Source organism: Aeromonas sp. 600282, from assembly GCF_049175755.1.
Lineage (GTDB): Bacteria > Pseudomonadota > Gammaproteobacteria > Enterobacterales > Aeromonadaceae > Aeromonas > Aeromonas veronii_A.
In genome coordinates this window covers 1-56311 of sequence record NZ_JAAKVR010000024.1, presented here as the reverse complement: position 1 = coordinate 56311, position 56311 = coordinate 1, and the positions used below count along the sequence as shown (strand labels likewise).

Genomic DNA, 56311 nt, shown 5'->3' with positions numbered 1-56311 from the left:
CAAAGCGGGCCCGCGACATGCCGGCCTCCCGCGCCAGCGTGGCCACCGTCCAGGGTTCATCCCCACGCTGATGCATCACCGAGATCGCCTTGGCCAACTGGGGATCGGAAATACCTGCCAGCATCCCCTGCTGACACTCCCCTTGCTCGACCAGATGACGCAGCAGCAGGATCAACAGTACCTCCAGCAAGCGGGAGATCAGCGGATCCTGCCCGTAGCGGGGGTGAAACGCCTCGTCAAACAGCTGACTCAGCACCGGCGTCAGGGCAGGCAACTCACGTAGCGGCAGCACCAGCGAGCCCGGTAATGCCAGTTGCAACGGCGATGCGTCCCCCTTGCCGAATGCGACATTGGCACACACCAGATCGCAACCCCCCAACGTTCTGGGTTCAAGCTTGTGAGGACGTCCCCGAGGGAACAGGATCAGGGTCGGCTCCTCGAGCAGCAAGCTGGCTCCCCCCTCTTCACGCAACATGACGGCACCGCTGCGCAGCAGATGAAGATGTCCGCCACTCGGGTAATCATCACTGGAGGAGTTCTGGCACAGGTTGCCGGCGAAGAAGATCTTGGCTTCGGGGGAGGCATGAACCAACAGGGCAGAGAGCGGATCCATATTTAAGACGAATAGTATTTATTTGCAGACGATGAGTGATAAACCGTATCACGAATGACGGCACACTGTCTCCCGTACCTTCACTACCACAGGAGAAGATCATGAGCCGTATCCAACCCGTATCCCAGCCGCAACCCGCAGCCGCCCAGACCCTGGCCACCCTGCAACGCAATCTGGGTATGGTGCCCAACCTCTACGCCACCCTGGCCCACTCGCCAGCCCTGCTCAATGGCTTCCTGGCCTTTGCCGAGGCGCTTGGCAAGGGGCGTCTCACTGCCCCACAACGGGAGTTGCTGGCACTGGCCATAGGTCAAGCCAACGCCTGCCAATACTGTTTGTCTGCCCACACACCGCTCGCGGGCAAGGCCGGATTCTCGGCCCAGGAGATCCGGGCTGCCAGACTCGGCCAGGCCTCGGCTCCCCTTGATCACGCCCTGCTGCAACTGGCAACAGCGCTGGTCAGTCAGCGCGGGGTGATTAGTGACGAGCAGCTTGCTAGCGCCCGTGCCGCAGGCGTAGATGACGAGCTGCTGCTGGAGGTGCTCGGCCAGGTGGTGGTCAATACCCTGACCAACTATGGCAACCACCTGGCGGCGACCGAGATCGACTTCCCGCCTGTCACTCTGACCCCTTAAACAAGGAGCCCCCATGCAGCAACATGACAAAGGCTTTCTGGTCGCTCTGGCGGGCGTGGTATTGACCCTGCTCTGGATCGGCGTCTTCAAGTTTACCCCGACAGAGGCAGCCGCCATCAAACCACTGGTAACCAGCCACCCCTTGATGAGCTGGCTCTATGGCCCCCTGTCGGAACAGAGCGTATCGAACCTGATCGGGGTGGTCGAGATAGTGATCGCCATCGGGCTGGTCGTGGGTCTGTGGCAACCCCGCATCGGTTACTGGTGCAGCATGGGGGCTATCGTCACCTTCCTGGCGACGCTGAGCTTCCTGCTGACTCTGACAGGTGTCTGGAAGATGGTTGACGGCGTGCCAGTCACCGAGTTCTTCCTGTTCAAGGACCTGGTGTTTCTCGGTGTGGTTCTGCACTACCAGCACAGGATCCGTGCCAGCTTGTCCACTCAGGCAGCCTGACAACAATGCCTTTGGCGCCCGGGATGGGCGCCTTTTTTCGTTATGCAGCCCAGGTCTGGCGCTTGCTGGTCGTCTTGCGCGGTCGGGGCCCGCCAGTCGTGCTGGCCGCCGAACTCTTGCGCTTGGTAAAACGCCGCTTGCCGGCACCCGGCGCCTCCTTGGGCAGGGCGCTGAAGCTGGCGCCGGAGTCCTGCCGCGCCCCTTCAATCAGGCCGTTGAGCTGCTCGGTGAGCGGCCCCATAAACTGCTGGTAGCTGCCGTGGCGCTCGGCGATCTGGCCGAGGCTCTGCTCCCACAGCGCCGTCATATCCGGCGTGGTGGCGGTGGCTGGCAACGCCTGCACCAGCGCCCGCCCGGTCGGGGTCGCCTTGATGCTCTTGCCCTGACGCACCAGAAAGCGGCGCTTGAACAGCAGGTCGATGATACCGGCACGGGTCGCTTCTGTGCCGAGACCATCGGTGTCGCGCAGGGTCTTGCGGATCTCGGGATCCTGCACATAGCGGGCGATGCCGGTCATGGCCGCCAGCAGGGTGGCATCGGTGAACGACTTGGGCGGCTGGGTCATCTTTTCCAGCAGTTCGCCCCGCTCGCACAGCAGTTGCTCTCCCTCTTTCAGGGCAGGCAGCGTGCCCGCCTTCTCTTCGTCGTCATCCTCCTCCACCCCGAGCAGCGCCTTCCAGCCCGCCTTGAGAATGCGCCGCGCCTTGGCCTGAAACAGGCCACCAGCGATGCGCAGCAGCACCTTGCTGTCGTTGTATTCGAACGGGGGATAGAACTGCAGCAAATACTGGCGGGCAATCAGGCCATAGAGCTTCGCCTCGTCGGCCCCCAGCGTACCGGGGTTGCCCTGCTTCTCGGTGGGGATAATGGCGTGGTGGGCATCCACCTTGCTGTCGTTCCACGCCTTGCTGCGGATCTTGCCGTCTGCCTCGCTCACCGCCTTGGCCAGTGCAGGCGCTGTAGCGGCGATGGCACCGCGCACCTGCTCGGCCCGCTTGAAGTGGTCGGTCGGCAGATAGCGGCTGTCGGAGCGCGGATAGGTGATGAGCTTGTGACGCTCGTAGAGGCTCTGGCAGATGTCGAGCACCCGCTTGGCATCCATGCCGAAGCGCTTGGCGGCATCGATCTGCAGACTGGAGAGGTTATAGGGCAGCGGCGCCGCCTGCTTGCGGGCCTGATCCTCCACCGATTCGACCTGTGCGGGTTGGCCATTGATCCGGCTCACCACCTTGTCGGCCAGCGCCCGATTGAGCACCCGCCCCTCCTCATCTTGCCACGGCAGACAGGCTTCCGATGGCAGCCACTTGGCGGTGAAGCGCTCGTTGCTATCGGTCAGCAGATGGGCCAGCACCTCGTAGAAGGGTTTGGGCACGAAGGCCTCGATCTCGAGATCCCGCCGCACCACCAGCCCCAGCAGCGGGGTCTGCACCCGGCCAACCGAGAGCAGCTCGCTGCAACCGGCCTTGCGCCCGAGCAGGGTGTAGGCGCGGGTCATGTTGATGCCGTAGAGCCAGTCGGCCCGACTGCGGGCCAGCGCCGAGACCGCCAGCGGTACGAACTCCTTGTTGTCTCTGAGCTTGTCGAGGGCGCGGCGCACCGCAGGCGGGTTGAGATCGCTGATGAGGCAGCGCTGCACCGGCTTGGTCTTCGGGTAGCCGAGAAAGTCGATCACCTCATCCACCAGCAACTGCCCTTCCCGGTCCGGGTCACCGGCGTTTACCACGCAATCCGCCTGTTTGATCAGCCGCTTGATGACGGTGAGCTGGGTTTTGGTCTTGGGCTTGGCCACCAGCTGCCACTGGGCGGGGATGATGGGGAGATGCTCCATCCGCCACTGCTTGAAGGCGGCGTCATAGGCATCGGGCTCGGCCTGCTCCAGCAGATGGCCGATACACCAGGTGACCACATCCCCCTGGGCTGTTTCGATAAAACCGTCGCCCTTCTTGTGGGGCTTGGGCAGGGCATCGGCAATGGCGCGGCCCAGCGTGGGCTTCTCGGCGATAAAGAGTCGCATCGGTGGCTACCTGCAATACTGTATATGCAGACAGTATACAACTGCCACCGCGAAAGCCCAACTGCCCCTACTCGTCGAACGGGTGATCGTGGATGGCGGCAAACAGCCGCGCCTGATTGAGCAGCGGCGCATAGTGGAAGGCATTTTCGCCATCTTCCGCAAGCAGATAGTCGGTCAGCTGTTCGCGCACCGCCTCTTGCAGGGTCTCCAGCTTCCACGGCTTGGCAAGGTAGTAGTGCAACCCGCCACGATTGACCGCTTCGACGGTGGCCTCCAGCCCCGCTTGTCCGGTCAGCAGCAATTTGCGGCTGGCCCGAGTGGTGGCACGCCGGTTCAGCTCCACCAGAAAATCGACCCCCAGGGTTCCCGGCATGATGTGGTCACAGAGGATCAGCGCCAGCTTGTTGCAGTCGCGCTCCCACTCCTCCACCACCGCACGCGCCTCATCGACGCTCTCGGCGGCTTCCAGTTCGAAGTGGGAACGGAACGGGGCGAGATCGTGGATCACCGCATCCAGCACCTCACGCTCATCGTCCACACACAGGATCAGATAGTGTTTGTTCATTGCTCCTCCTTGGCGACATGGTTTGGCACGCCGCGCGATTGATGCTGGCGACGGCTCAGGCCGCATGCTCCTTGTTGTTTTGAGGTTCGCCCCCGTAACCGGCCTGCCCCATGCCGTCCAGCGGCAGACAGACCCGCATCCGGGTGTAACGGCCCGGTTCGGAGGCCACCTCGATCCGGCCGTGGTGCTGTTGCACTATCTGCAGCGAAACGCTCAGACCGATACCGAGGCCGAAATGGCCCTCCCGCTTGGTGGTGAAGTTGAGATCGAAGATCCGCTGCCACAGCTCGGGCTCGATGCCGCAGCCGCTATCCTCCACCTCCACCATCACCCAGCCGGGCTCCGGCAGGCCGGTGCGCACCGTCAATCTTCCCGGCTCGCTCATGGCATCCAGACTGTTGGCGATGAGGTTGGTCCACACCTGCTGCAGGGCGGCGGGATGGCAGCGCACCAGCGGCAGCGGTTGGTACTCCTTGCAGAGCTCATGATGCTTGAGGCGGTTTTCGAAAATCATCAGGGTATCTTCCAGCCCCTCGTGCAAGTCCACCAGCGAGGGCTCGTCCCTGTCCTGCCGGGCATACTGCTTGAGGCTCTTGACCAGATCGCCGATGCGACGGGCACACACTTCGATATTGCGCAGGAAGCTGCCAGTCTGCTGGAACAGCTCCAGCCGGGAGAGCAGCGCCTCCCGCTCGGCGGCAGTGCGGCTGGCAAACCAGCGCTGCCAGTTCAGCTCGTCATCCAGGTTCATCTGCACCGCCAGCCTCGCCTGCTGACGATCGCCAAAGCGCCCCTCCGCCAGCCGGGTCTTGTCACGGATCTCGCTGGTCGAGACCGGCTGGGAGGAGAGCGCCTGACATAGGGTCTGGTTGCCGAGACCCTTGATGGGGGCGGGCAGTTCGAGATTGACCAGATCGGGGATGGCGGCCCGCAAGGTCTCGCTGCCACGGATAATGGCCGCCACCGGGTTGTTCAGCTCGTGGGCGACACCGGCCACCAGCTGACCCAGCATCGCCATTTTTTCGCTCTCCACCAGCTGGGCGTGAGCGGCATCGAGGGAGTTGAGGGTCTGTTGCAGCCGCATCTCGGTGCGGATGCTGTTTTGCAGGCGGCGATTGAAGTGGCGCAGCAGCAGGTTGGTAAAGGAGGGGAGCAGTTCGCTGCGCGCCTGCATCACCCGGGAGAATTGCAGCTTGTCGAGCTTGATCACCTCGGCACCGGTCAGGGTCACGCCGGTGGTGAAGGCGGGTTCGCCAGTGACGAAGGACATGCCCCCCACCAGCGAGCCGGTACGGTAGTGCACCACCTCCTGATCGATCCCCTGCTCGTCCCGCTTGCGCAGCACCACCTCCCCCTTGGCGATAAACCAGAGGAAACTGTTGGGCTCCCCCTCGCGGGTCAGCACATGGCCCGGACTGTAGTGGCGGCAGACCCGCTCCTCGTCATTGCCCTCGAAAAACTGGTAGAGGCCGTCGATCACCACCCGGGAGAGTTCTTCATCGCTGCAGTGGGTGTAATCCATAAAGCCCTGCCGATAGGCAGCCAACTGGCGATCGACGTGGGCTCGCAGCAGCTTCTGGTTGTCGAGCACGGCGGCATAGCTCAGCAGATCCGCCTCGGGACGCTGCAATACAAAGTGGCTCGCCTGCTCGATCACCGCCCGGCGCAGGCTGCCATCGCGCCAGGGGCGTTGCAGGTAGTAGTCGAGACGACCTAGGTTCACCGCCTCGATGATCGATTTCATCTCCGGCTGGCTGCCGAGCAGGATCTTGCGGCACGCCTCGTGACGGCTGCCGAGGCGGATCAGAAAATCGGCCCCTCTCCCATCCCCCAGCTCGCTGTCACACACCACTACGGCGGGTGGCTGCCCCTTGCGATCCAGCTCGTCCAAGGCCAGCTCCGCCGACCCCTGACCGACCACCACCACCAGCGCGAAATGGCCGAGCAGCGGAGCCAACTCCTGTTCGAATTCGGCCAGCAGTTGCACATTGGCGGCGACACACAGCAGTGAGAAAGGGCTCATCAGCGACACTCCGTTGAGGCTCACTGCTCACTATATCAGCGAATCTTGTGGGGTTTTGCGAGGGGGCTAACAGCTGTCGTGGAAAGTGAACAAATAGATAAAACAGAAAACAACTGAATTTAATTCGATTAATGTGTCAATGGCGAAATAAAAGACAAAATGTGACAACAATCAAAAATATAAACCATGATGGAGGTCAACGCCTTATCCCTATCATTACTACTACTATTGGACTAGTACTATGTAGGTAATTATTGACTGTAGGAAAACGCCGCCATGATTGGAAAACTGATAAGAAAAACCTGGTTCTGGCTCCTGCTGCTCGGGGCCCTGCTGGGTGTCGCGGCACTGGGTGTCACCGTGACCGTGCTGCACAAGACCAGCTCCACCGAATTCTGCGTCTCCTGCCACTCCATGCAGACTCCGCTCGCCGAGTATCAGGGCAGTGTCCACTTCCAGAACACCAAGGGGATCCGCGCCGAGTGCGCCGACTGCCACATCCCGGGCGACCCCACCTCCTACCTGTGGACCAAGATCCGCGCAGTGAAGGATATCTATCACGAGGCGATCGGCACCCTGGATACCCCGGAAAAGTATGAAGCCCACAAGCTGCGGATGGCCCAGTCCGTCTGGGACGAGCTGAAAGCCAACGACTCCGCTACCTGCCGCAGCTGCCACAGCTACGAGGCGATGGACATTCTGGCCCAGCGCCCCAATGCCCGCGCCGAGCACCCGGTCGCCATCAAGGAGGGTCAGACCTGTATCGACTGCCACCGCGGTGTCGCCCACATCATGCCTGACATGAGCGGCCTGGCTGCCGCCGGTGCCAGCGAGCTGGCGCAGGCTGCGGCCCAGACTCCGGCCAACGTCACCACCCGCTACGCCATCGCCACCACCCCGCTGTTCCTCGATGCCGCCGCCAAGACCGACGAAGGCACCCTGATGCCCTCCACCAAGGTGGAAGTGCTGGCCAACGAAAACGGCCGCGCCAAGGTGCAGATCGAAGGCTGGCAACAGGATGGTGTGAGCGAAGTATTCTACGCCGCACCGGGCAAACGGATCCTCAGCGTACTGGTCGGCGATGCCGCCAAGAAAGCGCTGGTCACCGGCCAGAGCGAAACCGACGGCGCCACCAACCTCACCTGGCATCAGGTCAAGCTGACCGCCTGGGTCGACCAGAGCCAGCTCATCGGCGATCAGGGCAAGCTGTGGCAATACGCCTCCACCCTGATGTCCAACAACTGTACCGGTTGCCACGGCCTCACCGCGCTGGATCACTTCAATGCCAACCAGTGGATCGGCGTCATCAAGGGGATGGAGTCTCGTACCTCCCTGACCCCGGAACAGGCTCGCATGTTGACCCAGTATGTCCAGAAACACGCCAGTGACATGAGCGCGGCCCACTAAGGCTGGCACAGAGGAAAACCGTTATGACTTTTTTCAATGACAAGAAGACCAATCTGTCCCGCCGCAACCTGCTCAAGGGGCTCGGCGCCTGCGCAGCCCTGCCCCTGCTCGGCGGCATTTTTCCCAAGAGTGCGCTGGCGCAAGCCATCAGCACCGCATTGAGTCAGTTCCCGACCCTGGTGCCCGCCCAGAAGGGCATTCTGACTGGCGCCCACTGGGGTGCTTTCGAGGCGATCGTCGAAGATGGCCGCATGGTGCGCGTCCAGCCGGTGGCCGATGATCCGGCGCCGAACGATCTCATCGATATGGCGCCGTTCCAGGTGCATGCCAAGAACCGCATCAAGTACCCCATGGTGCGCAAGAGCTGGCTGGAGCATGGCCCGGGCGCCGAACCCGAGCTGCGCGGTGCCGACGAGTGGGTGCGAGTGAGCTGGGACAAGGCGATCGAACTGGTGGCCGGCGAGATTCAGCGCGTCCAGTCTGACTTCGGCCCGCAGGCGATCCACGCCGGTTCCTACGGCTGGAAGAGCGTCGGCATGTTCCACAACAGCCGCACCCTGCTGCACCGCCTGATGAACCTCTCCGGCGGCTTCACCGGTTATGCCGGTGACTACTCCACCGGTGCGGCTCAGGTGATCATGTCCCACGTGATGGGCTCCATCGAGGTGTACGAACAGCAGACCGCCTGGCCCAACGTGGTGGAAAACGCCGAACTGGTCGTGCTGTGGGGGGTCAACGCTCAGGTGACCCTGAAGAACAGCTGGAACATGCCGGATCACGAAGGTCAGGCCGGTTTCATGGCGCTGAAGGAGAAAGGTACCCGCGTCATCAGCATCGACCCCATCTACAACGAGACCGCCAAGCTGGTCGGCGCCGAGTGGATTGCGCCGAACGCCTACACCGACGTAGCCATGATGCTGGGTGTGGCCCACACCCTCTACAGCGAGAAGAAGCACGATCAGGCTTTCCTCGATCGCTACACCGTCGGCTTCGACAAGTTTCTGGACTATCTGCTCGGCAAGGATGACGGCCAACCGAAGAGCGCCGAGTGGGCGAGCACCATCTGCGGCGTCGATGCCAAGGTGATCCGCCAGCTGGCTCTCGACATGGCCGCCAAGCGCACCATGATCATGGCCGGTTGGGGCATGCAGCGTCAGCAGCACGGCGAACAGCCGAACTGGATGCTGGTTACTCTGGCCTCCATGCTGGGCCAGATCGGCCTGCCGGGCGGCGGCTACGGCTTCAGCTACCACTACTCCTCCGGTGGCAGCCCCACCGCCAAGGGCGGCATTCTGGCGGGTATCTCCGCCGGCAACGCGCCGAAGAACAGCCCGGCCCCAATCCCGGTGGCCCGCATCGCCGACTGTCTCGCCAACCCGGGCAAGACCATCGACTTCAACGGCCGCAAGGTGACCTATCCGGACATCAAGCTGGTCTACGTGGCGGGCGGCAACCCCTTCCACCACCATCAGGACACCAACAACCTGCTGCAGGCGTGGCGCAAACCGCAGACCGTGATCGTGCACGAGCCTTACTGGACGGCCACCGCCAAGCACGCCGACATCGTGCTGCCGGTCACCACCAGCTACGAGCGCAACGATCTGGAGATGGGCGGCGACTACTCCCAGCGCTATGTGTTCCCGATGCACCAGTGCGTGCCGCCCCAGCACGAGTCCCGCAATGACTTCGACATCTTCAGCGCCATCGCCGCCAAGCTGGGCGTGCAGGAGCAGTACACCGAAGGGAAGGACGAGATGCTGTGGCTCAAGCAGATGTACGACGGCATGGCGGCGCAGGCCCGCGGCGCCCGGGTGGCGCTGCCGCCGTTCAACATGTTCTGGGAGTCCAACAACTACATTCGCTTCCCGATCCCCGAGGCCAACCGCCAGTGGATCCGTCACGCCGATTTTCGCGAGAATCCGCTGCTCAACCCGCTCGGCACCCCGTCCGGCAAGATCGAGATCTTCTCCAACACGGTGGCGGGGATGGGCTATGCCGACTGCGCCGGCCATCCCAAGTGGTATGAGCCCAAAGAGTGGGTGAAGAGCGAGGTGGCGGCGCGCTATCCGCTGTCGCTCAACACCTCCCACCCGACCCAGCGGCTGCACTCTCAGCTCGACAACACCCCGCTGCGGGACAAGTTCGCCATCGCCGACCGCGAGGCAATCATGATCCATCCGGCCGACGCCAAGGCCCGTGGCATCGCCCAAGGGGATCTGGTGCGCGCCTTCAACGAGCGCGGCCAGATTTTGGTGGGCGCCCTGCTCTCCGAGGATGTGCGCCAAGGGGTGGTGCGGATCTGCGAAGGAGCCTGGTATGACCCGGCCAAGCCAGGCGAAGCGGGCAGCATCTGCAAGAACGGCAACGTCAACTGCCTCACCTTCGACGAGGGCTCGTCCAGTCTGGCGCAGGGCAACTGCGGCCACATGGCCCAGCTGCAGATCGAGAAGTACACAGGCCCGATGCTGGCCAACACCGCCCACGCGGTACCGGCCAACGGCTAAGGCGATTGCCACCCAATAAAAACGGCGCCATCAAGGCGCCGTTTCTTTATCTGTCTGCCAAAGCGCAGGCATGGTCGGGACGGGTTTAGAACTCCCCTTCCTCCATATACTCCTGCGCGCATTCAACCAGCTGTGGCCACAGCTCTTCCGGCACCCAGGCGTCCGGGTCATCTTCGTCACCGTCGTACTGGCTCCAGAAATAGCGGCGCAGGCCGGAGGCAAACTCGTCGCTGATCTCGGCCAGCTCGGAGAGCGGCCCCAACCAGGCGATGCGACGCAGGCCGGAGGCGAGATCGTTGATGGCATCCATCAGGGTGCGATCGTCGAAGCTCTGCTCCACCAGCAGGGTGAAGCGCTCGCGCGCCTGCTCGGTCTGCTCCTCGTCCAGTTCGCCCACATCGGCCAGCAGGTCGACAAAATCTTCCAGCAGATAGGCAATCAGGCCATCCCGATCTTCAAACCACTGGATCTGGGCGCCCTTGACCCCCAGTACAGAGGCATCGAATGAATCGTCAAGATGGCACAGGGCCCACGGATCGTCGGTCATGGTTCTCTTCCTCAGGCTAAAACAAATGCCATATCTTATGCCTAGCTCTCGACCCTTGCCACCTTGGGCAACGAGAGGGAGGCGGCCAGCCCGCCCAGTTCGGCGCGGCCCATAATAAAGCCGCCGCGATAGGCTTCCGCCAGATCGGAGACGATGTTGAGACCGAGACCGGAACCCGGCACCTTCTCGTCGAGCCGCACCCCGCGCAGCACCGCCTTGGCGATCTGATCCTCGCTCATGCCGGGGCCGTCATCCTCGATACGCAGGGTGATCCAGCCCCCCAGCTCGGCGCTGGAGATACGCAGCTCGCTGGCGGACCATTTGAAGGCGTTCTCCAGCAAATTGCCCACCATCTCGTCGAAGTCCTGCTCCTCCACCCCGACCGCCAGATTGGCGGGCACTTGCAGATCCACCGTCTTGCCCGGATAGAGGCGGGAGAAGGCGCGGCAGATATACTCCACCCGCGCCCGCACCGGGGTCGACACCCCGAGGATCTTGGCGGCGCCGGTCACCCGCGCCTTACCGAGGTGATAGTCGATATGGCGCTGGATCTGGTCGAGCTGCTCGCCGATGGCGGCCTGATCCTCCGGCGGCAACTGGGCAACCTGATTGCGCATGATGCTGAGCGGCGTCTTGAGGGCGTGAGCCAGATTGCCGGTGTGGGCACGGGCACGCTGCAGCAGCTCGCCGTAGTGGTGCAGCAGCCGGTTGATATCCTCCACCAGCGGCTGGATCTCCAGCGGGTAGCGCAGCCGGAACCCCTCCTGATGACCCTCGTGAACCCGCCCCAATTCGCGGCGCAGCAGGTGCAGCGGCCGCAAGCCGTAGACGATCTGGAACATGAAGCCGAGCACCAGGCCGGCGGCGGCAAAGCCGAGGCCGAGGAAGAGGCTGATGCGGGTCTTGTTGAGGGTCTGGGTCAGGGCACTGCTGTCCTTGGCCATCACCAGAGTGAACACCCGATCCGAACCGGGCAGCAGCACGGTACGGGTCATGATCAGCAGCGGCTCCTTGTTGGGTCCCTTGCCGACAAAGAGGTCGGGATCGCCAAACGCCGACTTGAGGCCGTCGCTCTTCAGGTTGGTATCCCACAGGGAACGGGAGCGCCCCACCACATCTTGGCCCAGCTCCAGTTGCCAGTAGTAGCCGGAGTAGGGTTGATTGAAGCGGGGATCGGAGAGGGAGCCGGTGACCACCGGCAGGCCGGTTTTGGCCACTTCCAGCCGGGAGAGCAGATCATAAAGCTGCAGGCGCAGACCGTCGGCCTCCGCCTCCTGCCAGTAGTTGCGCATCATGGTCTGCAGGCTGAAACCGGTGGCGAACAGAAACAGCCCGCACCACACCAGCGCAATGGCGACCAGTCGCCCCCGCAGGGTTCTCACCAGCCTCATTCGTTGATCCGGTACCCGAGGCCGCGCACTGTCTCAATCAGATCGGGGTTGGTTTTCTTGCGGATCCGGCCGATGAACACCTCCACGGTGTTGGAGTCACGGTCAAAATCCTGAGCATAGATGTGGTCGATCAGCTCGCTGCGTGATACCACCTTGCCCCTGTGCTGCATCAGGTAACCCAGCACCCGGAACTCGTGGGCAGTCAGCTTGATGGGGGTCCCTTCATACCACACCTGCGACGCAGCCATGTCGAGCCGCACCCCGCCGATCTCCAGAATGGAGCTGGCGTTGCCCGCTGCCCGGCGCACCAGCGCATGGACCCGCGCTACCAGCTCGGCCACCTGGAACGGCTTGGTGAGGTAGTCATCGGCACCGGCGTTGAGCCCTTCGATCTTCTCGTGCAGCTGGCCACGGGCGGTCAGCACCAGCACCGGGGTATCGATCCCCTTGCTGCGCCACTCTTTCAGCACGCTCAGGCCATCGCGCCCCGGCAGGCCGAGGTCGAGAATGATGGCGTCGTAGGGTTCGGTCTCACCAAGGAAACCGGCCTCGTTGCCATCGTGGCAGAGGTCGGTGACAAAGCCGGAGAGGCGCAGCTGTTCGGCCAGCTGGCCAGCCAGAATTTTTTCGTCTTCAACAATCAGAATTCGCATGAACAGGCTTCCACACAGGGGTTATTCATCATCCTCGACCGGGGGCTTTGGCGGTTCGAACAACCGCTCCAGATGGTGGCCCTTGGCCCACACCAGCTCAAGGTTGTCGGCCCGATAGGCTACCTTGATCACGCTGTTTTCCCGATCGATGACTCGCAGTTCATAGAGCCAGATACCATCCTCTTCCCCCAGATCCACCCGCAACACCCGCACCGGCAATCTGGCCGCCACCTCCATCATTTCATGGAAGGGCCGAACCCGTCCCTCATGGACAGCTTGCTGCAGCATAGCTTCATCAGGCGTGACCGCCTGTGCCAGCAACGGCAGCAATAACCCAAGCAGAGGGAGCGCTCTATTCATGGATGATTCATCTCCAAAAACCTAACATAATGGCGTTTATAGTCTGCCAGCCATGAATCCGGAATGAATATGATCCCGCGCAGTTTCCTGCTGATCCTTTGCCTGTTGAGTGCCACAAGCTGGGCGGCCCAGAGCCGTCTCGACATGGCCGGGCTGGTCAAACTCCTGCTGGCGCAAGGGTATCACGACATTCGGGAAGTGGAGCTGGAAGGGGACAAATTCGAGGTCAAAACCCTCAATCGCCAGGATCAGAAGGTGCATCTCATCGTCGATGCCTACACTGGCGAGATCAAACAACAAGAGGCCGATTAGGCCTCTTTTGCATTCCAGCGTCCCCGCATGGGGCGCAGCAGCTTCTCCCGCCTCGGCCAGAGCAGGGCGCAGGCCAGCAGCAGGTAGATGAGGGGCTCCCCCCAACCGCTCTTGAGCGACCACCAGTAGTGCACCGGTACCAGCAGGGCGATGGCATAGACCCAGTTGTGCAGCTTCTGCCATGCAGCGCCCATGCTGCGCTGCAATGCGGGCAGCGAAGTGATGCTGAGGGCGGCCAGCAGCAGCAGGGCCACCATCCCCACCACTATGTAGCTGCGCTTGACCAGCTCGCCGCCAATCAGCCCCCAGTCAAACTGCAGATCCAGCCCCAGCCACGCCATGAAGTGGAGCAGCGCCCAGGCAAAACACCAGAGCCCGAGGGGGCGGCGCAGCTTGATGAGCTGCCCCTGCCGCCAGCGCTTGGCCAGCGGCGAGACCAACAGGGTGAGCAGCAGCAGATTGAGCGCCCCCTTGCCGAGGTAGTGGATGAGCTCGGGCACCGGATCGCCCCCCAGCAGGCCTGCCGGGATGGCAAAAACCAGCCAGAGCAGGAAGCCGAGGGAGCACAGATGCACCAGCGCCCGCAAGCCGCTGATATGGGCCGGTTTCAATCTCAGTACCATTGGCGCAGATCCATCCCCTGATAGAGCGAGGCGACTTCGTCACCATAGCCGTTGAACATCAGGGTCGGCTGACGCTTGGCGCCAAACACTCCTCCCTCGCCGATGAAACGCTCGCTTGCCTGGCTCCAGCGCGGGTGATCCACCTGCGGGTTGACGTTGGCGTAGAAGCCATATTCGTTGGGAGCCAGCAGGTTCCAGGTGGTGGGCGGCATCTCCTCTACCAGCCGGATCGAGACGATGCTCTTGATGCTCTTGAAGCCATACTTCCACGGCACTACCAGCCGGATCGGCGCGCCATTCTGGGCGGGCAGGGTCTTGCCGTAGAGCCCCATCGCAAGGAATGAGAGAGGGTGCATCGCCTCGTCGATACGCAGCCCCTCCACATAGGGATACTCGATGCCGCCCCCCAAACTGGAGGCCTGCCCCGGCAGCTGTTTCGGATCAAACAGGGTTTCGAAGGCGACAAACTTGGCGCGACTGGTGGGCTCGGCACGGCGGATAATCTCCGCCAGCGAGATGCCGTTCCAGGGCAGTACCATGGACCAGGCTTCAACGCAGCGCAGCCGGTAGATCCGCTCCTCCAGCTCGCTCTTGTTGATGAGGTCCCACACATCGAGGGTAAAGGGCTTGGCCACCTCCCCCTCCACCTTGAGGGTCCAGGGTTCGGGCTTGAGGTAATGTGCGTTGCGAGCCGGGTCGGACTTGTCGGTGCCGAGCTCATAGAAGTTGTTGTAACTGGTGGCCTTCTCTTCCGGTGTCAGCACCAGATTGGCCGGGCGCTCCGCAGGCTTGCTGTTGAGCGGTTTGGTAGCTAATTGGGGGGCATCCTCTTTACCGCGCAGCAGGTCGAGCACTCCGGCCTGAGTGGGGAACGCCAGGGTGGCTGCGCCCAGACCCAGCCCCTTGAGAATAAGGCGGCGGTCCTGATAGACGGCTTCCGGGGTAACATCCTGTTCGGTGAGGGGGTGGGCGGTACGACGCTTGATCAACATTAAAAACTCCCGGGGCTGAGTGAGGCAGTATGGATAAGACCCGCCCCGGCAGATTTTTATTTCACACAAATTTACATCATGTGGTGCAGGGGCAGTGCCTTGGCCATGGTGCCGACCAGAAACAGGACTACGAACACCAGCAGGGGAACGATCACATTTGGCGCCATCAGACTCACTCCATGAGCAGGACAGGGCCTCTAACTATGGCCGACTGTCAGGCCGGTCACCAATGAATTTTTTTCGCGAGCGCAAGCGTATTCCTGAGTTGAAAAGGGTGATGAAGATCACACACAATTCGGCCCCCGCTTGCCGCCCCAATTGCCGGGGGTAGGCTGCCCATTTTGCGAAGCCAACTGAAGAGTCGCCCCCATGAGCCCACTGATCGCCATCGCCATCACTACTGGAATTCTCTCCGCCGTCTGGGGCTGGATTGCCGTCGCGTTCGGCCTTATCTCCTGGGTCGGCTTTCTCGGCTGCACCAGCTATTTCGCGTCAAGCGGCGGCTACAAGGCGCTGCTGCAGACCATCTTCTGCAACACCAGCGGCATGCTGTGGGCACTGCTGCTGATCCATGGCGACAGCCTGTGGGGGGCGGGTGTGGCGGGTTACGTGATGACGGGGGTGGTCGCAACCCTGATGTGCGTACAGGCCAAGCAGCAGTGGCTCGGCTACATTCCCGGCACCTTTGCCGGTTGCTGTGCCACCTTCGGGGCGGCTGGCGAGTGGCGGCTGATCCTGCCCTCCCTCATCATTGGCGCCTTGTTCGGTTACCTGATGAAGGCGAGCGGCCTCTGGCTCTCCCATAAAACCCAAAAAGCCGATGCCGCTCCGGCGGTGGTTGATCCCGCCTGATTTATCCCTTCGATTTGAAGTTTGCAGCTTCGATACCGTGCCGATTCAATAACTTGTAAAAATCGGTACGGTTTCTGCCCGCCAGGTTGGCCGCCAGAGTCACGTTGCCTTCGGTAGTGCGCAGCAAACGGATCAGATACTCCTTCTCGAATTCGGCACGAGCCTCGTTGAAGGAAGGGATGCCACCACCGCCGCCGCTCAGGGCGGACTCCACCATGGAGACCCCGATCACCGGGCTGCAACAGAGGCTGGCGAGTTGCTCCACCAGATTGCAGAGCTGACGCACGTTACCGGGCCAGGCAGCGGCGGCCAGCATCGCCAGCGCCTCCGGCGAGAAGCCCATGGCGGCGCAGTCGCTGTGGCGGCAGCGATAATCATCCAGCGCCTGTCTGGCCAGCAGCGGAATGTCTTCACTGCGGGCACTGAGAGACGGCAAGGTGATATTGGCGACGTTGAGACGATAGAAGAGATCTTCCCGAAAGCGTCCCTCCTCCATCGCCTTGACCAGATCCTGATGGCTGGAGCTGAGCACACGCACCTCCGGCGTGCCCTGACCATACTCCTCCATCACCTGCAGCAGCTTGGCCTGCAAGGATTCCGACAGGCTGCCAATCTCGTCGAGAAACAGAGTCGCCCCCTTGGCCTGCTCGAACAGCCCGGACTGGCCATCTTCACCAAACAGCTGCAAGTCGAGTGACGCCCACGGAATGGCGGCGCAGTTGATGGTATGGAGCGGCTTGTCGCGGCGCTGGCTGGCCTGGTGCAGCGCCTGCGCCATCGCCCCCTTGCCGGAGCCTGACGGCCCCATGATCAGTACCGGCACCTCCATGGTGGCGATGCTGTGAGCCTGGATCAGTAACTGTTCCAACTGGGGATTGCGGGTCAGGATCAGTGACTGCCACTCCTGCTGCTGTTTCGGCCGGGTCAGGCTGAGAGCATGCTCTATGGTGGCCAGCAGCTCATCCTTGTCAATGGGCTTGGTCAAAAAGCTGAAGACGCCGGAGCGGGTCGCCTGAATAGCGTCCGGTATGGTGCCGTGGGCGGTCATGATGATCACCGGCAGCCCCAGCCACTGGGCCTGGATCCGCTCGAACAGCGCCAGACCGTCCATGCCCCCCATCCGCAGATCGCTCAGCACCAGATCGGCCCGCTGCTGGCGCAGCCGGTCGAGGGCCCCTTCCGCACTGTCGGCAGTATCCACCTCATAACCCTGACTGCGCAGCCGCATGCTCATCAGCTTGAGCAGACTGACGTCATCATCCACCAGCAAGATCCGGCTCATGGTATAGCCTCACGATGCTCGTTCAGCTTGCGCTGGTTGAGCTGGTCATCGATGGCAGTCAGCTGCTCGATCTGACGACGCAGCCGCTGGATCTCCTGACTCTGATCATCACGCCGGCTGTCGCGAGCCAGCAACTGCTCTCCGAGAGCGATCCAGCTGCGCAAAAAAGCCTGTGCATCAAGACCCAGCTCGGGCAGCATCTGCTTCAGGCGCACCAGCCCGGCAGTACGATTGGCCACCGATTCGGCCGGGTGGGAATCCACCATCGCCAGACTGACCCGGCTCTCAAGATCTCCCGCCCCTTTCAGGCGTTGACGCTCCTGCACACGCTGCTGGGGATGGCTGGCCAGCAACCAGTCGGAGTATTGCAGACGTACCTGCATCTCCTTGTTGGCAAACTCCATCCGCTTGGCAAAAGCGATATCGGAGGAGTTCTGCTGCTCGTGCTGTGGCAGCAGGCCGCAACCCGCGAGCAACCCCATCATCAGGGCTGGAAATACGCGCTGTATCTTCATAGTTCTCTTTTCAACGTCAACCTGAAGCAGACATCTGCCTGTTCATCTCTTACCAGAACCAACTCACCTCCGAGGCTATGGGCAGACTCACGGGCGATAGAGAGACCCATACCAGAGCCTTTCAATACACCTTGCCGCACTGTACTGCCCTGTTCGAAGGGTTCAAAAATACGTTGCTGATCGGCAGCGGGGATCTCTGGCCCCTCGTTGGCTACCTCCAGCCAGCTTGTCTGTTCATCCTGCCCTGCCCTGATCCAGATATTGCCCCCGCTGGCGCCGTAACTGACTGCGTTGGAGAAGAGGTTATCGAGGATCAGTCTCAACCGGTAGGGCTCCGCCCACAGGGTAACCGGCCCGGTCGGCAAGTGTACACGGATCTGCTTGGACTCCAATGCCAACCGGTACTCGATGGTGAGTTCTGACAGCATGGGCAGCAGGGGGACGGGCTCCAGTTCGAAGGCCTCCTGCTGACTGAGCCGGTTGAAGTCGAGCAGCCGCTCGATCAGGGTCTGCAAACGCCGACTGCTCTCGTCCAGCATCTGGCAGATCTCCAGCTGATCCGGCGTCAACGGCCCGACCAGCTGCTCGCAGAGCAGATCCGACCCCTCCCGCAGCACCGCTAGCGGGGTCTTGAGCTCGTGGGAAACATGACGCAGAAACTGGTACTTTTGCTGCTCCAGCTCCTTGAGCTTGTCGTAAAGCCAGAGGATCCGCTCCCCCAGCAACACCAGCTCGGCGGGGCCATCTACCGGCCTTGGATCCGGCTCGACCCCCGCCCCTAGGCTCAAGATGCGCGACTCAATCTGTCGTACCGGGTGGATGATCAGGTAGGTGAAGATAAAGACCATCAGCAGGCTGAGCGCCGCTACAGCGCCGCTCACCCACCAGAGCTCCCTGGTCAGTCCGGCGATGGTGAGTCGCACCCGCTCCATGTGTTCGTCAACCCGGCTGCGGGTGACCATCTCAAGCTGCTTGTTGGCATCGTTAAACAGCTCTAGCTTGTCCCCCGCCACCGCAGCCTGGGCCAGCGCGGCATCCTGCAAGCTGTCGAGCCAGGCCAGCCCCTGATCGAGCCCCCTGTAGAGCTGACCGTCGGAGATAGAGCTGCGATGTTCTGCCAGCAACACCCGGTACCCGTCGAGTTGCTGCTGGTAGCTGGTGAGGCTGCGGCGATCCCCCAGCACCGCGAAGCGGCGCAAGGTGCGTTCGATATCGATGGCCTGCGCCGTCAGCAGGGTGGCGCGGCGGGTATCCTTGACCGCCCGCTCCATCTCGTCGCTGGTGAGTTGGCTGAGGTGGGCAAGGGAGGTGCTGTTGTGCCAGATCATGCCGCCCAGCGGCATCAATACCAGCACGAATCCCATCAATACCACCTGCAGCAGGGAGCGTGGGCGAACCTTGGTCATCATCTCTTCTCTTGCGTTCTCACCGGTGCGCCAGCATAGCTGCACCGCCCAGAAAAACAAAACCGGCCAACAGGCCGGTTTGGATTATCTGGATTGTGGTGATTCACGCCAACGCGACAGAGGCCAGACAGATAATCATGATCAGCGCCAGCGCACCCGAAGCGGTCAACAGCGCCCATTTCAGCTCCACACTCATGCAAACCTCCTTTCTGCCAATCAGTGCCGGATCACAATAGATAAGACAATGTTAAGCCATAGTTAATCCGATAACCGTGAGCTGCGTATACATTTCAGATGAGCCCAACCCCGGGAAGGTGAGCATGTTCTATCTGTGTAGCATTGGATCCAATATTGACCCGCACATCCATGTCAGCCGCGCGCTGGCCGAGCTGTTTGTGAACGTCGGCCCCCTGCGGCTGAGTTCGGTGATCCGCACCAAGCCGGTGGGAATGCACTCCTGCCACGACTTTCTCAACTGCCTGCTGGTGGTGGAGAGCCCGCTCGATGCCGCCCGCCTCAAGCAGCACTTTGTCGCCCTTGAGGTAGCTCACGGCCGGGATCGCAGCGATCCACTCTGCAAGGTGCACGATCGGCCGCTCGACATCGATATTCTGGCCAGCAACAGGAGCGGTGACTTTGCCTCGGCAGAGGTCGATTCCTATCTGGCGGAGCTGCTGGCCGAGCTCTATGGCCATGGCGAGGTGCATGAGCCCAAGGTGGCGCTGCAAGTGACGCTCCCCGCCCCGTCGGGCAAACTCAAACCCGGCAAAGGCTTGCTGACTCGGCAGGTCGGGCTGGGGCCGCTGGTGCTCGGCAACCTATCAGAGGGTGGCCAGCGCCCGCCCGCCATCTACCTTGATGCTGGCCCCCGTCATATAACTGTTCCCCATCAGTAACTGCACCGCCTGCCAGATGGGCTCAAGTCCACCCTCCCGCGCCAGCGGTGTTTTCGCCAACACCTGCTGGCGCCATGCCTCGTCATGCTCGTCGAGAAACAGGATCGGCCCCGGCTCTATAGTGTTGACCCGCACCGCAGGCGCCAGCTCGCGGGCAAAGCTCATGGCCAGCGAATGGGCTCCCGCCTTGGTCGCCACATAGCTGGCAAAACGGGGGGCCGGGGCATGGATATAGATATCGGTGATGTGAATGATGCTGGCGTTGGGGTTGCTGGCAAGCTGGGGGGCCAACGCCCGGTTTAGCTGGAAGGGGGCCGCCATGTGTACCCGGTAGAACTGCTCGAATTGGGCCAGTTGCGCCGCCGGATCAGTTGCCTGCGGCTCGAAGGCCGAGGCGTTGTGGATCACCAGCGCCAGATCCTGATGGGCAGCCAGCACATCGATCAGCTTGCCAACGTCATCTTCCCGGCCAAAATCCGCCAGCACCAGTTCGACCCCCAGTGCTGCCAGCGTGGCTAGCTCCGGCCGCTCGCTGCGATAGCTGCCCGTCACCTGCCAACCCGCTGCCACCAGCTGTTCACAGAGATAAAATCCGAGTCGACGGCCGCAGCCCGTAACCAATGCACGCATACGATCTCCTTTCCCTTTCATGGTCTTGCATGAACGAAGCCCGCCTGCCAGCGGATCACCGCCGATGGCCGGTGCCTATCAATCTCTGCGGCACAAGCCATTGGTCGCGGGCCACCCACCCGCGTCATAGTGGCGGCATCCCCCTCTTGCGGAGTTACCACCATGCTGAAAGTACACCACCACATGGGTCGCCTGACCCACTCCCTGACTGCCGGACTCGGCCTGGCCGAGGCGCTGGATCGCCTGCATCAATCGGGTCTTGGCGGCCTGCCGGTGCTGGATGAGCAGAAACGGCTGATCGGCTTTCTTTCCGAACAAGATTGCATTCCCAGCCTGCTCACCGGCAGCTACCACTGCGATACCCGCACCCGGGTGGAGGATCTGATGAACCGTTCGCCCCTCTCGGTCGGGCCGGATGACAGTATTCTGGAGCTGGCCCGCCAGATGGCTGACGCCAAGCCCAAGATCTACCCGGTGCAGCAACAGGGCAAGGTGGTCGGCATCATCAGCCGCCGTCAGGTGATGCAGGCCCTCAACCAGCAGATGAAGGTGTGCCAGCAGACCTAGATCTGGTAACGCCCCTTGTCACCGATATCGAAGTGCAGGGGCATCCGCCACTTGGCCAGCGCCAGCAAGGTCAACAGGGCCCCGCAGGCCAGCGCCACCAGTGCGGCGGCCCACTCCACCCGCAACCACTCCAGCAGCCATAACGCCGGCAGCAATACGGGCACCAGCTTGATGCCGGGAATGGCGAAGCAAAACTGCTCCTTGAACGCCAGCCCGGAGAGGGTCGCCAAGGCCGCTCCCAGCACCAGCGCATCCGGCGCTCCTACCGCAGCCAGGGCCAGCGCGCCCCAACCAAATCCCTGCAGAATCAGGCGAATCCGCTTGTCGTAGATATGCAGCGAGAAGCCGCAGATTGCGCTTGCCACTGCCAGCGACATCAACCATTGTGCCGACGGGAGCAGTGCCATCCCGCTCAGCAGCGCCGCACCGCGGCAAAGCAGCAACAGGGCAGCTGCACTCAAGCCAAGGCGGTAGAGCGAGACGGTCAACTTGTCGATCCCGTCCAGCGGGCTCTCGATTTCAGGATTTGCCATAAACAGTCGCTTCTAACGGATCAGGTGCCATCCAATATACTGGAATCAGGTCTTGGAATATCTTCAAACGGGCTCAGGAGACGTAGTTTGCGTGTGATCCCCCTGTTTTGTTTGCTGTTTCCACTCGGATTGCCCGCCAAAGAGCTGGTGATCTGCGGCACCATGGAGCCCCCGCTCAAGTATCTCGATGCCGATCAGAAACCCCAGGGTCTTGATATCGATATCGTCACCGCCATATTCGACAAGCTGGAGACGCCCTTTCGGATCGAGCTGGCCGACTCCGGTGCCCGCCTCACCCGCAATGCCGAAACCGGCGCCTGCGACCTGGTGATGACCCACTCCTACAAGGCGGAGCGGGAGAGTTATCTCATCTATCCCCAACAGGCCCATCTTCGCCACAGCTGGCACTTCTTTGTACGCAAGGCGGACCTGATGAAGATCCGCTACGAAACGCTGGCCGATCTCAAACCCTGGCGCATCGGCGTGACCAAGGATTTCTCCTATACCCCTGAACTGGCAGCGGCCATGACCGACCCGGCCTATCAGTTTCAGGAGATCACCATGAACCAGCTGCAACTGCGTAAACTGCTGGCCGGACGGATCGATACCGTGCCCATGCCGCTGGTCACCGCCTTCACCCAGATCAAGGAGGAGGGGCTGACGGGTAAGGTCGATTACCTGCCCAAACCGCTCAAGAGCAGCCCCTACTTCAACACCTGGGCCCGCGCACGAGCAGATGCACAGACCCCCGCCCTGATGGCGGCCTACGATGCCGAACTGCTGCGCATGAAGCGAAACGGCAGCCTCAAGGCCCTCTACGACAAGTACGCCATCCCCTATATCGAACCCTGATCAAGGGGTCAGGGTTTCACATCCCGCAGGATCGGGTTTTGCAGTGAAATCAGGGTTTCAGTGGACTGGATCTCGTCGATGGTCTGGATCTTGTTGATCAGCACTATCTGCAGCTCGTCGATGGAGCGTGTCATCACCTTCATGAAGATGCTGTAGTGGCCCGTGGTGTAGTAGGCTTCCACCACTTCGTCCAGCGCCTGCAGCTTGGCCAGTGCCGAGGGGTAATCCTTGGCACTCTTCAGATTGATCCCGATAAAGCAGCAGACGTCGTAACCCAGCTTCTTGGGGTTAACCTGCACCCGTGTCCCCTCGATGATCCCCGCCTGTTTCATCTTCTCCACCCGCACATGGATGGTGCCCGGGCTGACTGCCAGTTGTTTCGCCAGTTCGGCATAAGGAATACGCGCATTCTCCATCAGAGCGGAGAGGATGGCTTGATCGAGATTATCGATCCGGTAATTTTCCGGCATTTTTTTGTCCTCCCGTTAGCGATACGTCATTAAAAGCATCCTTATTTTGAAGAAAAAAACACACAAAGCCTATTTTTATTATCGAATATTGAATTTGGTTGGCAATCCGTTGAAGAATCACCACATCCAACGGGGTTTGAAACAGGAATTCAGCATGAAACAGCACTACATTCGCAGCCAACAGCAGATCAGCTTCGTCAAAGAGATGTTCTCCCGCCAACTCGCCCAGCAACTGGGTCTGATGGAGGTGCAAGCCCCCATTCTGAGCCGTGTCGGTGATGGCACTCAGGACAACCTCTCTGGCCATGAGAATGCAGTGCAGGTCAAAGTGAAAACCCTGCCGGAGCACAGCTACGAAGTGGTCCATTCACTGGCCAAATGGAAGCGTCAGACCCTGGGTCGCTTCGGCTTCGGCCCGGGCGAAGGGATCTACACCCACATGAAGGCACTGCGTCCGGATGAAGACAAGCTCACCCCCATCCACTCCGTCTACGTGGATCAGTGGGACTGGGAGAAGGTGATGCCGAGCGAGCGCCGCGATCTGGCCTATCTGCAGGAAACCGTGCGCGGTATCTGGGCCGCCATCAAGGCCACCGAGCGCGCAGTCTGCGCCGAGCATGAGCTGACCCCCTTCCTGCCAGCCGAGATCCAGTTCCTGCACAGCGAAGAGCTGCTGGCCCGTTACCCGGACCTCGATGCCAAGGGTCGCGAGCGTGCCATCGCCAAAGAGCTGGGCGCCGTGTTCCTGATCGGTATCGGCGGTGCCCTCTCCCACGGTGAGCGCCACGATGTGCGCGCCCCGGACTACGACGACTGGAGCAGCCACAACGAGCTGGGTCTGGCGGGTCTGAACGGTGACATTCTGGTGTGGAACCCGGTGCTGCAAGACAGCTTCGAGATCTCCTCCATGGGGATCCGGGTCGATGCCGAGGCGCTGCGCCGCCAGCTGGCCATCACCGGCGACGAGGATCGCCTGCAGTATGACTGGCATCAGGATCTGCTGGCCGCACGGATGCCGCAGACCATCGGCGGCGGCATCGGCCAATCCCGTCTGGCCATGCTGCTGCTGCAAAAAGAGCATATTGGTCAGGTGCAGGTTGGTGTCTGGCCGGCCGAGATGAAAGCCGCCGTGCAAGGCATGCTGTAACGAATGAAGGCTATGCTGGCGTCATCGCGCGGGCATGGCAACAGGCAGGTGGCCGTCGGGGTTGAGCGAGCGCATCCCCGGCAGGCTGTAAGAGGCAAGACCGGCAGCGGCCTTGCTTCGCAATCGGGGGCTTGCCCCTGCGACCCGCTCAACCCACGTCAGGTCGCGTCACTACATTCCTCCCGGCAATCTTCGGATTGCCGTTTTTTTGCGCCCGAATCCCCGCCACCAGATACGACAACGCCAGCCCGAGGGCTGGCGTTGCAAATATAGATGCGAGACTAGTTACTGGGTCATGGTGAGGCCGTTGCTGTCGGCCCCCAGCACCAGTTTTTTGCCCGGAACGATGCGACCGGAGAGCAGCGCCTGCGCCAGCGGGTTCTCCACCTTCTGCTGGATCGCCCGCTTGAGGGGACGCGCCCCGTAGACGGGGTCGAACCCGGCATGCACCAGCTTCTCGAGCAGCGCTTCGCTCACCTCCACCTCGTAACCCTGAGCCTCAAGACGGCCCATCAGGCTCTTGAGCTGGATCCGAGCGATGGACTTGATGTGCTCCTCGCCGAGGGGATGGAACACCACCGTCTCGTCGATCCGGTTGATAAACTCCGGCCGGAAACTGCGGGTCAGCACATCCATCAGCATGGCCTTCATCTCGTCGTAATCCTTCTCGGAGTGGTGCTCCTGAATGAGATCCGACCCGAGGTTGGAGGTCATGATCACCACCGAGTTGCGGAAATCGACGGTCCGACCCTGACCATCGGTCAGGCGGCCATCGTCCAGCACCTGCAACAGGATGTTGAACACATCCGGATGCGCCTTCTCCACCTCGTCCAGCAGGATCACCGAGTAGGGACGACGGCGCACCGCCTCGGTCAGATAACCACCCTCTTCATAACCCACGTATCCGGGAGGCGCCCCCACCAGACGGGCCACGCTGTGTTTCTCCATGAACTCCGACATGTCGATCCGCACCATGGCATCCTGGGTATCGAACAGGAACTCGGCCAGCGCCTTGCACAGCTCGGTCTTGCCCACCCCGGTGGGCCCCAGGAACAGGAAGGAGCCGATGGGGCGGTTAGGGTCGGAGAGACCGGCACGGGAGCGACGAATGGCGTTGGAGACCGCATCGACCGCCTCCTCCTGACCAATCACCCGGCTGTGCAGCTGATCTTCCATCCGCAGCAGCTTGTCGCGCTCCCCTTCCAGCATGCGGGCGACCGGAATACCGGTCCAGCGGGCCAGGACGTCTGCGATCTCCACATCGGTGACCCGGTTGCGCAGCAGGCTGGTCTCCTGCATCTCGGCCTGAGTGGCGAGATCCAGCTGTTTCTCCAGCTCCGGAATGCGGCCATATTGCAGCTCGGACATCCGACCCAAGTCGCCTGCCCGGCGCGCCACATCGAGATCCTGACGGGCCTGCTCCAGCGCAGCCTTGATATGCTGGGTGCCGGCAAGGGCGGCCTTCTCGGCCTTCCATACCTCGTCCAGCTCGTTGTATTCCCGATCCTTCTCGCCAATCTCCTGATTGATCAGCTCCAGACGCTTGCGGCTGGCGTCATCGTCCTCCTTCATCAGCGCCTGCTGCTCCAGCTTGAGCTGGATGATGCGTCGCTCGAGGCGATCGAGCGCCTCCGGCTTGGAGTCGATCTGCAACCGGATGCTGGCTGCCGCCTCGTCGATGAGATCGATGGCTTTGTCCGGCAGCTGGCGATCTGCAATGTAACGGTGCGACAGCTGGGCCGCAGCCACGATGGCGGGGTCGGTGATCTGCACATGGTGGTGCAGCTCGTAACGCTCTTTCAGGCCGCGCAGGATGGCAATGGTGTCTTCGACTGTCGGCTCTTCCACCAGCACCTTCTGGAAGCGACGCTCCAGCGCGGCATCTTTTTCGATGTACTGACGGTACTCATCCAGGGTGGTGGCGCCGACGCAGTGCAGGTCGCCACGGGCCAGCGCAGGTTTGAGCATGTTGCCCGCGTCCATTGCCCCTTCGCCCTTGCCGGCGCCGACCATGGTGTGCAGCTCGTCGATAAAGAGGATGACGTTGCCCTCCTCCTTGGCGAGATCGGTCAGCACGGCCTTGAGCCGCTCTTCAAACTCACCGCGATACTTGGCCCCCGCCACTAGCGCCCCCATGTCCAGCGACAGCACCCGCTTGTTTTTGAGCCCTTCCGGCACTTCGCCGTTGATGATGCGCTGGGCCAACCCCTCGACGATGGCGGTTTTACCGACACCGGGAGCACCGATCAACACAGGGTTGTTCTTGGTGCGGCGTTGCAGCACCTGAATGGTACGGCGGATCTCATCATCACGGCCGATCACCGGGTCGAGCTTGCCGAGTTCGGCCCGCTCGGTCAGATCGATAGTGTACTTCTCCAGCGCCTGACGGTTCTCCTCGGCGTTGGCATCTTCCACCTTCTTGCCGCCACGCACCTTGTCGATGGCCGCTTCGAGTTTTTCCTTGGTCAGCCCCTGAGCGCGCAACAGCTCGCCCAGCGTTCCCTTGTCGTCGAGGGCAGCCAGCACGAACAGTTCGGAGGAGATGAACTGATCCTTGCGCTGCTGGGCCAGTTTGTCGCAGACGTTGAGCAGGCGGCCGAGGCCGTTGGAGAGCTGCACGTCCCCTTCCACGCCGCTGACGCGCGGCAGGCGATCCAGCTCCTCACCGAGACGGGAGCGCAGGGCGTTGATATCCATCCCGGTCAGGGTGAGCAACGGACGGATGGAGCCGCCATCCTGATTGACCAACGCGGTCATCAGGTGAACGGGTTCGATGAATTGGTGGTCACGACCCAGCGCAAGAGACTGGGCATCGGAAATAGCAATCTGGAATTTGCTGGTAAGGCGATCGAGGCGCATTGCACTCCCCCTTCAAACAGGCAGACGCCGCTTGCGCGGCAAACAACATAACTTTCTGAGATGAAAGATGAGGCCCGTACGGGCTATTTCAAGGGCATGGGCTGGTTATTTTTTCTGCAAAGCGGGGAGAGGGCAGGATCCCCGCCTCTCTCATACGGATCTGTTCTTGAGAGAGACGGGGTATTAGTTGGCGGGTGATTGCTTAGCGGGCCAACCAGATGAGGGAGGCCATACGGCCGGTCTGGCCGTCGCGACGATAAGAGTAGAACTGCTCGCTATCGCTGAAGGTGCAGTATTCGCCGCCATAGACGGCGGTAACGCCAGCACGGGCGAGGCGCAACCGCGCCAGCTGGTAGATATCCGCCAACCATTTGCCATCGTTGGACGAAGGGACGAACGCCGCTTCTGCTTCAGCCTGCTCAGCCATAAAGGCTTCGCGCACCTCGCCACCCACTTCAAACGCTGTGGGGCCGATGGCTGGGCCAAGCCAGGCCAGGATCTCACCCGGCTCGCAACCCATGGCAGCGATACTCGCCTCCAGCACGCCCTCTTTCAGTCCACGCCAGCCCGCGTGGGCGGCAGCCACTACGGTACCGGCCCGATCGCAGAACAACACCGGCAGACAGTCAGCAGTCATCACGATGCAGGCCTGCTCCGCCTCATGGGCGCAGGCAGCATCAGCATCCGGCGCCTGCTGATAATGGCTGCTGACCTGATGAACCACGGTGCCGTGCACCTGATTAAGCCAGTTGAGGGGCCCCGGGATGGCAGCCGCCTGCTGCAGCCGGGCCCGATTGGCCTCGACTCGCACCGGTTCGTCACCCACGTGGGCCCCCAGATTGAGGCCGGTAAAGACCCCTTCACTTACTCCGCCATCCCGGGTGGTCGAAAGGGCACGGACGCACGCTGGTGCCGGCCAGTCGGGTTCAAGCCATTTCATTGCTCACTCCTTCACGCTCTATCGTTCAAATGGAAACGGGGCGCTTGGCTGCAACCAGTCAAGACGCCCCGTTTCAAGGTTCTGTGTGCTACGCGCTGTATCGGCGGGTTACGGCAGAAGTTGTCGCAATACCGCCAGATTCATCACCCTTTCCAGACCAGCTCGTCCAGGTTGGCGAGGGCTATTCAGGAGTGCAGTGCCTCAATCAAGCCACTATTTCCAGACCAATTCATCCGGATTGGCGAGGGTGTCGGCACGCAGCACCTCCATCAGCGCCACCATGTCTTGCGGCGTGGGGGAGTGCCACTGCATCACTTCACCCGTGATGGGATGAGCCAGCTGCAGCATGGTGGCGTGCAGCGCCTGACGATGGAAGTTGCGCAGCGCCTCGGTCAGCTCGGGGGTCGCGTTGCGCAGCGGGCGCAGACGGCCACCGTAGGCGGGATCCCCCACCAGCGGGTGTTTGATGTGCGCCATGTGGACACGGATCTGGTGGGTACGGCCGGTTTCCAGACGCAGACGCAGACGGGTGTGGCCACGGAACTTCTCGTGCACCCGGTAGTGGGTCACAGAGGGGCGGCCATTGGGCACCACGGCCATATGGGTACGCTGGGTCGGGTGACGGCCTATGGGCGCATCAACCGTACCACCTGCGGTCATGTGACCGATGGCGATCGCTTCGTACTCACGGGTGATCTGGCGCGCCTGCAACGCTTCCACCAGATGGGTCTGGGCGGGTACGGTTTTGGCAACCACCATCAAACCTGTGGTGTCTTTATCCAGACGATGCACGATACCGGCGCGGGGTACCTCGGCAATGCCGGGGTAGCGGTGCAGCAGGGCGTTGAGGATGGTGCCATCCGGCGTGCCTGCGCCCGGGTGAACCACCAGACCGGCTGGTTTGTCGATCACCAGAATGTGTTCATCTTCATAAACGATGTTGAGCTCGATATCCTGGGCATCCCAGCGAGTATCATCTTCCAGCTCGACATTCACATGCACCTGCTGCCCGGCCAAAATCTTCTCGCGCGGGGTGTTGGCAACCTGACCGTCCAGGGTCACTCTGTCCTGTAAAATCCACTCCTTGATGCGGGTGCGGGAGTAGTCTGGAAACAATTCGGCCAGGGCCTGGTCGAGTCGCTGCCCGAATTGGTGATCCTGGAATTCGCCTGTCAGTTCAATATGCTGGCTCATGTATGGTCTCTTGAGCGGGGGGTATCAATTCGAAATAATCCGGGTATTCTAGCTTTTCTTTTAGCCAAGCATAACGGATACTTTGCCAATTTCGTGGAAATGGACCGGATGTTGTTGATGGGAAAGAAGTCTCACCTGCTGATGTCGCTCGCCTTGGTCGCTACCTTGATCACAGGCTGTTCCAGCACCAAACCCAAGGTACCCGACGAACCGCCGGAGACCCTGTACCAGAAAGCACGCCTCAAACTGGACGTTGGCAATTACGTGCAAGCCACTGAATTACTTGAGGCTTTGGACTCTCGCTACCCGTTCGGCGCCTACTCTAACCAGGTACAGCTTGACCTCATCTATGCCTACTACAAGCAGGATGATACCGCTCAGGCGATCGCCAATATCGACCGTTTTATCCGCCTCAATCCGGCGCATAAAAATATCGATTACGTATTCTATATGCGCGGCCTGACCAACATGGCGGCGGATTACAACTTCTTCCAGAGCCTGTTCGGTATCGGTCGTGACGACAAAGACCCGGCTTATGCCCGTCAGGCATTCCAGGATTTCAAGACCCTGCTGCAAAACTACCCCAACAGCGTCTATGCCGCCGATGCCCGCGCTCGCATGATTGGCCTGAAGAATCGTCTGGCCCGATATGACCTGAGCGTGGCCGAGTATTACGTGAAGCGTGATGCACTGGTCGCGGCCGCCAACCGGGCCAAGCTGATTGTCGAGACCTACCCCGACACAGCCGAAACCGAGAAGGCACTGGAGATCATGGTCGAGTCTTACGACGCCCTGAAGATGCCGCAGCTGGCCAAGCATGCCCGCGAAGTGCTGGCCAAGAACTACCCGGAGAACCGCCTCGGCCGTGGCTGAGTGATACGGATAAACCGGTAATAAAAAAACCGATGCCAAGGCATCGGTTTTTTTATCTTTGCAATCCACCAATCCGGCTGGGTGAAGTTCCTGCAACCCATAGCGGTCGCGGCCCCTCACACCCCATCTATCCCATTCATTAGCCACCTGCGAGATGGCCGCATCGTGAAGTTCGCTTATCACCAAGGGTTGCAAACCCGCTGTCAGCCCGACGCTAGGCCGGGAAGAGCGGAACCGTCACCACACGGCCATATTGCCTCATACAGTGCCCCTGAATGGGAATAGATGGCTTAATGGCACCGTAATCCTGTCACCAGAGTCAGTAGTTGCCCCTTGTCCGAGCGCAGAGCGGTCTGGGCCAGCAACTGATAGGGAATCCCCTCCAGCAGCTTGACCCTCTCCCCGGCCGTACCATTGACCAACACGGCATCAAACCGGGCATCACGACAGGCAACCACATCCCTCACTTTCTCCCTGTCCAGATTCATTACCTGCATCTGCTCATAGGCAGAGAGCAGACCAAGCTCCGTCTCCCCCAATTGCCAGCCGGCGATGCGATCCCGCTTCTCGAGCGGTATTCCCTCAAGCAACCGGGCCATCTTTCCCGATACTCCCTTGGCGGCATCGATCAAGGGGTAAACCAGTGTAAAGGTGAGCAGAAACATGATGGCCACCGAGCTGGCAACATGAGTAGCGCCATGCACCTCCTTGCGCCGCAACAACAGCGCCAGCGCAATCACGAAGAGCATACTGGCGGGGATATAACGCCACCCCAGCTTGCTGGCGACCTGTAGCACGTCTGCCGGAACATGACTGGCCACCGGTAGTGAAGGGCCCAGCAGAGGTAGCCCTATGACCACGACACAGAACAGCAGCATGAAACAGAGCCATCCCCGACCATAGCGAGCCGTCCATCCCGGCCAGTTCAGGCTGACCTGACCCAGCATGATGGCAAATACCGGCAACAACGGAAAAAGATAGAGGGTGCGCTTGGTGGATGAGAGGGTTAACAGCAAAAGGGTGCCCACTGCCCAGCACAACAGAAATAACCTCTCACGACTCCAGCGTCGCTGTTTGATGGTTTGCCAACCCCAATAGAAAATGAATGGCAACCAGGGGTTGGTATATTCAGCCATCCCCCATAAATAATAAAGATATGCCCCTTTCTTGATGTGGCCGAGTTCGGTCGAGGTGCCTGTCAGGCGGCCTACCTGATTCTGCCAGAACCACTCATTCCATAAAGCATCGCCATCGACATGATTAATTAATTCACGAATCCACGCTGCCACTGGCAATATAAAACAGAGCAGCATCAGCAGATGCTGCCAGATAAATCCTGGCAGTTTTTTGTCGATGGCGGCACATCTTGCAGCGAAGAAGAATAGCGGGAACCAGCCAAAAAAAACTGTCAGTGGCCCAATAGGACCTTTTGCCATAAAACAGCCCGCCAACCCTATTCCGGCCAGTATCGCCATCCACCGACGGCTTACAAGGTAATATTCTGAAAATGCCCAAAGGGTAAATATGACAAAGAAGGCAAGCGCACTGTCCGTTCTAATCCAGTGCGTGTTGATGATAAATCCTTCCATGGTGCCCAGTGCGATCACCGACCAGATCGCGGCCGATCTATTGCCAAGCAGGCGATAGGCCAGCAGGCCGGTAAAGAGCAGCATACCCGCCGCCCAGACCACGCCCGCCAACCGCAGGCTATTGGTCACCCCCAGCCAGGATTCAAACCCATCAAGAAACGGCAGAGCGGCCATATAGAAGAGCGGCGGCTTCTCGATAAAGCTGTGCCCGCCAAGGGTCGGTACCACCCAATCGCCATTGCGGTACATCTCGAGTGCAATGGCTGCCTCACGCGGCTCGTCAGGGGTCCAGAGCTGATGGTCAAACTGGCCAGACAGCAGCACCAGCGTAACCAGCAGCAACATCCAGCAGAGCGTGCGCTCCGAAATATCAGCACTCTGCATGGCTCATACCTTCTGTAATGGTCTCCCCACGCCCGATGGCATAGTAGGAAAAGCCCAGCCCCTTCATCTTGAGCGGATCGTAGAGATTGCGACCATCGACGATGAGGGGGTGCGCCAGCATCTTCCTGATCTGGGCAAAATCGGGCGCCTTGAACTCGTTCCACTCGGTACAGATGACCAACGCATCCGCCCCCGCCAGCGCTGCCTCCCTGGTCCCCATCAGCGACAGCTCGGGCTGGCAACCATAGATACGCTGTGCCTCCTTCATCGCCACCGGATCGAAGGCCTGCACCCGGGCCCCCTCCTGCCAGAGCGCCTCCATCAACACCCGGCTCGGCGCTTCGCGCATGTCATCCGTATTGGGCTTGAAGGCGAGTCCCCAGATGGCGATGGTCTTGCCCGCCAGCGACTCGCCTCGCTCGTGAAAGTGGCAGGCCAGGGTGTCGAAGAGCTTGAACTTCTGCCGCTCGTTGACCCGCTCCACCGCACGAATAAGCGGCGTGTCGTAGTCGAGGGCCGCTGCAGTCGCCAGAAATGCCCTCACATCCTTGGGGAAACAGGATCCGCCATAACCACAACCGGGATAGATAAACTGGTAGCCGATGCGCTGGTCGGCACCAATCCCCTGCCGCACCAGTTCGATATCGGCACCGACCCGCTCGGCCAGCCCGGCCATCTCGTTGATAAAGCTGATCTTGGTGGCCAGCATGCAGTTGGCGGCGTATTTGGTCAGCTCGGCACTGCGAACATCCATAAACAGAATGCGGTCGTGATTGCGATTAAATGGCTCATACAACTCGCGCATCACGGCTCTGGAACGCTCCTTGCCGGTGCCGATAACAATGCGATCCGGGCGCTGGCAATCCCTGACGGCCGCCCCCTCTTTCAGAAATTCCGGATTGGAGACCACATCGAATTCAAACTGCTTGCCAAGTTCGGCCTGCTGCTCCCTGACCCAGTAAAACACCTTGTCTGCCGTACCAACCGGCACGGTGGATTTGTTGACGATGATCACCTCATCTGCACGATGCTGGGCAATCGATCTCGCCACCGCCCTGACGGCGCTCAGATCGGCCGAACCATCCTCATCAGGGGGCGTACCGACGGCGATAAATTGCACGTCACCATGGGTAACCGCCATGGGAATATCCGTGGTGAATGTCAGCGAGCCATTTTGCAATGTCTGGTGTAATAACACATCCAGTCCCGGCTCATATATTGGTAATTCGCCATGGGATAATCTATTTATTTTATCTGCATCGAGATCGATACAAACAACCTGGTGCCCTACATCTGCCAATACAATTGCCTGTACCAGTCCGACATAGCCACTGCCAAACACTGTGATATTCATAACGATTTTTCCATAATGCGTAATGATGGAAACTTTACATCCTTTACTCAATTGCACTACGGGCAATTTGTAACAAGCAATGTCAATTCTGAATGACACCCAACCTATTGATCAATAGCAGATGATTTAGATGGCGACAGTCAAAAAAGTGGCTAAACACCAACCTAAAATAAAGCCAAGCGATTTTTTGTTACGAGATATTTCCATATTAAGCCACGCCATCAAAACGGCAGTAATTGTTACCAAGTGTTGCTGTGCGCTTGAATAAAAACTCGTTATTCAGCTACTTTCAAAATATATCGAGCAATCTCGACACTTTCCCCAGGCATATTTCCAGTGAAAATCAGCAATGCAGATTTTCATCGTCATTTTATTTTTTGCGACATTAAGACCGGAGTCGTATGAAAGACTTTCTGCCATTCTCAAAGCCTGCCATGGGCGAGGCCGAGATCCGTGCCGTCAGCGAGGTGTTGCAATCGGGATGGATCACCACGGGCCCGAAAAATCATGAGCTGGAGCAGCGTTTCTGCGAGACCTTTGGCTGCCAGCATGCGGTCGCGCTTTGCTCCGCGACCGCGGGCATGCATGTCACCCTGATGGCGCTGGGGATTGGCCCGGGTGACGAGGTGATCACGCCCTCCCAGACCTGGGTCTCCACCATCAACATCATCACCCTGCTGGGGGCCACCCCGGTCTTTGTCGATGTGGACAGGGATACTCTGATGGTCAGCGCCGACCAGATAGCGCCGCTCATCACCCCCAACACCCGGGCCATCATCCCGGTCCACTACGCAGGGGCACCGGTCGACCTCGACCCCATCCTCGCCCTGGGTCGCCAGCACGATATTCCAGTCATCGAAGATGCCGCCCATGCAGTCGGCACCCGCTATCGCGCGCGCTGGGTCGGGGAAACCGGCACCGCCATCTTCTCTTTCCACGCCATCAAAAATCTTACCTGTGCCGAGGGAGGAATGCTGGTGACCGATGACCAGGCGCTGGCCGACAAGGCTCGCATGCTGAAATTTCACGGCCTGGGAGTCGATGCCTTCGACCGCATGACGCAGGGACGCAAGCCGCAGGCGGAGGTGATCATGCCGGGCTTCAAATACAACCTGGCCGACATCAACGCCGCCATCGCCCTGGTGCAGCTGGCCCGCCTGCCCGAGCTCAATGCCAAGCGGGTCGAACTGGTGTCTCGCTACCATGAACGTCTGGCCAACCTGCCGCTGGCACCGCTGGCCATCCCCACCTACCCCCATCTGCATGCCTGGCACCTCTTCATGGTGCGGGTCGACCCCGAGCAGTGCGGCCTCGATCGCGATCAGCTGATGCAGGCGCTGCAGGAGCGAGGCATCGGCAGTGGCCTGCATTTTCGCGCCGCCCACACCCAGAAGTACTACCGGGAGCGCTATCCGGATCTTTCGCTACCCAACACAGAGTGGAACTCGTCACGGCTCTGCACCCTGCCCCTCTTCCCCGACATGACGCTCTCCGACGTGGATCGGGTTGTGGCAGCCCTGACCGACATACTGGAGTAACAATACGTGAACCATAACGACATCAAACGGGTCTCAGTCATCATCCCCGTCTACAACGAGGAGGCGAGCCTGCCGGAACTGCTGCAACGGGTGACCGACACCTGCGAGCAGCTGAGCCAGGATTACGAAGTGATCCTGATCGACGACGGCAGCAACGACCGATCCGCCACCATCATCAGCGAAGCCGCCAATCGCGAAGGGAGCAAGCTGGTCGCCGTGCTGCTCAACCGCAACTATGGCCAGCATGCCGCCATCATGGCCGGCTTCGAGACGGCAACAGGGGATCTGGTGATCACCCTGGATGCCGATCTGCAGAACCCGCCGGAAGAGATCCCGCGGCTGGTCGCCACCGCTATGGAAGGGTATGACGTGGTCGGCACCATCCGCCGCAACCGGCAGGATTCATGGTTTCGCAAGACAGCCTCACGCTTTATCAACAAGTCGGTACAGCGGGCCACCGGCGTCCAGATGAGCGACTACGGCTGCATGCTGCGTGCCTATCGCCGCCACATCATCGACGCCATGCTCTGCTGTCAGGAGCGCAGCACCTTCATCCCCATCCTGGCCAACAGCTTTGCCCGCCGCACCACCGAGCTGGAGGTGGGCCACGCCGAGCGGGCCCACGGCGAATCCAAATATGGCCTGATGCACCTTATCAACCTGATGTACGACCTGGTCACCTGCATGACCACGGCCCCGCTGCGCCTGCTCAGCATCGTTGGCAGCCTGGTGGCGGGGATCGGCTTCACCTTCTCGATCCTGCTGCTGCTGCTGCGTCTGTTACTGGGCGCCGACTGGGCAGCAGATGGCGTCTTCACCCTGTTTGCCATTCTCTTCACCTTTGTCGGCGTACAGCTGATCGGGATGGGGCTGCTGGGTGAGTACATAGGCCGCATGTATACCGATGTGCGCGCCCGTCCCCGCTACTTCATTCACCAAGTCGTTCGCTCCACACCGGATGCTTCGCAACAGGAAACTCAATCATGAACGTTGTTGTCTTTGCCTATCACGATATCGGCTGCACCGGTATCGAGTCCCTGCTTCAGGCCGGTTATCAGATCCAGGCGGTCTTCACCCACGCCGATGATCCGGGCGAGAACCGCTTCTTCGGTTCGGTGGCCCAGCTCTGCGCCGAACATGACCTGCCGGTCTACTCTCCCGAAGACGTGAACCACCCGCTCTGGGTCGAGCGTATCCGCGAACTGGCGCCCGAGGCCATCTTCTCCTTCTACTACCGCAACCTGCTCAAGCAGGAACTCCTCGATATCCCGACCGTCGGGGCCTTCAATCTGCATGGATCCCTGCTGCCTGCCTATCGTGGCCGGGCGCCCATCAACTGGTGTCTGGTCAACGGCGAGCGCGAAACCGGCATGACCCTGCACCGGATGACAGCCCGTGCCGATGCCGGCGATATCCTTGCCCAACAGGCAGTAACCATTGCCCACGATGACACCGCACTGACCCTGCATGGCAAGATGCGCCAGGCAGCCCACGCCCTGCTGGAAGGGGAGCTGGTCAAACTCAAGCGCGGTGACGCCACCTTCACCCCGCAGGACGAGAGCAAGGCAAGCTACTATGGTCGCCGCACCCCGGCCGATGGCAAGCTGCGCTGGGATAAGCCCGCCAGGGATCTCTATAACCTGGTACGTGCCGTTACCCAGCCCTACCCGGGGGCCTTCAGCTTCGCCGGTGATCGCAAGCTGACGGTCTGGCAGGCAAAGCCGCTGGCGATCCAGAGCGACCAGCAGCCGGGCACCATTCTCTCCCACGACCCGCTGCAGGTGGCCTGTGGTGAAGGGGTGCTGGAGATCCTGACAGGCCAGGCCGAAGGAGGGCTCTATGTACGCGGCGCCCAACTTGCCCGCGAGCTGGGGCTGATGGAAGGGATGAAGATCGGCGACAAGGCGAGCAAGGCCATGCGCAAGGCACGGCTGACCCGGGTGTTGATCCTCGGCGTCAACGGCTTTATCGGCAACCACCTCACCGAGCGTCTGCTCAAGGATGGCGGCTACGAGGTCTATGGCCTCGATATTGGCTCCAGCGCAGTGGAACGCTTCATCGGCCACCCCCACTTCCACTTCGTGGAGGGGGACATCAGCATCCACACCGAGTGGATCGAGTACCACATCAAGAAGTGCGACGTGATCCTGCCGCTGGTGGCCATCGCCACCCCCATCGAGTACACCCGCAACCCGCTGCGGGTGTTCGAACTCGACTTTGAAGAGAACCTCAAGATCGTCCGCTACTGCGTCAAGTACCACAAGCGCATCATCTTCCCCTCCACCTCCGAGGTGTACGGGATGTGCGACGACCACAGCTTCGACGAAGATGAATCCCGCCTCATCGTCGGCCCCATCAACAAGCAGCGCTGGATCTACTCGGTCTCCAAGCAGCTGCTGGATAGGGTGATCTGGGCCTACGGCAAAAAAGAGGGGCTCAACTTCACACTGTTCCGTCCCTTCAACTGGATGGGCCCACGCCTCGACAGCCTGGACTCTGCCCGCATCGGCAGTTCCCGCGCCATCACCCAACTGATCCTCAATCTGGTGGACGGCACCCCGATCCAGCTGGTGGATGGCGGCGCCCAGAAACGCTGCTTCACCGATATCGAGGATGGCATTGAAGCCCTGTTTCGCATCGTCGAAAACAGGGGCAATCGCTGCAACGGCCAGATCATCAACATCGGCAACCCGGATAACGAGGCGAGCATTCGCGAGATGGCCGAGGTGCTGCTCGCCAAGTTCGAGGCCCACCCGTTGCGCCACCACTTCCCGCCATTTGCCGGCTTCAATCTGGTGGAGAGCAAGTCCTTCTACGGCGACGGCTATCAGGATGTCTCCCACCGCCGCCCGAGCATCCGTAATGCCCGCAAGCTGATCGACTGGGAACCGACCATCGAGATGGAAGAGACCATCGGCAAGACGCTGGACTTCTTCCTGCAGGGGGCGGTCACGACGGGAGTCGAGCATGACTGAAGTGGGTCTGCGGATCGACGTCGATACCTTCAGGGGAACCCGTGACGGGGTTCCCCGCCTGCTGCAACTGCTCGACAAGCATCAGGTGAAGGGGAGTTTCTTCTTCTCGGTCGGTCCGGACAACATGGGGCGCCACCTGTGGCGCCTGCTAAAACCCCGCTTCCTGCTCAAGATGCTGCGTTCCAACGCCGCATCCCTCTATGGGCTCGATATCCTGCTGGCTGGCACCGCCTGGCCCGGCAAGTCCATCGGCAGAGAGCTGGGTTCCCTGATGCGCGACACCGATAAGGCGCACCATGAGGTGGGGCTGCATGCCTGGGATCACCACGGCTGGCAGGCCAATACCGGTCGCTGGGACGAAGCCGAACTGATCCGCCAGACCCGGCTCGGAGTCGATGCCCTGAGCGAGATCCTGGGGCGCGAAGTGGATTGCTCCGCCGCCGCCGGCTGGCGAGCCGATCCCCTCACCACCCAGGCCAAGGAGCAGTTCGGCTTTCGTTACAACAGTGACTGCCGTGGCTGCGGCCTGTTCCGTCCCATTCTGGAGGATGGTCGGCCCGGCACCCCGCAGATCCCGGTCAACCTGCCCACCTTTGACGAGGTGATTGGCAGCCAGGTGACGGCCGAGCGCTTCAACCACTTCCTGCTGGAGCAGCTGACTGCGGCACCGCAACCGGGCCCCCATGTCTACACCATCCACGCCGAGGTGGAGGGGATCGTCATGGCCGAGCAGTTCGATCTCCTGCTCGATGAAGCCAGGTCGCGCGGCATCCACTTCATCCCCCTTGGCAACCTGCTTCCCCCCGACCCAGCCCTCTTGCCGACCAGCCATCTGCTGCGCGGCTCCCTGCCAGGACGCGAAGGGTGGCTCGGTTGCAAGATGACGCCATGAACCCGCTCGCCAGATTGCAACAGAGAATCTCATGAAGATGACCCGATGGGCCCTGCCCCTTTTCTTCCTCGCCTTTTACCTGCTGCCACTCAACCAGCGGATGCTGTGGAGCCCGGACGAAAACCGTTACGCCGAGATCAGCCGGGAGATGATCACCACGGGTGACTGGGTGGTGCCCCACTTCCTTGGCCTGCGCTACTTCGAGAAACCCATCGCCGGTTTCTGGTTCAACAGCCTCAGCCAGCTGCTGTTTGGCGAGAGCAACTTTGCGGTCCGCTTCGCCTCGGCCGCAGCCACCGGCCTGAGCGCCCTGCTGATCTTCTGGTTCGCTCTGCAGCTGTGGCAGTGCCGGCGTACAGCGTGGTTCGCCAGCCTGATCTATCTCTCGACCCTGATCGTCTACGGCATCGGCACCTACAGCGTGCTGGATGCCATGGTCACCCTCTGGCTCAATGCCGCCATGGTGAGCTTCTACCTCATCCGGCAAGAAGGGCCGCCCGGTCGCAGAGTGGCAGGCTATCTGCTGTTCGGCCTCGCCTGCGGCATGGGCTTTCTCACCAAAGGCTTTATCGCACTGGCGGTACCCGTGGTAGCCATCATGCCCTACGCCATCTATCAGCGCCGTCTGCGCGAGCTGGTATGTTTCGGGCCGCTGGCCATCCTTAGCGCGGCTCTGCTGGTCGCCCCCTGGGCCATCGCCGTACACCTGCGCGAGCCGGACTACTGGCACTACTTCTTCTGGATTGAGCACATCCAGCGCTTCGCCTCGGAAGATGCGCAGCACAAGGCGCCATTCTGGTACTACCTGCCGATGGGGCTGCTCGGCACCCTGCCCTGGCTCGGCCTGCTGCCGGGGGCACTGAAGCAAGGATGGCAAGCGCGCAAGAACAGCCCGGAAACCCTCTATCTGTTGGCCTGGGTGGTGTTGCCGCTGCTCTTCTTCAGCATTGCCAAAGGCAAGCTGCTCACCTATATCCTGCCCTGTTTCGCCCCGCTGGCCATGCTGATGGCCACCAGCGCCGTGGACAAAATCAAGGAAGGTAAAGAGCGGGCCTTCAAACTCAACGCCTGGCTGAACGGCCTGTTCGGCCTCATCGGACTGGTAGTGCTGACCGTGCTGGCTTTATCCCGCGACCAAGCCATCTACGGTGAAGAGGATCACGGGGCACTGTCGGTGGCCATGGCCATCTTTATCGGCTGGTCCCTGCTCGGACTCATCCAGTTGCAGGCGGTCAGTCGCCGCTGGGTCCTGAGCGCGCTCTGCCCCATGATACTGGCCATCGGCCTGCCCTGGGCGCTGCCGCAATCACTGATCGACTCAAAGCTGCCAGAGCGTTTCATCGAGACCAATCAGGCCGTGCTGCAGGGTTCAGAGACTCTGCTGGCCAGCGATCCGGGACTGGCATCCGCTCTCGCCCGGAGCACCCGGCGCGGCGAGATCATGCTGTTCGACGACAAAGGAGAGCTAGCTTACGGCCTGGGCTATCCGGATGCCAAGGGCCGCTATGTTGCCCGTGCAGAGTTCCCGAGATGGTTGGCACAAGCGCGCGAGAAGGGGCAAGTTGCCCTGCTGATGAAGACCGATCACGACGGAGAGACCGGCCCTCTGCCCCCTGCCGACGAGACCCTCGTCAGCCACCGGCTGACCCTGCTCATCTACCATGGAGTACGCTGATGGATATAGTGCTGCTATTACTGGTGTGCCTGCTGACCAGCAGCGGCCAGATGCTGCAAAAGCAGGCCGTTATCTGCTGGCAGCGTAACCCCTGTAACCACCTGCAAAAGCTGCGTTCCCCCTGGCTTGTTGCCAGCGTGGCAGCACTTGGCAGTGGCATGCTGCTCTGGATTTATCTGTTGCAACGACTGCCGCTGAGCATGGCCTACCCCATGCTCAGCATTAATCTGGTGCTGGTGCTGCTCGGCTCACGCCTCTTTTTCCACGAGCCGGTGAGCAGCCACAACTGGCTGGGGGCTGCCACCATCATCGTCGGCGCCCTGCTGCTGGGAGGCCTGCGATGAAGGGCTATCTCTACGTGTTAGGCAGCATAGTGCTGGTGACGGTGGCGCAGCTCTGCATGAAGTGGGGAGCGATCAGCCTCCCTGCATGGCAGGCCGATCCCGCCGTGATGCTGGCTCACCCCCTGCCACTCCTCACCATCGTCATCGGCATCCTCTGCTACGGGCTATCGCTGCTCTGCTGGCTGGCCGCGCTGCACTCCACACCGCTCAATATCGCCTACCCACTGCTCAGCACCAGTTACGGGCTGGTCTATCTGCTGGCGGTGAGCATGCCGGTCTTTGCCGAACCGCTGGTGGCAAGCAAGGCGGCAGGTGTTGCGCTTATCTTCTTCGGCGCCGTGCTGGTCGGCAGCAAACCGGCGACAGGCAAGCCGGAGCGGCAAGATCCCCCTGCCAATCCCTGAGGCAGCTTTAAACAAAAAGAAGAGGCGGCCCCCTGTGCCGCCTCTTCTCATTTTCCGCCTGACCAGCGCCTGTTACTTCGCGACGTTGCCCGCCACGTTCAGGGCATCCCAAGTGCGGGAGAAGGGCGGCGCGTAGGCAAAGTCCAGCATGCCGAGCTGCTCGGTGGTCACCCCCATGGTGATGGCCACCGCCAGCGCGTCAATGCGGTGTACCGCCCCCTTGCGACCGAGGATCTGGCCGCCCAGCAGCCGCTTGCTGCCCGCCTCGTAGACCAGCTTGACGTGAATGTCGGACTGACCCGGGCAGTAGTTGGTGTGGCACTTGTCCTTGATCACCACGGTGCGATAGTCGATGCCCATCGCCTTGGCTTCCTGCTCGGAGAGGCCGGTACGGCCCGCCTCCAGCCCCAACACCTTGAGCGCCGCAGAACCGAGGGTACCCGGGAACTCCTGCTCGGCCCCGGCCAGGTTCTCACCCACCATGCGCCCCAGCTTGTTGGCGATGGTGGCGAGCGGTACATAGACCTGCTGCTGCTTTACGCTGTGCCAGACGCTGGCACAGTCGCCGGCCGACCAGACGTTGGCCAGCGAGCTGCGCCCCTGACGGTCCACCTTGATGGCACCATTGCCGAGCCGCTCGATGCCGGTATTAGCCAGAAACTCGGTGTTGGGCTTCACCCCGGTGCAGACCACCACGATATCGGCCTCGTACTCGCCCTGGCTGGTGCGCACGCCGGTCACCCGACCATCCCCCAGCAGTGCTTCAACTCGCTCACCCAGATGGAGAGATACCCCCTGCTCGCGCAGTTCTGTTTCGATGTGCTGGGTGATCTCGCCATCAAACGCATCGGGGATGACTCGATCCGCCAGTTCGATGAGACGCACCTCTTTACCCTGATGGACCAGCGCCTCGACCACTTCCAGCCCGATAAAGCCGGAGCCGATCACCACGGCGCGGCGATTGTTCTTGTCTTGCACCGCCGCCTTCAATGCCAACCCATCGGCCATCCGGCGCAGACCGAATACCCCTTGCTGCTGCAAACCGGGGATGGGGGGCATCACTTCACGGGCACCGGTGGCGATCATCAGCCGGTCGTAGCGATCGGTGAAGGTGTCGCCGTTATGCTCCACCACCAAGGTCTGGGCAGTTGCGTCAACGCTCAGCACCCGATGGCCAATCTTGACCTCGATCCCCTTGGCGGCGAACTGCTCGGGGGTGAACTCGGCCATGTAACCGGGCTCCTGAAACTCGTCACCGACGAAGTAAGGCAGGCCGCAGGCACCGAAAGAGATCACCTCGGAGGCCTCATACACCACGATGTCGGCCTCTTTGGCCAGACGGCGTGCCTTGGCGGCCGCGCTCATACCGGCGGCTTCGCCACCGATGATCAGAATTCTCATAGTTTTTCCTCTCAATGGCGCAGGGAGGGCATGCCCTCCCTGCGGTCTATGACGGGAAAGAGTCGCCCCTTCCCACGTCCAGATCAACCGATAGCAAATCAGACGGTGGACTCTTCGCCGTCCAGACTCACTTCGTGATCGCTGTTGAACACATGCATGTCAGTCTCCCCCAGCAGGCGGCTGGTCACCGTCCCTGCGGTGATGGAGCCGGAGACGTTGAGCGCGGTACGACCCATGTCGATCAGCGGCTCGATGGAGATGAGCAGCCCGGCCAGCGCCACCGGGAAGTCCAGCGCGGAGAGCACGATCAGCGCGGCAAAGGTAGCACCGCCGCCAATCCCGGCCACCCCGAAGGAGCTGACGGTGATGATGGCGATCAGGGTCATGATAAAGCCGGGATCCATCGGGTTGACCCCGACGGTCGGGGCAATCATCACGGCCAGCATGGCCGGATAGATACCGGCACAGCCGTTCTGGCCGATGGTGGAACCGAAGGAGGCGGCGAAGTTGGCGATCCCCTCAGGAATACCCAGCGACTTGGTCTGGGTTTGCACGTTCATCGGGATGGATCCCGCACTGGTGCGCGAGGTGAAGGCAAACGCCAGCACCGGAGTGATCTTCTTGAGGAAGCGCAGCGGGTTGATGCCGACCATGCTCACCAGCAGCAGGTGCACGACAAACATGATGGCGATGGCGCCGTAAGAGGCCATCACAAAGCTGAGCAGGTTGAGAATATCCGCATAGTTGGAGCCGGAGACCACCTTGGTCATCAGCGCCAGTACGCCAAACGGGGTCAGGCGCAGCACCAGAGTCACCATCCGCATCACGATGGCATGAGCCACGGCCACGAAGTGGCTGAAGCTGGCGAAGATCTCCGGCTTCTTGCGGGCGATGCCGGTAGCGGAAAGGCCGATGAAGATGGAGAAGATCACCACGGCGATGGTGGAGGTCTTGCGCGCCCCGGTCATGTCGAGGAAGGGGTTGGCCGGAATGAACTCCAGCATCATCTTGGCGAACGACATGCTCTCGACGCTACCGAGGGTGGTCTGCAGCGCAGCGCCACGGGCGCTCTCGGCGGCACCGGAGGTGAGCCCTTCAGCGGTCAGGCCAAACAGGTTGGACATCAGGATGCCTGCCCCGGCGGCGATGGCGGTGGTGAAGATCAGCACGCCTATGGTCATGGCACTGATCTTGCCCAGCGCGGTGCCGCCATTGAGCTTCAAGATAGCGCTGATGATGGAGACCATGATGAGCGGGATGATGATCATCTGCAGCAGCTTCACATAGCCGCTACCCACGATATCCAGATAGTCGATGGTCTGAACAATGACGGGCGAACCTGCACCGTAAAGCAGTTGCAACGCGGCGCCGAACAGAATACCGAGCCCCAGACCGGCAAATACCCGGCGGGTGAAGCTCACATGTTTTTCCTGTAACCGGTAGAGAAAGAACAGCAAGATGGCGGCGATGGCCAGATTGCCGATAACGCTAAATGTCATGGTATGACTCCCCAAAAAGCGGGCTTGGGCCCGAGAAACAAGAGCAAGCGCCATGCTTGCCCTGGCAACCGTGTCAGACGGTCTGCGCCGTCGTGACAAGAACAAGGGGGTCTATCGCCCCCTTGTCACAGATTCACTGCTTCTGCTGTTTCGCTCGCATGATGTTGATGATTTCAATGTCGGTATCCAGCATCCCCTCTTTGGAGAGGCGGCCCAGATTGGCGATGGTCTGGTCCACATCATCGGAAACGATCCCCTCGCTCTGGGGGACATGCAGGTTGTTGATGGCCATCAGCGAAGACTTTACCGCCGCCGAGGTGGAAGTGGAGACCTTCATGGAGCAGGCGCTGCCCGCGCCGTCGCAGATGATGCCGGAGACATCGCCAATCATGTTGTTGATGCAGTGGCTGATCTGCTGATACTGGCCGCCCAGCAGCCAGGTAATGGCGGCACCGGCACCCATGGCGGCGGTACTGGCGGCGCAGAGGGCCGACAGCTTGTTCTGATAGGTCTTGATGTAGATGGCCACCAGATGGCTCATCACCAGCGCCCGGGTCAGCTGCTCGTCGCTCGCCTTGAGGAAGCGGGCGGCCGCGACCACCGGCATGGTGGCGGCAATGCCCTGATTGCCAGAACCGGAGTTGGACATGGCGGGCAGCATGGCGCCATCCATCCGTGCATCGGAGGCGGCGGAGGAGAGGCGCATCGCCAGGGTCATCAGATCGTCGGAGAGCAGCTTGCGCTCCACCTGCTCGGTGAGGATCTTGCCAATCTTCAGGCCGTAACCCTGCAACCCTTCGTCCGCCAGCGCCTGATTCATGGTGGCGGCCTCGCGGATAAAGTCGATCTCCGCCAGCGGCACTTCCAATGCAAAATCGACGATCTCCCGCAGGGTCATGGCCGGTTTGGCGGATTTGGCCGGCTGGATCTGCACGCCGGGAGCGCTGGCCTGCGCCATCAGCACCTCGCCATCCTTCTCCATCAGGATGATGCGAGTGTGGTCGGTACAGATCACCACCCGGGCACTGTGCCCTTCAACTTCGGCCAGCACCTCGGCATAGAGCACGTCCGGCACATCCTTCACATCCACCTTGATGACCGGCAGCAACGTCTTGGCCGCTTCCACCTGTTCTGGTGTAAGGGTCTTGAGCACCTCCAGCCCGGCATCCGGGTTGCCGCCGGTGATGCCGACCGCAGCGGCCACCGGAAGACCGATCATGCCGGTGCCCGGCACTCCGACCCCCATGCCGTTCTTGAACAGATTGCCACTGACCCAGACGCTGATGCGGGTCGGAGTCTCCCCCAGCAGCTTGCGGCAGTTGGCCGCCGCCAGCGCCACCGACATCGGCTCGGTACAGCCCAGGGCCGGCACCACTTCACGCTTGAGCAGGGTAATAAAGTCGGTCCATTGTGGTTTCATCTGTGCATTCTCATCTTGGTGGCGCAATGCCTGTCATCGCCACAGGCAACAGCATGGCAAAAAAGGGTGACACGGGATCAACATCAAGCAGGAGCGCGTCGCCAAGGCGTCGCGAGAGAGGTGGCCGTCTGATGACTGCCCCATGCAAATCAACTTAATTTGATTCTAATATCAATAAAATCAAATTAAGTTGCGCAACATCGCTTTTTTAGCGCCATTATGCCCGTCTTTTAACAAAGCGCGACAATTTGTGATGCAACGCACAGACGATGGAGTCACCTAGAGATGATAGCGGGCCAGCAGCTGCTGGTAGGCCGGGGTCTGCTTGAACTGTTTCAAGGCGGCCGAGAAGCGCCTCGCCAACTGGTCATGGCCGGGCTTGTGGGTAAATCCGAGAAAGTTGCGGTTATCGTCGGTCAGCAGGCGGCGACCATTGAACACCTGATCCTGCAGCCCCTGGGTACGCAGCAGATAACGACCAACTTGTTCATTGAGCACGACACCATCCAGTCGGCCGGCCATCATCAGATGCAACTGCTTGACCATCTTGCCATCGCCCGTCATGGCGACCCTGATCACCCCTTCATCGGCCAGAAAATCGGGGCTGTAGGCATAGTCGGCCTGAATGCCGATCCGCAACCCCTTGAGGTCGGATAATTGCTCGAATTTCACCGGACGATCCACCGGATAGAAGAGCACTTCGCCACTACGAGAGAGCGGCTCTTCGGGATAGTGGAGCCACTCTTGGCGATCCTTGTTATAGAAGACGTCGAGTACCGCATCCCCCTGCCCGAGGCGGGCCTGTTGCAACACCCGCTTCCATGGCAGCACCTTCACCTCGGTGCGATAGCCGAGCTGCTGCAGCACGGTGCGAGCCAGCTCGAGATCTGCGCCCACCAGCTCCCCCTTGTCGCTGTGCATCACATAGGGGGGCCACAGTTCTGTCAATATGGTCAGGGTCGGCTTGTCATGAGCCATAGCCATGCCACCGACGAGAAGAGATGCCAGCAGCCAGCCGTACCACCCGATCCTTCGCCAACCCTGACACCACATCATGGAGATCCCTCATGGTCCGTATGGATTGAGGATATACAAGGGATGGGCAATAAAAAAGGAGGCCGAAGCCTCCTTGATATCCACTCTCTGAATGGCACTTACAGTGCTTTCAGGATTGCCTCGACGCTGGCCTTGGCATCGCCAAACAGCATCTGGGTATTTTCCTTGAAGAACAGCGGGTTCTGGACACCGGCGTAGCCAGTGTTCATGGAGCGCTTGAAGCCGATGACATTCTGCGCTTTCCACACTTCCAGCACCGGCATACCGGCGATCGGGCTGCCCGGATCTTCCATCGCGGCCGGGTTGACGGTGTCGTTGGCACCGATCACCAGCACGGTGTCGGTATCGGCGAAGTCCTCGTTGATCTCGTCCATTTCCAGCACGATGTCATACGGGACTTTCGCTTCCGCCAGCAGCACGTTCATGTGGCCAGGCAGACGACCGGCGACCGGGTGGATACCGAAGCGCACCTTGACGCCGCGGTCACGCAGCTTCTGGGTGATCTCGGCAACCGGATACTGAGCCTGTGCCACCGCCATACCGTAGCCCGGGGTGATGATGACGGAGCTGGAGTTCTTCAGCAGGTCAGCCACTTCCTCGGCGCTGGTTTCGCGGTATTCGCCCATCTCCTGATCAGCCGTGGAGGCCACGCCATCGGAGCCGAAGCCACCGGCGATCACGGAGATGAAGGAGCGGTTCATCGCCTTGCACATGATGTAAGAGAGGATGGCACCGGAGGAACCCACCAGCGCACCGGTGACGATCAGCAGGTCATTGGAGAGCATGAAGCCCGCCGCTGCTGCTGCCCAACCGGAGTAGGAGTTCAGCATGGAGACCACGACCGGCATGTCGGCACCACCGATGGAGGCAACCAGATGCCAGCCGAAGGCGAAGGCGATCAGGGTCATCACCAGCAGAGCGAAGGTGGAGCCACCGGCGTTGACGAAGTAGACCATCAGGGCCAAAGAGGCGACCACGGCCAGCAGGTTCAGCTTGTGGCGGTGCGGCAGCATCAGCGGCTTGGAGGAGATCAGACCGCGCAGTTTGCCGAAGGCAACCACGGAACCGGTAAAGGTTACGGCACCGATGAAGACGCCCAGGAAGATCTCGACCAGATGGATGTTCAGCATGGCGCCGGTCAGGTGCTCGACCTGAGCAACGCTGTTGGCCTGCTCGAACGCCGCACGGGCGGCTGCCAGGGTGGCATCCAGATTGGAACCGACGGAGACGACCACCTCAGCAGGTGCAGAGGGGTGCAGATCGATGAAGCTGTTGAAGCCTACCAGCACTGCCGCCATACCCACGAAGCTGTGCAGCACGGCCACCAGCTCGGGCATCTCGGTCATTTCGACCTTGAGCGCCAGACGCACGCCGATGGCACCGCCGATCACCATGGCCAGAATGATCCAGTGAACGCCACTGGTCTCCGGGTTGAATACGGTGGCGAGCAGGGCGATAGCCATACCCGCGATACCGAACAGGTTGCCATGCTTGGCCGTTTCTTGCTTCGACAGTCCCGCGAGACTGAGGATGAAGAGCACGGCGGCAACGATATAGGATGCTGTTACCAGTCCTTGAGACACGTTAAACCCCCTTAATCCTTACGGAACATCTTCAGCATGCGCTGAGTGACGGTGAAACCGCCGAAGATGTTGATACTGGCAATCAGCACGGCGATGAACGCCAGCGCGGTGACCAGGGTCGACCCTTGCCCGATCTGCAGCAGGGCACCGACCACGATAATGCCGGAGATGGCATTGGTGACCGACATCAGCGGCGTGTGCAGGGCGTGAGAGACGTTCCACACCACGTAGTAACCGACCACACAGGCCAGGATGAATACGGTGAAGTGGGAGAGGAAGGCTGCCGGGGCAACGGAGGCGATCCAGCCGAAGGCGGCGATGCCGAGGGCACCGAACACGAACTTCTTGTTGGAAGGCTTGGCCTCTTCCTTCTTGGCGGCCGGTTTGGCGGCGGCCGGTTTCTGCGGGGCGGCAGAGACGGAGATGGCGGGCGGCGGGAAGGTCACTTCACCGGCCTGGATCACCGTCATGTTGCGCTGAACCACGTCTTCGAAGTCGATGGCAACGTTGCCGTCCTTCTCCTTGCACATCAGCTTCATCAGGTTGACCAGGTTGGTACCGTAGAGCTGGGAGGATTGGGCAGGCAGACGGCCCGGCAGATCGGTGTAACCGATCACCTTGACACCGTTGGCGGTGACATGCAGTTCACCAGGCACTGTGTATTCACAGTTGCCGCCAGCCTGAGCGGCCATGTCCACGATGACGGAGCCCGGCTTCATGCTGTCGACCATCTCTTTGGTGATCAGCTTGGGAGCAGGCTTGCCCGGGATCAGGGCGGTGGTGATGATGATATCCACCTCTTTGGCCTGCTGGGCGAACAGCTCCATCTCGGCCTTGATGAACTCATCGGACATGACTTTGGCGTAACCATCGCTGGATGCACCGTCTTCGCCACCGAAGTCCAGCTTGAGGAATTCCCCACCCATGGATTCGATCTGCTCGGCCACTTCCAGACGGGTATCGAACGCACGCACGATGGCACCGAGGGAACCGGCCGTACCGATGGCGGCCAGACCGGCTACGCCGGCACCGATCACCAGTACCTTGGCAGGCGGCACTTTACCGGCTGCGGTGATTTGACCGGTGAAGAAGCGACCGAACTGGTGCGCAGCTTCAACCACGGCGCGATAGCCACCGATGTTGGCCATGGAAGAGAGGGCATCGAGGGACTGGGCACGGGAGATCCGCGGCACCATATCCATCGCCATCACATTGATGTTGCGCTCGGACAGCTTCTTGACCAGCTCAGGGTTCTGGGCAGGCCAGATGAAGCTCACCAGAGTGGCGCCATCTTTAATTTGTGCGATCTCGGCATCGGTCGGCGCATTGACCTTGAAGATAAGGTCGGCTTGCCAGACATTCGGCACCACGCTGGCACCGGCAGCCTCGAAGGCGGCATCATCGAAGCTGGCCGACAGGCCTGCGCCGGTCTCGATGGCGACCTCGAAGCCGAGCTTTTTCAGCTGCTCGACGGTAGCCGGGGTCGCTGCGACCCGGGTCTCACCGGCGAGACTCTCTCTCGGTATTCCAATCTGCATGACTATTCCCTGATGGTTAATAAACAATCGCTGCCCAGTGTCTCACTTCTGACGAAACAAGACATGACCAAAGTGCAGGTCCAGGGCTCTTTGTTATGAAAATCAGTAGGCTTTACCTCAACCTCCTGTCATGGTCAGGCCCCCGCTTTTCAGGCGCGAAGGTGATTAGTATCAAATTTTGGAGTTTTATTACAACCGCAGTCCCGACGGCACTCGTACAGAATTCAGCCCATCCCTGGCTACGATTAAAAAAAACAAACCAAATTAGAGGCTTATACCAGTAAAAACGGCTGAAAAAAGTGATCCAACCAGTCAAAAAAAATGTTTTACCGGCCCTCTATCTTAGCGTTTTTTGTTCTTACGAAATCCGCTTTCGTCTCACTTCTCGCAGCGAAACGCCGAAAAGTAACATTTTCCCAACAAAAGCGGGGCCACTCAGCCGCCAGAAGGCGGGAGAGGGCCCCAGCAATTCAATCGTTTCGCCCGTTTGGCACCGATTGGCGGCCCTTACCAGGCCGCTTCATAAATATGCTGGCTCTGCACCAGATCGATATCGCTGTGCTCGCCCAGACGGGTCATGCCGTGCTCACCCAGCTTGCCGATCAGGGTGTCGATACCCAGATCTTTCAGACCGTAGTCGCGCAGTCGGGTCTTGACCCCCATCCGCTCGAAGAAGTCGCGGGTCGCGGCGATGGCATCATCGATGCGCTCCGCTTCGCTGCCGCTGTTCAGACCCCACACCCGCTCTGCGTATTGCAGCAGCTTGGCATGTTTCTGTTTGCGCTTGGCCTGCAGCAGGGCAGGCAGCACCACCGCCAGAGTCTGGGCGTGGTCGAGGCCATGCAGGGCGGTCAGTTCGTGACCCAACATGTGAGTGGCCCAGTCCTGCGGCACACCGGCACCGATCAGACCGTTCAGCGCCATGGTGGCACTCCACATTATGTTGGCGCGCACCTCATAGTTGTGCGGTTCGGCCAGCGCCTTGGGGCCCTCTTCGATCAAGGTCAGCAGCAAGCCTTCAGCGAAGCGATCCTGCACCTTGGCATTGACCGGATAGGTGAGGTACTGCTCCACGGTATGGACGAAAGCATCCACTACCCCGTTCGCCACCTGACGCTCGGGCAGGGTGTAGGTGAGCACCGGATCCAGCACGGCGAAGCGCGGCATCACGAACGGCGAGAAGAAATGCACCTTGTCGCCACTGCTGCGACGGGTGATGACGGCGCCCATGTTCATTTCGGAACCGGTCGCCGGCAGGGTCAGCACGGAACCAAGCGGGATGGCGGAACGCACTTCGCTGCCGACGGTCTCGAGAATGTGCCAGGGATCCTTGGCCAGATCGTAGTGCGCGGCAGCGGCGATAAACTTGGTGCCATCGAGCACGGAGCCACCGCCAACGGCGAGCAGGAAGTCGACCCGCTCGGCACGGGCCAGCTCCACGGCCCCCATCAGGGTCTCGTAGGCCGGGTTCGGTTCGATGCCGCCAAATTCAAACAGGGTCATGCCAACCAGCTCGTTACGGATCTGCTCCAGCAAGCCGCTGCGTACCACGCTGCCACCACCGTAGGTGATCATGACGCGGGCATCGCTCGGAAGCTGCTCGCGCAGCTGGGCGATCTGCCCTTGGCCGAACAGGATTTTGGTCGGGGTATGGAGAGTAAAGTTGTTCATCGACATTGCCTTCTTCTGATAGTCAGGGCGGCCTGGCCGCGAAATCATGATTGCATTTTTCTCCAGAACCACCCTACCATCAAGACAACATCCTGCTTTATTCTTGCCTATTTCTACAAAGCAGCGAAAACCGGAACTGTCGAATCAAAGAGCCCCCATGCAAAACCGTTACAGCGACCTCGCAACCAGATTGACCCGCCACGTCACCGCCCCCGGCATCACCCCATCACCGGTGAAACAGGTCAACCTCATCTATACCACCGAACACCATGGCCGCACCCCGGTGCTCTACCAACCGCGGATGATAGTGATCCTGCAGGGGCACAAGGTGGGTTATCTGGCGGATCAGGTATTTCGCTACGACCCCAACCACTACCTGCTGATGACCCTGCCGCTGCCCTGCGAGTGCGAGTGCTTCGCCTCCCCCGAGCAGCCCCTGATCGGTTTCTCCATCGAGATCGATCTGGTCATCCTGCAGGAGCTGTTGCTGGAGCTGGGCGATGCCCTGCCCGCCCCCGCGCCGCAAAAGAGCGGCGTCCACTCGGTCCCCCTGTCGGAAACCATGTTCTGCGCTGCCGAGCGACTGATCGAGCTGATGGACAACCCGCTGCACGCCAGGGTGCTGGGGCCGCAAACGGTGCGCGAGATGCTGTTCCACGCCCTCACCGAGGGGGGTGGCCCGGCGCTGCAGGCGCTCGCCAATCGCCACAACCATGTGGGCCAGATCGCCCGGGTGCTGCGTATGATAGAGTCCCGTTATGCCGACAACCTCACCATGGAGGAGCTGGCGCGGGAGGTGAACATGAGCGTCTCCGCCTTTCACCACCACTTCAAGGCGGTCACTGCTACCTCGCCGCTGCAGTACATCAAGTCGTTTCGCCTGCACAAGGCGCGGATGATGATGCTGCACGACGGCATCAAGGCGGGCACCGCGGCGGCCAGAGTCGGTTACGAGAGCAACTCCCAGTTCAGTCGGGAGTACAAGCGCTTCTTCGGCAGCACGCCGACGGATCAGGCCTCCCGCTTTCGGGATGGCCAGCTGCGCATCATCGAGGGATAACAAAAGAGGGATTACTTATGCGTTCACTGCTTTGCCTGTTCACCGCTTTGCTGCTGACGGCCTGTACCGGGATTGCCGATGGCATCCGCCCCGTTACCGGCTTCCAGCTCGATCGTTATCTTGGCACCTGGTACGAAATCGCCCGCCTCGACCACAGCTTCGAACGGGGGCTGGAGCAGGTGAGCGCCACCTACAGCCTGCGCGATGACGGCGGCGTCAAGGTGCTCAACCGCGGCAAGCAGAGCGATGGCAGCTGGCGTGAGGCGGAGGGCAAGGCCTACTTCGTCGGCAACCCGGACGAGGCGCGGCTCAAGGTGAGCTTCTTCGGCCCCTTCTACGGCGGCTACAACGTCATCGACCTCGACCCCGATTACCAGCTCTCGCTGGTGACCAGCTACAACCACGACTACCTCTGGATCCTCTCCCGCTCACCCAACCCGCCCAAGGCGAAAGTGGATGCGCTGGTCGCCAAAGCGAAGTCGCTGGGCTTTGCCACCGACCAGCTGATTTGGGTCAAGCAGACCCCCTGAGACAGCACCGGTGGCGATGCCGTCGCCACCGGTTCTCTCCGCCTCTCCCTTTCACTTTCCTCACCCCAGCTCCGCACAACCACAGTCATACCCAGCCATTCGCTGACGGTTGCCAGATAGACATTGCGCAACAATCCCCATCACCCACCAACGGAAGAGAATAGCGATCATATTGTCAGCCCAATATTGTCGCCAGGCACCCCAAAATAATCTGAATGACTGATTAGGGGGCAAAAAATAGCCTGGACGGTGCAGGACTCACCATTTACCAGCGAACAATAAACCGGCAAAAACCCCCAATAGAAAACCAATCGAATCCCTTTTTGGGGATTTTTTGTTGCCATCGCAGTAACCAGATGATAAACAGCTCGGCCACCCCAAAATGCATATAAATATTCACTTTAACGAGGTGATTAATTGGAATTTATTAAATTAAGCGGAATTCTTATTATTTTATTGGGATTTTATTTCAAACTCGACACTCTGGCCGTCGTACTGGTGGCCGCCGTCACCACGGCGCTGGTCTCCGGTCTCTCCATGACCGATTGCCTCTCCCTGCTGGGGGAAGCCTTCGTCTCCAACCGCATGGTGACACTGTTTCTGCTGACCCTGCCGATGATCGGCATCTGTGAACGCTACGGCCTCAAACAGCAGGCGGTCACCCTGATCGAACGGATCAAGAAGCTCACCCCGGGCAAGTTCATGACCCTCTATATGTTTATCCGCGAACTGGCCGGTCTCTTCTCGGTGCGGGTTCAGGGTCACACCCAATTTATTCGTCCGCTGGTCAACCCCATGACTCAGGCAGCCGCCACCAAGGTGCACGGCAAATTAAGCGAAGAGGACGAGGAATATATCAAGGCGCGGGTTTCCGCCACCGAAAACTACGGCAACTTCTTTGCCCAGAATACCTTCGTCGCCTCAGCCGGGGTATTGCTGATCGTCGGCACATTTGAATCTCTTGGATATAGCGTCTCTGCCGTCGATATTGCCAAGGCATCCATGCCGATCGCCATTATCGCCCTGCTGATGGTGGCTATTTCCAATATGTGGTTTGACCGTCAGATGGCCAAGACATATACCGTGAGCAGCGACAAGGAGGGGCAACAATAATGGCGACCCTCATCCCCAACATGCTCGAATTCTTTTATGTGCTGATCGGCGTCATCCTGTTCAGCAGCGCCTGGCGCGTCCTGCGTGACCCCAGCCACCCGGCCAAAATCGGTACCGCCCTGTTCTGGACCATTCTGGGTGTACTGTTTGCCTTCGGCAGCTATATCCCCAATGTCATCAATGGCGTGCTGATCCTCGCCATGGGGGTCATCACCCTGCTCAAGCAGGTGAAGATCGGCAAGCTGGAGCAGGCGAGCGAGGAGGAGTCCCAGCGCCACGCCAGCCGCATCGGCAACCGGATCTTCCTCCCCTGCATCCTGCTGGCCGTGCTGGCGGTGGTGATCGCCCAGTTCACCCCCCTTGGCGGTCAGGTCGGTATCGGTCTGGCGGCGGTCATCGCCTTCGTCATCACGGTACTGCTGACTCGTGCCACCCCCTCTACCGTAGTGGGTGACTCCGACCGGATGATCCAGCAGGTCGGCATTACCGGCATTCTGCCGCAACTGCTGGCCGCGCTCGGGGTGATCTTCAACAAGTCCGGCGTCGGCGATGTCATCTCCCACGGCATCTCCACCGTAGTGCCGGTCGGCAGCCCCTTCGTCGGGGTGGTGGCCTACTGCCTCGGCATGATGGTCTTCACCATGATCATGGGCAACGCCTATGCCGCCTTCACGGTCATCACCGCCGGCATCGGCATCCCCTTCGTCATCGCCCAGGGCGGTGACCCGGTGGTGGCCGGTGCGCTGGCGATGACCGCCGGCTTCTGCGGCACCCTGATGACCCCCATGGCCGCCAACTTCAACGCCCTGCCCGCCGCCCTGCTGGAGATGAAGGATCTCAACAAGGTGATCAAGGTGCAGGTACCGATGGCGCTGACGCTGGTGCTGATCCATATCGCCCTCATGTATTTCTGGGCATTCTGACCATTCGGGAGAAGATGATGAAAGTACTGATTACCGGTTTTGACCCCTTCGGCGGCGAGCCCATCAACCCGGCATGGGAGGCGGTCAAACGCCTGCCAGAGACCATTCTGGACGCCACCGTGATCAAGGCGCAGATCCCCACCGTCTTTGGCAAGTCAGCCACCCTGCTGGCGGAGCTGATGCGTCAGCACCAGCCCGACGTGGTGATCAACGTCGGACAGGCGGGCGGTCGCTTCGCCATTACCCCGGAGCGCATCGCCATCAACATCGACGATGCCCGTATCCCCGACAACGAGCAGCAGCAACCCATCGATGAAGTGATTCAGGCCGATGGCGCACCGGCCTACTTCTCCCGTCTGCCCCTCAAGGGAATGGTGCAGCGCATCAAGGAGAACGGCATTCCGGCGGCGCTCTCCAACACTGCCGGCACCTTCGTCTGCAACCACATCATGTACCAGCTGCACTACCTGATTGAAAAAGAGTTCCCGGCGGTGCGCGGCGGCTTTATTCACGTTCCCTACATCACCGAGCAGGTAGCGGACAAGGTGAACCAGCCCTGCCTCGCCATGAGCGAGATTACCCGCGCGCTGGCGCTGGCCATCGAGGCGGTGGTGCTGCAGCAGGATGGCGATATCAAAGTCGTGGGCGGCGAGATCTCATGAGCCTTTGCCAGCCACGCCCGCTGTTCGTCTACGGCAGCCTGATGGACGGGCTGTTCAACTACCGCCGCTATCTGGCTCACCACGTGAGCCAGACGCCCCGGCGCGCCCGGGGGCGCGGCGCTCTCTATCACCTGCAGCACAAGGGCTACCCCGCCCTGCTGCAGGGGGATGACTGGGTCTATGGCGAGCTGTTTGTGCTGGACGACTTCCCTGCCGCCATCGCGGCGCTCGACGAGATGGAGAACTTCCACGGCGAGGATGATCCCCAGAGCGAATATCTGCGCCAGCTCATCGAGGTGGAGATCTTCGACCCGGCGCAGGGGCGTTATGTCGGCCAACAGCAGGCCTACCACTACCGCTACGTAGTGCAGCACGATCCCAAGTGGCAACAGGGCAAGCACTACCTGCCCGACGGCAACTGGCGCGCTTTCCATCTGGCGCAACTGGAGAGCGCCGCCTGACGGTCAGCGACAATAACAAAGGGCAGCCCGCGGGCTGCCCTTTTTCATGGAAGTGTCCCGTCCTGAATATGGTTTACACCTTTCCCCCCAATAAATGGAGAACCCGATGGGACAAGGTGTGAAACGGACA

General features: G+C 60.8%; 53 protein-coding genes (1 of these 53 cut by a window edge). 24 read left to right on the top strand and 29 right to left on the bottom strand.

The features are described from left to right. On the bottom strand, positions 1-613 hold the 5' portion of the coding sequence (locus G5137_RS19095; RefSeq protein ID WP_421255816.1) for a cupin domain-containing protein. The gene continues 218 nt to the left of window position 1, outside the view; only the first 613 of its 831 coding nucleotides appear in the window; the start codon lies at positions 611-613; its stop codon lies beyond the left edge, outside the window. Between the two features lie 101 nt (positions 614-714). Here G5137_RS19095 and G5137_RS19090 point away from each other — a divergent pair, with 101 nt between their 5' ends. Further along, positions 715-1248: a carboxymuconolactone decarboxylase family protein gene (locus G5137_RS19090; protein WP_421255815.1), complete on the top strand. Its 534-nt coding sequence runs from the start codon at positions 715-717 to the stop codon at positions 1246-1248. A gap of 13 nt (positions 1249-1261) precedes the next feature. Next, positions 1262-1702, top strand: a complete 441-nt coding sequence (locus tag G5137_RS19085) for a DUF417 family protein (RefSeq protein ID WP_421255814.1) — start codon at positions 1262-1264, stop codon at positions 1700-1702. A 40-nt stretch (positions 1703-1742) separates the two neighbouring features. Here G5137_RS19085 and G5137_RS19080 read toward each other — a convergent pair whose 3' ends face one another. From G5137_RS19080 to G5137_RS19070, 3 genes are all read right to left on the bottom strand, one after another. After that, entirely contained in the window at positions 1743-3716 is a 1974-nt protein-coding gene (locus G5137_RS19080; RefSeq protein WP_421255813.1) for a DNA topoisomerase III, read from the bottom strand. Between the two features lie 67 nt (positions 3717-3783). Next, positions 3784-4281 (bottom strand): response regulator, encoded by a 498-nt coding sequence (locus G5137_RS19075; protein WP_421255812.1) that lies wholly within the window; start codon positions 4279-4281, stop codon positions 3784-3786. Positions 4282-4336: 55 nt separating this feature from the next. Continuing rightward, complete coding sequence (locus G5137_RS19070; RefSeq protein WP_421255811.1) at positions 4337-6304, bottom strand: ATP-binding protein; 1968 nt, start codon at positions 6302-6304, stop codon at positions 4337-4339. Positions 6305-6580: 276 nt separating this feature from the next. Between G5137_RS19070 and G5137_RS19065 the strand changes: the two genes are divergently transcribed. Both G5137_RS19065 and torA read left to right on the top strand, forming a co-directional pair. Then, the gene (locus G5137_RS19065) at positions 6581-7711 is read left to right on the top strand and encodes a NapC/NirT family cytochrome c (RefSeq protein WP_149153765.1); all 1131 of its coding nucleotides are present in this window, start codon (positions 6581-6583) and stop codon (positions 7709-7711) included. A 23-nt stretch (positions 7712-7734) separates the two neighbouring features. Next, on the top strand, positions 7735-10215 hold the full coding sequence (torA, locus tag G5137_RS19060) for a trimethylamine-N-oxide reductase TorA (RefSeq protein ID WP_421255810.1): 2481 nt from the start codon (positions 7735-7737) through the stop codon (positions 10213-10215). An 85-nt stretch (positions 10216-10300) separates the two neighbouring features. Here torA and G5137_RS19055 read toward each other — a convergent pair whose 3' ends face one another. Genes G5137_RS19055 through G5137_RS19040 form a run of 4 tightly spaced genes read right to left on the bottom strand, consistent with a single transcriptional unit; the run spans position 10301 to position 13166 of the window. Next, the gene (locus G5137_RS19055) at positions 10301-10762 is read right to left on the bottom strand and encodes a hypothetical protein (RefSeq protein ID WP_040070042.1); all 462 of its coding nucleotides are present in this window, start codon (positions 10760-10762) and stop codon (positions 10301-10303) included. A gap of 41 nt (positions 10763-10803) precedes the next feature. After that, positions 10804-12153: a sensor histidine kinase gene (locus G5137_RS19050; RefSeq protein WP_421255809.1), complete on the bottom strand. Its 1350-nt coding sequence runs from the start codon at positions 12151-12153 to the stop codon at positions 10804-10806. Continuing rightward, positions 12150-12806: a response regulator transcription factor gene (locus G5137_RS19045; RefSeq protein ID WP_005339826.1), complete on the bottom strand. Its 657-nt coding sequence runs from the start codon at positions 12804-12806 to the stop codon at positions 12150-12152. The genes G5137_RS19050 and G5137_RS19045 overlap by 4 nt, the downstream gene beginning before the upstream one ends. Before the next feature lie 21 nt (positions 12807-12827). After that, a complete protein-coding gene (locus G5137_RS19040) occupies positions 12828-13166 on the bottom strand; it encodes a PepSY domain-containing protein (protein WP_005339825.1) in 339 nt (112 codons plus the stop codon). A gap of 63 nt (positions 13167-13229) precedes the next feature. Here G5137_RS19040 and G5137_RS19035 point away from each other — a divergent pair, with 63 nt between their 5' ends. Beyond that, positions 13230-13478 carry a PepSY domain-containing protein gene (locus G5137_RS19035; protein ID WP_013724184.1) on the top strand — a complete coding sequence of 83 codons (249 nt, stop codon included), beginning with the start codon at positions 13230-13232 and terminating at the stop codon, positions 13476-13478. Here G5137_RS19035 and msrQ read toward each other — a convergent pair. Continuing rightward, the gene (gene msrQ / locus G5137_RS19030) at positions 13475-14101 is read right to left on the bottom strand and encodes a protein-methionine-sulfoxide reductase heme-binding subunit MsrQ (protein ID WP_421209075.1); all 627 of its coding nucleotides are present in this window, start codon (positions 14099-14101) and stop codon (positions 13475-13477) included. The two genes, G5137_RS19035 and msrQ, sit on opposite strands and share 4 nt — an antisense overlap. Beyond that, positions 14092-15093, bottom strand: a complete 1002-nt coding sequence (msrP, locus tag G5137_RS19025; protein ID WP_184236585.1) for a protein-methionine-sulfoxide reductase catalytic subunit MsrP — start codon at positions 15091-15093, stop codon at positions 14092-14094. The genes msrQ and msrP overlap by 10 nt, the downstream gene beginning before the upstream one ends. A gap of 369 nt (positions 15094-15462) precedes the next feature. Here msrP and G5137_RS19020 point away from each other — a divergent pair, with 369 nt between their 5' ends. Further along, entirely contained in the window at positions 15463-15945 is a 483-nt protein-coding gene (locus G5137_RS19020; RefSeq protein ID WP_005339809.1) for a DUF1097 domain-containing protein, read from the top strand. A 1-nt stretch (position 15946) separates the two neighbouring features. Here G5137_RS19020 and G5137_RS19015 read toward each other — a convergent pair whose 3' ends face one another. From G5137_RS19015 to G5137_RS19000, 4 genes are all read right to left on the bottom strand, one after another. Continuing rightward, positions 15947-17227: a sigma 54-interacting transcriptional regulator gene (locus tag G5137_RS19015; protein WP_216952241.1), complete on the bottom strand. Its 1281-nt coding sequence runs from the start codon at positions 17225-17227 to the stop codon at positions 15947-15949. After that, on the bottom strand, positions 17224-17742 hold the full coding sequence (locus tag G5137_RS19010; protein WP_421255808.1) for a hypothetical protein: 519 nt from the start codon (positions 17740-17742) through the stop codon (positions 17224-17226). The genes G5137_RS19015 and G5137_RS19010 overlap by 4 nt, the downstream gene beginning before the upstream one ends. Next, complete coding sequence (locus tag G5137_RS19005) at positions 17739-19148, bottom strand: sensor histidine kinase (protein ID WP_421209119.1); 1410 nt, start codon at positions 19146-19148, stop codon at positions 17739-17741. The genes G5137_RS19010 and G5137_RS19005 overlap by 4 nt, the downstream gene beginning before the upstream one ends. A gap of 103 nt (positions 19149-19251) precedes the next feature. Then, entirely contained in the window at positions 19252-19344 is a 93-nt protein-coding gene (locus tag G5137_RS19000; protein ID WP_216952243.1) for a YnhF family membrane protein, read from the bottom strand. 124 nt (positions 19345-19468) lie between these two features. On the opposite strand from G5137_RS19000, the gene G5137_RS18995 reads away from it, so the two are divergent. Continuing rightward, entirely contained in the window at positions 19469-20044 is a 576-nt protein-coding gene (locus tag G5137_RS18995) for a 2-amino-4-hydroxy-6-hydroxymethyldihydropteridine diphosphokinase (protein WP_216979931.1), read from the top strand. On the opposite strand, the gene G5137_RS18990 is transcribed toward G5137_RS18995, so the two are convergent. After that, positions 19970-20674 carry an SDR family oxidoreductase gene (locus tag G5137_RS18990; protein ID WP_216979930.1) on the bottom strand — a complete coding sequence of 235 codons (705 nt, stop codon included), beginning with the start codon at positions 20672-20674 and terminating at the stop codon, positions 19970-19972. The genes G5137_RS18995 and G5137_RS18990 overlap by 75 nt on opposite strands. 162 nt (positions 20675-20836) lie before the next feature. On the opposite strand from G5137_RS18990, the gene G5137_RS18985 reads away from it, so the two are divergent. Beyond that, positions 20837-21241, top strand: coding sequence for a CBS domain-containing protein (locus G5137_RS18985; RefSeq protein WP_216979929.1), 405 nt, complete (start codon positions 20837-20839; stop codon positions 21239-21241). Here G5137_RS18985 and G5137_RS18980 read toward each other — a convergent pair. Further along, positions 21238-21774 (bottom strand): DUF2301 domain-containing membrane protein, encoded by a 537-nt coding sequence (locus G5137_RS18980; RefSeq protein WP_064338940.1) that lies wholly within the window; start codon positions 21772-21774, stop codon positions 21238-21240. The genes G5137_RS18985 and G5137_RS18980 overlap by 4 nt on opposite strands. An 87-nt stretch (positions 21775-21861) precedes the next feature. On the opposite strand from G5137_RS18980, the gene G5137_RS18975 reads away from it, so the two are divergent. After that, positions 21862-22626: a substrate-binding periplasmic protein gene (locus G5137_RS18975; protein ID WP_216979928.1), complete on the top strand. Its 765-nt coding sequence runs from the start codon at positions 21862-21864 to the stop codon at positions 22624-22626. Positions 22627-22634: 8 nt separating this feature from the next. On the opposite strand, the gene asnC is transcribed toward G5137_RS18975, so the two are convergent. After that, positions 22635-23096: a transcriptional regulator AsnC gene (gene asnC, locus G5137_RS18970; RefSeq protein WP_216979927.1), complete on the bottom strand. Its 462-nt coding sequence runs from the start codon at positions 23094-23096 to the stop codon at positions 22635-22637. Positions 23097-23250: 154 nt separating this feature from the next. Between asnC and asnA the strand changes: the two genes are divergently transcribed. Further along, positions 23251-24243 carry an aspartate--ammonia ligase gene (gene asnA, locus G5137_RS18965; RefSeq protein ID WP_058056217.1) on the top strand — a complete coding sequence of 331 codons (993 nt, stop codon included), beginning with the start codon at positions 23251-23253 and terminating at the stop codon, positions 24241-24243. Positions 24244-24528: 285 nt separating this feature from the next. On the opposite strand, the gene clpB is transcribed toward asnA, so the two are convergent. The 3 genes from clpB to rluD all read right to left on the bottom strand — a co-directional run bounded on the left by clpB (position 24529) and on the right by rluD (position 29236). Then, positions 24529-27102, bottom strand: coding sequence for an ATP-dependent chaperone ClpB (gene clpB, locus G5137_RS18960; RefSeq protein WP_421255807.1), 2574 nt, complete (start codon positions 27100-27102; stop codon positions 24529-24531). A 202-nt stretch (positions 27103-27304) separates the two neighbouring features. Next, the gene (gene pgeF, locus G5137_RS18955; RefSeq protein WP_421206357.1) at positions 27305-28042 is read right to left on the bottom strand and encodes a peptidoglycan editing factor PgeF; all 738 of its coding nucleotides are present in this window, start codon (positions 28040-28042) and stop codon (positions 27305-27307) included. 213 nt (positions 28043-28255) lie between these two features. Continuing rightward, complete coding sequence (gene rluD / locus G5137_RS18950) at positions 28256-29236, bottom strand: 23S rRNA pseudouridine(1911/1915/1917) synthase RluD (protein ID WP_227341786.1); 981 nt, start codon at positions 29234-29236, stop codon at positions 28256-28258. A 117-nt stretch (positions 29237-29353) separates the two neighbouring features. On the opposite strand from rluD, the gene G5137_RS18945 reads away from it, so the two are divergent. Further along, the gene (locus G5137_RS18945) at positions 29354-30109 is read left to right on the top strand and encodes an outer membrane protein assembly factor BamD (RefSeq protein ID WP_005339769.1); all 756 of its coding nucleotides are present in this window, start codon (positions 29354-29356) and stop codon (positions 30107-30109) included. Between the two features lie 290 nt (positions 30110-30399). On the opposite strand, the gene G5137_RS18940 is transcribed toward G5137_RS18945, so the two are convergent. Next, complete coding sequence (locus G5137_RS18940) at positions 30400-32082, bottom strand: ArnT family glycosyltransferase (RefSeq protein WP_421255806.1); 1683 nt, start codon at positions 32080-32082, stop codon at positions 30400-30402. After that, the gene (locus G5137_RS18935; protein ID WP_216952253.1) at positions 32069-33436 is read right to left on the bottom strand and encodes a UDP-glucose dehydrogenase family protein; all 1368 of its coding nucleotides are present in this window, start codon (positions 33434-33436) and stop codon (positions 32069-32071) included. The genes G5137_RS18940 and G5137_RS18935 overlap by 14 nt, the downstream gene beginning before the upstream one ends. Before the next feature lie 401 nt (positions 33437-33837). Here G5137_RS18935 and arnB point away from each other — a divergent pair, with 401 nt between their 5' ends. Genes arnB through arnF form a run of 7 tightly spaced genes read left to right on the top strand, consistent with a single transcriptional unit; the run spans position 33838 to position 41264 of the window. Then, positions 33838-34974 carry a UDP-4-amino-4-deoxy-L-arabinose aminotransferase gene (gene arnB / locus G5137_RS18930; RefSeq protein ID WP_216952254.1) on the top strand — a complete coding sequence of 379 codons (1137 nt, stop codon included), beginning with the start codon at positions 33838-33840 and terminating at the stop codon, positions 34972-34974. A 6-nt stretch (positions 34975-34980) separates the two neighbouring features. Beyond that, positions 34981-35961, top strand: coding sequence for an undecaprenyl-phosphate 4-deoxy-4-formamido-L-arabinose transferase (arnC, locus tag G5137_RS18925; protein WP_266135216.1), 981 nt, complete (start codon positions 34981-34983; stop codon positions 35959-35961). After that, positions 35958-37949: a bifunctional UDP-4-amino-4-deoxy-L-arabinose formyltransferase/UDP-glucuronic acid oxidase ArnA gene (gene arnA, locus G5137_RS18920; protein WP_421255805.1), complete on the top strand. Its 1992-nt coding sequence runs from the start codon at positions 35958-35960 to the stop codon at positions 37947-37949. The genes arnC and arnA overlap by 4 nt, the downstream gene beginning before the upstream one ends. After that, entirely contained in the window at positions 37942-38841 is a 900-nt protein-coding gene (gene arnD / locus G5137_RS18915; RefSeq protein ID WP_216952257.1) for a 4-deoxy-4-formamido-L-arabinose-phosphoundecaprenol deformylase, read from the top strand. Before arnA ends, arnD begins: the two co-directional genes overlap by 8 nt. 31 nt (positions 38842-38872) lie before the next feature. Then, positions 38873-40516, top strand: coding sequence for a lipid IV(A) 4-amino-4-deoxy-L-arabinosyltransferase (gene arnT / locus G5137_RS18910; protein ID WP_421255804.1), 1644 nt, complete (start codon positions 38873-38875; stop codon positions 40514-40516). After that, positions 40516-40860 carry an EamA family transporter gene (locus G5137_RS18905; protein ID WP_216952259.1) on the top strand — a complete coding sequence of 115 codons (345 nt, stop codon included), beginning with the start codon at positions 40516-40518 and terminating at the stop codon, positions 40858-40860. The genes arnT and G5137_RS18905 overlap by 1 nt, the downstream gene beginning before the upstream one ends. Beyond that, positions 40857-41264 (top strand): 4-amino-4-deoxy-L-arabinose-phosphoundecaprenol flippase subunit ArnF, encoded by a 408-nt coding sequence (gene arnF, locus G5137_RS18900; RefSeq protein WP_216952260.1) that lies wholly within the window; start codon positions 40857-40859, stop codon positions 41262-41264. Before G5137_RS18905 ends, arnF begins: the two co-directional genes overlap by 4 nt. Positions 41265-41336: 72 nt before the next feature. On the opposite strand, the gene G5137_RS18895 is transcribed toward arnF, so the two are convergent. From G5137_RS18895 to yqhD, 7 genes are all read right to left on the bottom strand, one after another. Beyond that, the gene (locus tag G5137_RS18895; RefSeq protein WP_421255803.1) at positions 41337-42665 is read right to left on the bottom strand and encodes a CoA-disulfide reductase; all 1329 of its coding nucleotides are present in this window, start codon (positions 42663-42665) and stop codon (positions 41337-41339) included. A 98-nt stretch (positions 42666-42763) separates the two neighbouring features. Next, the gene (locus G5137_RS18890; RefSeq protein WP_421255802.1) at positions 42764-44164 is read right to left on the bottom strand and encodes an L-cystine transporter; all 1401 of its coding nucleotides are present in this window, start codon (positions 44162-44164) and stop codon (positions 42764-42766) included. 133 nt (positions 44165-44297) lie between these two features. Then, positions 44298-45584 (bottom strand): serine dehydratase subunit alpha family protein, encoded by a 1287-nt coding sequence (locus G5137_RS18885; RefSeq protein WP_421255801.1) that lies wholly within the window; start codon positions 45582-45584, stop codon positions 44298-44300. Between the two features lie 279 nt (positions 45585-45863). Then, positions 45864-46640, bottom strand: coding sequence for a substrate-binding periplasmic protein (locus G5137_RS18880; protein WP_047440371.1), 777 nt, complete (start codon positions 46638-46640; stop codon positions 45864-45866). A gap of 98 nt (positions 46641-46738) precedes the next feature. Next, positions 46739-48223, bottom strand: a complete 1485-nt coding sequence (gene pntB, locus G5137_RS18875; RefSeq protein WP_069526987.1) for a Re/Si-specific NAD(P)(+) transhydrogenase subunit beta — start codon at positions 48221-48223, stop codon at positions 46739-46741. 11 nt (positions 48224-48234) lie between these two features. After that, on the bottom strand, positions 48235-49761 hold the full coding sequence (gene pntA, locus G5137_RS18870) for a Re/Si-specific NAD(P)(+) transhydrogenase subunit alpha (RefSeq protein WP_040070064.1): 1527 nt from the start codon (positions 49759-49761) through the stop codon (positions 48235-48237). A gap of 507 nt (positions 49762-50268) precedes the next feature. Beyond that, the gene (gene yqhD, locus G5137_RS18865; protein WP_421255800.1) at positions 50269-51432 is read right to left on the bottom strand and encodes an alcohol dehydrogenase; all 1164 of its coding nucleotides are present in this window, start codon (positions 51430-51432) and stop codon (positions 50269-50271) included. 157 nt (positions 51433-51589) lie between these two features. Here yqhD and G5137_RS18860 point away from each other — a divergent pair, with 157 nt between their 5' ends. The 6 genes from G5137_RS18860 (at position 51590) to G5137_RS18835 (ending at position 56181) form a co-directional block, all read left to right on the top strand. Then, entirely contained in the window at positions 51590-52492 is a 903-nt protein-coding gene (locus G5137_RS18860) for an AraC family transcriptional regulator (protein WP_421206339.1), read from the top strand. A gap of 17 nt (positions 52493-52509) precedes the next feature. Further along, on the top strand, positions 52510-53022 hold the full coding sequence (locus G5137_RS18855) for a lipocalin family protein (RefSeq protein WP_005356301.1): 513 nt from the start codon (positions 52510-52512) through the stop codon (positions 53020-53022). Between the two features lie 417 nt (positions 53023-53439). Then, positions 53440-54135, top strand: a complete 696-nt coding sequence (locus G5137_RS18850; RefSeq protein WP_005341931.1) for a DUF969 domain-containing protein — start codon at positions 53440-53442, stop codon at positions 54133-54135. Further along, on the top strand, positions 54135-55058 hold the full coding sequence (locus tag G5137_RS18845) for a DUF979 domain-containing protein (protein ID WP_216952266.1): 924 nt from the start codon (positions 54135-54137) through the stop codon (positions 55056-55058). Before G5137_RS18850 ends, G5137_RS18845 begins: the two co-directional genes overlap by 1 nt. 14 nt (positions 55059-55072) lie before the next feature. Further along, a complete protein-coding gene (pcp, locus tag G5137_RS18840; RefSeq protein WP_421223002.1) occupies positions 55073-55720 on the top strand; it encodes a pyroglutamyl-peptidase I in 648 nt (215 codons plus the stop codon). Further along, on the top strand, positions 55717-56181 hold the full coding sequence (locus G5137_RS18835; RefSeq protein ID WP_421255799.1) for a gamma-glutamylcyclotransferase family protein: 465 nt from the start codon (positions 55717-55719) through the stop codon (positions 56179-56181). Before pcp ends, G5137_RS18835 begins: the two co-directional genes overlap by 4 nt. Positions 56182-56311: the final 130 nt, after the last annotated feature.

What these genes read in the sequence shown, in the direction of transcription:
- G5137_RS19090 (WP_421255815.1), top strand. Translation starts at nt 715, where the DNA reads ATGAGCCGTATCCAACCCGTATCCCAGCCGCAACCCGCAGCCGCCCAG.
- G5137_RS19085 (WP_421255814.1), top strand. Translation starts at nt 1,262, where the DNA reads ATGCAGCAACATGACAAAGGCTTTCTGGTCGCTCTGGCGGGCGTGGTA.
- G5137_RS19080 (WP_421255813.1), bottom strand. Translation starts at nt 3,716, where the DNA reads ATGCGACTCTTTATCGCCGAGAAGCCCACGCTGGGCCGCGCCATTGCC.
- G5137_RS19075 (WP_421255812.1), bottom strand. Translation starts at nt 4,281, where the DNA reads ATGAACAAACACTATCTGATCCTGTGTGTGGACGATGAGCGTGAGGTG.
- G5137_RS19070 (WP_421255811.1), bottom strand. Translation starts at nt 6,304, where the DNA reads ATGAGCCCTTTCTCACTGCTGTGTGTCGCCGCCAATGTGCAACTGCTG.
- G5137_RS19065 (WP_149153765.1), top strand. Translation starts at nt 6,581, where the DNA reads ATGATTGGAAAACTGATAAGAAAAACCTGGTTCTGGCTCCTGCTGCTC.
- torA (WP_421255810.1), top strand. Translation starts at nt 7,735, where the DNA reads ATGACTTTTTTCAATGACAAGAAGACCAATCTGTCCCGCCGCAACCTG.
- G5137_RS19055 (WP_040070042.1), bottom strand. Translation starts at nt 10,762, where the DNA reads ATGACCGACGATCCGTGGGCCCTGTGCCATCTTGACGATTCATTCGAT.
- G5137_RS19050 (WP_421255809.1), bottom strand. Translation starts at nt 12,153, where the DNA reads ATGAGGCTGGTGAGAACCCTGCGGGGGCGACTGGTCGCCATTGCGCTG.
- G5137_RS19045 (WP_005339826.1), bottom strand. Translation starts at nt 12,806, where the DNA reads ATGCGAATTCTGATTGTTGAAGACGAAAAAATTCTGGCTGGCCAGCTG.
- G5137_RS19040 (WP_005339825.1), bottom strand. Translation starts at nt 13,166, where the DNA reads ATGAATAGAGCGCTCCCTCTGCTTGGGTTATTGCTGCCGTTGCTGGCA.
- G5137_RS19035 (WP_013724184.1), top strand. Translation starts at nt 13,230, where the DNA reads ATGAATATGATCCCGCGCAGTTTCCTGCTGATCCTTTGCCTGTTGAGT.
- msrQ (WP_421209075.1), bottom strand. Translation starts at nt 14,101, where the DNA reads ATGGTACTGAGATTGAAACCGGCCCATATCAGCGGCTTGCGGGCGCTG.
- msrP (WP_184236585.1), bottom strand. Translation starts at nt 15,093, where the DNA reads ATGTTGATCAAGCGTCGTACCGCCCACCCCCTCACCGAACAGGATGTT.
- G5137_RS19020 (WP_005339809.1), top strand. Translation starts at nt 15,463, where the DNA reads ATGAGCCCACTGATCGCCATCGCCATCACTACTGGAATTCTCTCCGCC.
- G5137_RS19015 (WP_216952241.1), bottom strand. Translation starts at nt 17,227, where the DNA reads ATGAGCCGGATCTTGCTGGTGGATGATGACGTCAGTCTGCTCAAGCTG.
- G5137_RS19010 (WP_421255808.1), bottom strand. Translation starts at nt 17,742, where the DNA reads ATGAAGATACAGCGCGTATTTCCAGCCCTGATGATGGGGTTGCTCGCG.
- G5137_RS19005 (WP_421209119.1), bottom strand. Translation starts at nt 19,148, where the DNA reads ATGACCAAGGTTCGCCCACGCTCCCTGCTGCAGGTGGTATTGATGGGA.
- G5137_RS19000 (WP_216952243.1), bottom strand. Translation starts at nt 19,344, where the DNA reads ATGAGTGTGGAGCTGAAATGGGCGCTGTTGACCGCTTCGGGTGCGCTG.
- G5137_RS18995 (WP_216979931.1), top strand. Translation starts at nt 19,469, where the DNA reads ATGTTCTATCTGTGTAGCATTGGATCCAATATTGACCCGCACATCCAT.
- G5137_RS18990 (WP_216979930.1), bottom strand. Translation starts at nt 20,674, where the DNA reads ATGCGTGCATTGGTTACGGGCTGCGGCCGTCGACTCGGATTTTATCTC.
- G5137_RS18985 (WP_216979929.1), top strand. Translation starts at nt 20,837, where the DNA reads ATGCTGAAAGTACACCACCACATGGGTCGCCTGACCCACTCCCTGACT.
- G5137_RS18980 (WP_064338940.1), bottom strand. Translation starts at nt 21,774, where the DNA reads ATGGCAAATCCTGAAATCGAGAGCCCGCTGGACGGGATCGACAAGTTG.
- asnC (WP_216979927.1), bottom strand. Translation starts at nt 23,096, where the DNA reads ATGCCGGAAAATTACCGGATCGATAATCTCGATCAAGCCATCCTCTCC.
- asnA (WP_058056217.1), top strand. Translation starts at nt 23,251, where the DNA reads ATGAAACAGCACTACATTCGCAGCCAACAGCAGATCAGCTTCGTCAAA.
- clpB (WP_421255807.1), bottom strand. Translation starts at nt 27,102, where the DNA reads ATGCGCCTCGATCGCCTTACCAGCAAATTCCAGATTGCTATTTCCGAT.
- pgeF (WP_421206357.1), bottom strand. Translation starts at nt 28,042, where the DNA reads ATGAAATGGCTTGAACCCGACTGGCCGGCACCAGCGTGCGTCCGTGCC.
- rluD (WP_227341786.1), bottom strand. Translation starts at nt 29,236, where the DNA reads ATGAGCCAGCATATTGAACTGACAGGCGAATTCCAGGATCACCAATTC.
- G5137_RS18945 (WP_005339769.1), top strand. Translation starts at nt 29,354, where the DNA reads ATGGGAAAGAAGTCTCACCTGCTGATGTCGCTCGCCTTGGTCGCTACC.
- G5137_RS18940 (WP_421255806.1), bottom strand. Translation starts at nt 32,082, where the DNA reads ATGCAGAGTGCTGATATTTCGGAGCGCACGCTCTGCTGGATGTTGCTG.
- G5137_RS18935 (WP_216952253.1), bottom strand. Translation starts at nt 33,436, where the DNA reads ATGAATATCACAGTGTTTGGCAGTGGCTATGTCGGACTGGTACAGGCA.
- arnB (WP_216952254.1), top strand. Translation starts at nt 33,838, where the DNA reads ATGAAAGACTTTCTGCCATTCTCAAAGCCTGCCATGGGCGAGGCCGAG.
- arnA (WP_421255805.1), top strand. Translation starts at nt 35,958, where the DNA reads ATGAACGTTGTTGTCTTTGCCTATCACGATATCGGCTGCACCGGTATC.
- arnD (WP_216952257.1), top strand. Translation starts at nt 37,942, where the DNA reads ATGACTGAAGTGGGTCTGCGGATCGACGTCGATACCTTCAGGGGAACC.
- arnT (WP_421255804.1), top strand. Translation starts at nt 38,873, where the DNA reads ATGAAGATGACCCGATGGGCCCTGCCCCTTTTCTTCCTCGCCTTTTAC.
- G5137_RS18905 (WP_216952259.1), top strand. Translation starts at nt 40,516, where the DNA reads ATGGATATAGTGCTGCTATTACTGGTGTGCCTGCTGACCAGCAGCGGC.
- arnF (WP_216952260.1), top strand. Translation starts at nt 40,857, where the DNA reads ATGAAGGGCTATCTCTACGTGTTAGGCAGCATAGTGCTGGTGACGGTG.
- G5137_RS18895 (WP_421255803.1), bottom strand. Translation starts at nt 42,665, where the DNA reads ATGAGAATTCTGATCATCGGTGGCGAAGCCGCCGGTATGAGCGCGGCC.
- G5137_RS18890 (WP_421255802.1), bottom strand. Translation starts at nt 44,164, where the DNA reads ATGACATTTAGCGTTATCGGCAATCTGGCCATCGCCGCCATCTTGCTG.
- G5137_RS18885 (WP_421255801.1), bottom strand. Translation starts at nt 45,584, where the DNA reads ATGAAACCACAATGGACCGACTTTATTACCCTGCTCAAGCGTGAAGTG.
- G5137_RS18880 (WP_047440371.1), bottom strand. Translation starts at nt 46,640, where the DNA reads ATGATGTGGTGTCAGGGTTGGCGAAGGATCGGGTGGTACGGCTGGCTG.
- pntA (WP_040070064.1), bottom strand. Translation starts at nt 49,761, where the DNA reads ATGCAGATTGGAATACCGAGAGAGAGTCTCGCCGGTGAGACCCGGGTC.
- yqhD (WP_421255800.1), bottom strand. Translation starts at nt 51,432, where the DNA reads ATGAACAACTTTACTCTCCATACCCCGACCAAAATCCTGTTCGGCCAA.
- G5137_RS18860 (WP_421206339.1), top strand. Translation starts at nt 51,590, where the DNA reads ATGCAAAACCGTTACAGCGACCTCGCAACCAGATTGACCCGCCACGTC.
- G5137_RS18855 (WP_005356301.1), top strand. Translation starts at nt 52,510, where the DNA reads ATGCGTTCACTGCTTTGCCTGTTCACCGCTTTGCTGCTGACGGCCTGT.
- G5137_RS18845 (WP_216952266.1), top strand. Translation starts at nt 54,135, where the DNA reads ATGGCGACCCTCATCCCCAACATGCTCGAATTCTTTTATGTGCTGATC.
- pcp (WP_421223002.1), top strand. Translation starts at nt 55,073, where the DNA reads ATGATGAAAGTACTGATTACCGGTTTTGACCCCTTCGGCGGCGAGCCC.
- G5137_RS18835 (WP_421255799.1), top strand. Translation starts at nt 55,717, where the DNA reads ATGAGCCTTTGCCAGCCACGCCCGCTGTTCGTCTACGGCAGCCTGATG.